This is a genomic window from Tolypothrix sp. PCC 7601 (assembly GCF_025677855.1).
Classification (GTDB): Bacteria; Cyanobacteriota; Cyanobacteriia; order Cyanobacteriales; family Nostocaceae; genus Aulosira; species Aulosira diplosiphon.
In genome coordinates this window covers 115,343-173,013 of the sequence record NZ_CP064880.1, presented here as the reverse complement: position 1 = coordinate 173,013, position 57,671 = coordinate 115,343, and the positions used below count along the sequence as shown (strand labels likewise).

General features: G+C 39.3%; 50 protein-coding genes and 4 pseudogenes (2 of these 54 running past the window's edge). 18 read left to right on the top strand and 36 right to left on the bottom strand.

Features of this window, described 5'->3' with window-relative positions; translation table 11 throughout:
• The 3 genes from HG267_RS37360 to HG267_RS37350 form a co-directional block, all read left to right on the top strand.
• On the top strand, nt 1-15 hold the 3' end of the coding sequence (locus tag HG267_RS37360) for a hypothetical protein (protein ID WP_062243162.1). The gene continues 7,740 nt to the left of window position 1, outside the view; the window shows 15 of its 7,755 coding nt (coding positions 7,741-7,755); its start codon lies beyond the left edge, outside the window; it ends in the stop codon at nt 13-15.
• 7 nt (nt 16-22) lie between these two features.
• On the top strand, nt 23-793 hold the full coding sequence (locus tag HG267_RS37355; protein WP_045873767.1) for a hypothetical protein: 771 nt from the start codon (nt 23-25) through the stop codon (nt 791-793).
• 503 nt (nt 794-1,296) lie between these two features.
• Nucleotides 1,297-2,085, top strand: coding sequence for a response regulator (locus tag HG267_RS37350; protein ID WP_045873769.1), 789 nt, complete (start codon nt 1,297-1,299; stop codon nt 2,083-2,085).
• A 4-nt stretch (nt 2,086-2,089) separates the two neighbouring features.
• On the opposite strand, the gene HG267_RS37345 is transcribed toward HG267_RS37350, so the two are convergent.
• From HG267_RS37345 to HG267_RS37335, 3 genes are read right to left on the bottom strand one after another with little or no spacing between them, the layout of a single operon-like run.
• Nucleotides 2,090-2,710, bottom strand: coding sequence for a DUF6753 family protein (locus HG267_RS37345; RefSeq protein ID WP_045873770.1), 621 nt, complete (start codon nt 2,708-2,710; stop codon nt 2,090-2,092).
• A 55-nt stretch (nt 2,711-2,765) separates the two neighbouring features.
• On the bottom strand, nt 2,766-3,572 hold the full coding sequence (locus HG267_RS37340; protein WP_045873771.1) for a hypothetical protein: 807 nt from the start codon (nt 3,570-3,572) through the stop codon (nt 2,766-2,768).
• A 23-nt stretch (nt 3,573-3,595) separates the two neighbouring features.
• On the bottom strand, nt 3,596-4,504 hold the full coding sequence (locus HG267_RS37335) for a chromosome partitioning protein ParA (protein WP_045873772.1): 909 nt from the start codon (nt 4,502-4,504) through the stop codon (nt 3,596-3,598).
• A gap of 315 nt (nt 4,505-4,819) precedes the next feature.
• Between HG267_RS37335 and HG267_RS37330 the strand changes: the two genes are divergently transcribed.
• Nucleotides 4,820-5,761, top strand: a complete 942-nt coding sequence (locus tag HG267_RS37330) for an Rpn family recombination-promoting nuclease/putative transposase (RefSeq protein ID WP_045873773.1) — start codon at nt 4,820-4,822, stop codon at nt 5,759-5,761.
• 69 nt (nt 5,762-5,830) lie between these two features.
• On the opposite strand, the gene HG267_RS37325 is transcribed toward HG267_RS37330, so the two are convergent.
• From HG267_RS37325 to HG267_RS37315, 3 genes are all read right to left on the bottom strand, one after another.
• Nucleotides 5,831-6,112, bottom strand: coding sequence for a hypothetical protein (locus HG267_RS37325; RefSeq protein WP_045873849.1), 282 nt, complete (start codon nt 6,110-6,112; stop codon nt 5,831-5,833).
• Nucleotides 6,113-6,233: 121 nt separating this feature from the next.
• The gene (locus HG267_RS37320) at nt 6,234-8,435 is read right to left on the bottom strand and encodes a hypothetical protein (protein ID WP_045873774.1); all 2,202 of its coding nucleotides are present in this window, start codon (nt 8,433-8,435) and stop codon (nt 6,234-6,236) included.
• Between the two features lie 557 nt (nt 8,436-8,992).
• Complete coding sequence (locus HG267_RS37315) at nt 8,993-10,177, bottom strand: hypothetical protein (RefSeq protein ID WP_045873775.1); 1,185 nt, start codon at nt 10,175-10,177, stop codon at nt 8,993-8,995.
• A gap of 516 nt (nt 10,178-10,693) precedes the next feature.
• Between HG267_RS37315 and HG267_RS37310 the strand changes: the two genes are divergently transcribed.
• Nucleotides 10,694-11,146 (top strand): helix-turn-helix domain-containing protein, encoded by a 453-nt coding sequence (locus HG267_RS37310; protein WP_045873776.1) that lies wholly within the window; start codon nt 10,694-10,696, stop codon nt 11,144-11,146.
• Nucleotides 11,147-11,237: 91 nt separating this feature from the next.
• Here the strand turns inward: HG267_RS37310 and HG267_RS37305 are convergent, their stop codons facing one another.
• The 19 genes from HG267_RS37305 to HG267_RS37215 all read right to left on the bottom strand — a co-directional run bounded on the left by HG267_RS37305 (nt 11,238) and on the right by HG267_RS37215 (nt 24,804).
• The gene (locus HG267_RS37305) at nt 11,238-11,744 is read right to left on the bottom strand and encodes a hypothetical protein (RefSeq protein WP_045873777.1); all 507 of its coding nucleotides are present in this window, start codon (nt 11,742-11,744) and stop codon (nt 11,238-11,240) included.
• 279 nt (nt 11,745-12,023) lie between these two features.
• Nucleotides 12,024-13,289 (bottom strand): hypothetical protein, encoded by a 1,266-nt coding sequence (locus HG267_RS37300; protein WP_045873778.1) that lies wholly within the window; start codon nt 13,287-13,289, stop codon nt 12,024-12,026.
• Between the two features lie 271 nt (nt 13,290-13,560).
• Nucleotides 13,561-14,040 carry a hypothetical protein gene (locus HG267_RS37295; RefSeq protein WP_045873779.1) on the bottom strand — a complete coding sequence of 160 codons (480 nt, stop codon included), beginning with the start codon at nt 14,038-14,040 and terminating at the stop codon, nt 13,561-13,563.
• A 21-nt stretch (nt 14,041-14,061) separates the two neighbouring features.
• Nucleotides 14,062-14,526, bottom strand: coding sequence for a hypothetical protein (locus HG267_RS37290; protein WP_045873780.1), 465 nt, complete (start codon nt 14,524-14,526; stop codon nt 14,062-14,064).
• Entirely contained in the window at nt 14,516-16,696 is a 2,181-nt protein-coding gene (locus HG267_RS37285; RefSeq protein ID WP_045873781.1) for a DNA translocase FtsK, read from the bottom strand. Before HG267_RS37285 ends, HG267_RS37290 begins: the two co-directional genes overlap by 11 nt.
• A 9-nt stretch (nt 16,697-16,705) precedes the next feature.
• Complete coding sequence (locus HG267_RS37280) at nt 16,706-17,533, bottom strand: lysozyme (protein ID WP_045873782.1); 828 nt, start codon at nt 17,531-17,533, stop codon at nt 16,706-16,708.
• 26 nt (nt 17,534-17,559) lie between these two features.
• Nucleotides 17,560-18,210 (bottom strand): M23 family metallopeptidase, encoded by a 651-nt coding sequence (locus HG267_RS37275; RefSeq protein ID WP_045873850.1) that lies wholly within the window; start codon nt 18,208-18,210, stop codon nt 17,560-17,562.
• Between the two features lie 4 nt (nt 18,211-18,214).
• Nucleotides 18,215-18,556 carry a hypothetical protein gene (locus HG267_RS37270; protein ID WP_045873783.1) on the bottom strand — a complete coding sequence of 114 codons (342 nt, stop codon included), beginning with the start codon at nt 18,554-18,556 and terminating at the stop codon, nt 18,215-18,217.
• Entirely contained in the window at nt 18,556-19,044 is a 489-nt protein-coding gene (locus tag HG267_RS37265; RefSeq protein WP_045873784.1) for a hypothetical protein, read from the bottom strand. Before HG267_RS37265 ends, HG267_RS37270 begins: the two co-directional genes overlap by 1 nt.
• Before the next feature lie 18 nt (nt 19,045-19,062).
• Entirely contained in the window at nt 19,063-19,629 is a 567-nt protein-coding gene (locus tag HG267_RS37260; RefSeq protein ID WP_045873785.1) for a hypothetical protein, read from the bottom strand.
• A gap of 4 nt (nt 19,630-19,633) precedes the next feature.
• Entirely contained in the window at nt 19,634-20,476 is an 843-nt protein-coding gene (locus HG267_RS37255; RefSeq protein ID WP_045873851.1) for a phage terminase large subunit family protein, read from the bottom strand.
• Nucleotides 20,477-20,486: 10 nt separating this feature from the next.
• Complete coding sequence (locus HG267_RS37250; protein ID WP_045873786.1) at nt 20,487-20,705, bottom strand: hypothetical protein; 219 nt, start codon at nt 20,703-20,705, stop codon at nt 20,487-20,489.
• A 2-nt stretch (nt 20,706-20,707) separates the two neighbouring features.
• Nucleotides 20,708-20,956, bottom strand: coding sequence for a hypothetical protein (locus tag HG267_RS37245; protein ID WP_045873787.1), 249 nt, complete (start codon nt 20,954-20,956; stop codon nt 20,708-20,710).
• 8 nt (nt 20,957-20,964) lie between these two features.
• Nucleotides 20,965-21,516: a hypothetical protein gene (locus tag HG267_RS37240; RefSeq protein ID WP_045873788.1), complete on the bottom strand. Its 552-nt coding sequence runs from the start codon at nt 21,514-21,516 to the stop codon at nt 20,965-20,967.
• Between the two features lie 22 nt (nt 21,517-21,538).
• Nucleotides 21,539-21,937 carry a hypothetical protein gene (locus HG267_RS37235; RefSeq protein ID WP_045873789.1) on the bottom strand — a complete coding sequence of 133 codons (399 nt, stop codon included), beginning with the start codon at nt 21,935-21,937 and terminating at the stop codon, nt 21,539-21,541.
• A 359-nt stretch (nt 21,938-22,296) separates the two neighbouring features.
• Nucleotides 22,297-22,713: a hypothetical protein gene (locus HG267_RS37230; protein ID WP_045873790.1), complete on the bottom strand. Its 417-nt coding sequence runs from the start codon at nt 22,711-22,713 to the stop codon at nt 22,297-22,299.
• Nucleotides 22,714-22,782: 69 nt separating this feature from the next.
• Nucleotides 22,783-23,271 carry a hypothetical protein gene (locus tag HG267_RS37225; RefSeq protein WP_045873791.1) on the bottom strand — a complete coding sequence of 163 codons (489 nt, stop codon included), beginning with the start codon at nt 23,269-23,271 and terminating at the stop codon, nt 22,783-22,785.
• 16 nt (nt 23,272-23,287) lie between these two features.
• Nucleotides 23,288-23,842 (bottom strand): GNAT family N-acetyltransferase, encoded by a 555-nt coding sequence (locus HG267_RS37220; RefSeq protein ID WP_045873852.1) that lies wholly within the window; start codon nt 23,840-23,842, stop codon nt 23,288-23,290.
• 98 nt (nt 23,843-23,940) lie between these two features.
• Complete coding sequence (locus HG267_RS37215; RefSeq protein WP_045873792.1) at nt 23,941-24,804, bottom strand: GIY-YIG nuclease family protein; 864 nt, start codon at nt 24,802-24,804, stop codon at nt 23,941-23,943.
• 164 nt (nt 24,805-24,968) lie between these two features.
• Here HG267_RS37215 and HG267_RS37210 point away from each other — a divergent pair, with 164 nt between their 5' ends.
• Nucleotides 24,969-27,305 carry a DEAD/DEAH box helicase gene (locus tag HG267_RS37210; RefSeq protein WP_045873853.1) on the top strand — a complete coding sequence of 779 codons (2,337 nt, stop codon included), beginning with the start codon at nt 24,969-24,971 and terminating at the stop codon, nt 27,303-27,305.
• A 492-nt stretch (nt 27,306-27,797) separates the two neighbouring features.
• On the top strand, nt 27,798-28,022 hold the full coding sequence (locus HG267_RS42050; protein ID WP_045873793.1) for a Zn-binding domain-containing protein: 225 nt from the start codon (nt 27,798-27,800) through the stop codon (nt 28,020-28,022).
• A 52-nt stretch (nt 28,023-28,074) separates the two neighbouring features.
• On the opposite strand, the gene HG267_RS37205 is transcribed toward HG267_RS42050, so the two are convergent.
• Genes HG267_RS37205 through HG267_RS37195 form a run of 3 tightly spaced genes read right to left on the bottom strand, consistent with a single transcriptional unit; the run spans nt 28,075 to nt 30,706 of the window.
• Nucleotides 28,075-28,926 carry a hypothetical protein gene (locus HG267_RS37205; RefSeq protein ID WP_045873794.1) on the bottom strand — a complete coding sequence of 284 codons (852 nt, stop codon included), beginning with the start codon at nt 28,924-28,926 and terminating at the stop codon, nt 28,075-28,077.
• A 14-nt stretch (nt 28,927-28,940) separates the two neighbouring features.
• Entirely contained in the window at nt 28,941-29,741 is an 801-nt protein-coding gene (locus tag HG267_RS37200) for a hypothetical protein (protein WP_045873795.1), read from the bottom strand.
• Nucleotides 29,742-29,761: 20 nt separating this feature from the next.
• Nucleotides 29,762-30,706: a hypothetical protein gene (locus HG267_RS37195; RefSeq protein ID WP_045873796.1), complete on the bottom strand. Its 945-nt coding sequence runs from the start codon at nt 30,704-30,706 to the stop codon at nt 29,762-29,764.
• A gap of 305 nt (nt 30,707-31,011) precedes the next feature.
• Between HG267_RS37195 and HG267_RS37190 the strand changes: the two genes are divergently transcribed.
• The 4 genes and pseudogenes from HG267_RS37190 to HG267_RS37175 form a co-directional block, all read left to right on the top strand.
• The gene (locus tag HG267_RS37190; protein WP_045873797.1) at nt 31,012-31,602 is read left to right on the top strand and encodes a hypothetical protein; all 591 of its coding nucleotides are present in this window, start codon (nt 31,012-31,014) and stop codon (nt 31,600-31,602) included.
• Between the two features lie 279 nt (nt 31,603-31,881).
• On the top strand, nt 31,882-33,159 hold the full coding sequence (gene iscB, locus HG267_RS37185; protein WP_045873798.1) for an RNA-guided endonuclease IscB: 1,278 nt from the start codon (nt 31,882-31,884) through the stop codon (nt 33,157-33,159).
• A gap of 142 nt (nt 33,160-33,301) precedes the next feature.
• Complete coding sequence (locus tag HG267_RS37180; protein WP_045873799.1) at nt 33,302-34,411, top strand: hypothetical protein; 1,110 nt, start codon at nt 33,302-33,304, stop codon at nt 34,409-34,411.
• A gap of 53 nt (nt 34,412-34,464) precedes the next feature.
• Nucleotides 34,465-34,683: pseudogene (locus HG267_RS37175) on the top strand (GIY-YIG nuclease family protein); the annotation flags it as partial.
• A gap of 29 nt (nt 34,684-34,712) precedes the next feature.
• Here HG267_RS37175 and HG267_RS37170 read toward each other — a convergent pair.
• The 6 genes and pseudogenes from HG267_RS37170 to HG267_RS37150 form a co-directional block, all read right to left on the bottom strand.
• Nucleotides 34,713-34,823 (bottom strand): annotated as a pseudogene (locus tag HG267_RS37170) (IS701 family transposase); the annotation flags it as partial.
• Nucleotides 34,824-34,941: 118 nt separating this feature from the next.
• Nucleotides 34,942-35,262 (bottom strand): hypothetical protein, encoded by a 321-nt coding sequence (locus tag HG267_RS37165; RefSeq protein ID WP_339398014.1) that lies wholly within the window; start codon nt 35,260-35,262, stop codon nt 34,942-34,944.
• Nucleotides 35,263-35,331: 69 nt separating this feature from the next.
• Nucleotides 35,332-35,397 (bottom strand): annotated as a pseudogene (locus HG267_RS42045) (hypothetical protein); the annotation flags it as partial.
• Between the two features lie 46 nt (nt 35,398-35,443).
• Complete coding sequence (locus HG267_RS37160) at nt 35,444-39,490, bottom strand: caspase family protein (RefSeq protein ID WP_052335392.1); 4,047 nt, start codon at nt 39,488-39,490, stop codon at nt 35,444-35,446.
• 278 nt (nt 39,491-39,768) lie between these two features.
• The gene (locus tag HG267_RS37155; RefSeq protein ID WP_045873801.1) at nt 39,769-44,898 is read right to left on the bottom strand and encodes a caspase family protein; all 5,130 of its coding nucleotides are present in this window, start codon (nt 44,896-44,898) and stop codon (nt 39,769-39,771) included.
• A gap of 167 nt (nt 44,899-45,065) precedes the next feature.
• A complete protein-coding gene (locus tag HG267_RS37150; protein ID WP_052335393.1) occupies nt 45,066-48,026 on the bottom strand; it encodes a trypsin-like peptidase domain-containing protein in 2,961 nt (986 codons plus the stop codon).
• Between the two features lie 54 nt (nt 48,027-48,080).
• Here HG267_RS37150 and HG267_RS37145 point away from each other — a divergent pair, with 54 nt between their 5' ends.
• From HG267_RS37145 to HG267_RS37135, 3 genes and pseudogenes are all read left to right on the top strand, one after another.
• Complete coding sequence (locus HG267_RS37145) at nt 48,081-48,548, top strand: hypothetical protein (protein WP_062243189.1); 468 nt, start codon at nt 48,081-48,083, stop codon at nt 48,546-48,548.
• 13 nt (nt 48,549-48,561) lie between these two features.
• Nucleotides 48,562-50,085 carry a hypothetical protein gene (locus HG267_RS37140; protein ID WP_045873803.1) on the top strand — a complete coding sequence of 508 codons (1,524 nt, stop codon included), beginning with the start codon at nt 48,562-48,564 and terminating at the stop codon, nt 50,083-50,085.
• A 34-nt stretch (nt 50,086-50,119) separates the two neighbouring features.
• Nucleotides 50,120-50,323 (top strand): annotated as a pseudogene (locus HG267_RS37135) (transposase); the annotation flags it as partial.
• Here the strand turns inward: HG267_RS37135 and HG267_RS37130 are convergent.
• Both HG267_RS37130 and HG267_RS37125 read right to left on the bottom strand, forming a co-directional pair.
• The gene (locus tag HG267_RS37130) at nt 50,293-54,156 is read right to left on the bottom strand and encodes a tetratricopeptide repeat protein (protein ID WP_045873804.1); all 3,864 of its coding nucleotides are present in this window, start codon (nt 54,154-54,156) and stop codon (nt 50,293-50,295) included. The pseudogene HG267_RS37135 and the gene HG267_RS37130 sit on opposite strands and share 31 nt — an antisense overlap.
• 184 nt (nt 54,157-54,340) lie before the next feature.
• Complete coding sequence (locus tag HG267_RS37125; protein ID WP_045873805.1) at nt 54,341-54,838, bottom strand: hypothetical protein; 498 nt, start codon at nt 54,836-54,838, stop codon at nt 54,341-54,343.
• Nucleotides 54,839-55,011: 173 nt separating this feature from the next.
• Here HG267_RS37125 and HG267_RS37120 point away from each other — a divergent pair, with 173 nt between their 5' ends.
• The 4 genes from HG267_RS37120 to HG267_RS37105 all read left to right on the top strand — a co-directional run.
• Nucleotides 55,012-56,094 carry a tyrosine-type recombinase/integrase gene (locus HG267_RS37120; protein WP_045873806.1) on the top strand — a complete coding sequence of 361 codons (1,083 nt, stop codon included), beginning with the start codon at nt 55,012-55,014 and terminating at the stop codon, nt 56,092-56,094.
• A gap of 245 nt (nt 56,095-56,339) precedes the next feature.
• Nucleotides 56,340-56,810 (top strand): hypothetical protein, encoded by a 471-nt coding sequence (locus tag HG267_RS37115; RefSeq protein ID WP_081584142.1) that lies wholly within the window; start codon nt 56,340-56,342, stop codon nt 56,808-56,810.
• Nucleotides 56,811-57,072: 262 nt separating this feature from the next.
• Complete coding sequence (locus HG267_RS37110; protein ID WP_045873807.1) at nt 57,073-57,558, top strand: hypothetical protein; 486 nt, start codon at nt 57,073-57,075, stop codon at nt 57,556-57,558.
• Nucleotides 57,559-57,611: 53 nt separating this feature from the next.
• On the top strand, nt 57,612-57,671 hold the 5' end (the start) of the coding sequence (locus HG267_RS37105) for a GNAT family N-acetyltransferase (RefSeq protein WP_045873808.1). Its footprint extends 504 nt past the window's final position; only the first 60 of its 564 coding nucleotides appear in the window; it begins with the start codon at nt 57,612-57,614; its stop codon lies off the right edge, out of view.

Genomic DNA, 57,671 nt, shown 5'->3' with positions numbered 1-57,671 from the left:
TTAGTAGAGAGGTAATTTTACTATGAAAGAATTAATCGAGTTTCCAGCAGAAGGTTTAACTCCAGCAATGCAAGCTTGTCTCCTTAGAGAATTGATCGCACAACTTAATATACCTGATGAGAAATTTGAAGAATATGCAAAAAATCCTCCAACTGCTGAGGAACGACAAGAAGCTGTGTTAAAGTTAAATTCAGAAATGAATAGAATCAGTGAAATAGCACAAGAGGAAGTAAAGTTAAGCTCCACAGAAATTGAACTTATCAATTTTGTTAATCCAGTTAGTCCAGAGTCACCTTTACAACCCGAAGTAAGCCAGTCAAAAGAAAATACAATTGAGCCAGATGTTCTAAAAAACTTTACAAATAAAAATGACGACAAGAATGGCAATCTAGTAGAAGAAGGTCAATACGATAAAGTACAATCTATTATCGCTAATTTCCAAATTCAACAATTTGTTATTCCTGTAATTTTAGACTGCTTAAATATATTCGGTAAACCAGACAAAGAGACACAAAGTATTATTTATAAAGGTGAGGCATATACTGCAAGCCTAAAATTAGAAGAAAATTCACAAACTCTTAGCCTTGATAGAAATTCGCCTGATTCAGAAGCAAGCCAAGAAGCATTGCTAGCATCTCGTAATAATAGCTCAGAGAATTACTCTATCATCATCAATAACCTTACCCATAATGAATTTGAACTGTTTAAGGCTCTGTTCGATGAGCAACAAGCACGCTGCGAACAGAACCAACAACAATTCAAAAACCAGAATGCTGTTCAAGAGATAGATTAAATTAAATCAACCCAAAGCACACACCATACGAAAAAGCTATAAACCCCAAAACTAGCTTGTTATTAAAACTCAAGGGAGTTTTGGGGCAAATAATAACCGCAACAGAAAAATAGTAAAAAGACGCAGTAAAATCAAACAAACTCGTCGGGTTAATAGGTAATCTACCTAACCCGACCAAACATAGCATTACTATTAAAGACCAAACAACAATATTTTCTATCCATTCTAAAAGGTTATTGAAATTCATAAAAAATCGTTTATTACTCCCTAAATTTGATAAATACTATTAAAACTAAAACCGATCAATAAAATTGCCTAGTAAATATATTGCTTAATGAAAACTACACAAACCATCCCGTGACTTTGTAAATTTTTTAAAATTAAAAATAAAGTTTTTAAATAAGCTGATTAATTTATAGTAACTGTAAAGATTAAGAAACAGTAAAAAGTAAGTGCTATAAGTATTATTATCAGGGACAATACTAAACCAAACAGTATGTAATATGAAACCTATTAATGTTGTCATCATTGAAAATGAGAACATATCTAGGGTCGGTGCGGCGACGATATTATCTGAAACTGGTAAAATCCAGGTATGTGGCCTTGCAAAAACCGGAAAAGAAGGAATAGAAATTGTTGACCAACAAAAGCCAGATATCGTGGTGATAAATATTGATTTACCTGATATCAATGGCACTGATGTCATAAGTTTAATTAAATGCAAACACACATCAATTAAAATAGTGGTTATGACTGCAAATAGCAGCCGAGATACCATTAACGCAGCAATTAGTAATGGCGCAGACTGCTACTACTGTAAAAATAATGCCAGAGAAGAAGTAGGAGAAAGATTCATTGAAGCAGTAATGGCTGCATACAATAACGAATCATGGATTGACCCAACTATTAATCGCATTTTGATTGATAATCTTAGGTCAAATGACACAGCCGATAAAAATTCACTAGATTTGTTAAGTGATTTCTCTAGTAAAGAAATTACAGTTCTCAAATTAGCGGCTGGTGGCATGAAAAATAATGAAATTGCTAATGTCATGTATGTTTCCGAAGGTACAGTCAGGTCATATTTACATAATTCATTTATCAAGTTAGGAGTCAAAGATAGATTAAACGCTATCCGGGAAGCTATCCGCCTGGGAATCCTCAGCTTTGCAGACATGAAAATCGAAGAAGAAATTACTCAAGAAACCCACACAAGGGTCAAAACCAACCAAAATAGTCAAAAGGATACAGCTAAAACGAGTAATAAGGGATACAAAGGCTGGGTTGCCTAGAAAATTAATCAACTGCAATTATGCAGCCGCCTGAATACTTCTTCTGCTGGCGGCAAGTTTTAATGATGGCGGCGTTTTTCATATAAATACTACGCGCTACCTTACCTTCATTGGATTTAGCCCAATCCAGAAGCTTTTTATCTTCGGGTTGTAAGATGGCAGATCCAGAAGCCGCCTGCTGAAAAGTTACACTTCCAGCAATGGTCTTGTGTGTAAAAACACCAATTGCAGTCCCTAAAGCCAGTACAAAACCCAATACTCCCGCTACTTGTGCCAATCGCCAATTACTTACACCCAAGAGAGGCAATGCCCCACCAGCTTGCTTAGTCATCTTAATTAAATCCTTAGCGGCTTGGGCGATCGCATTTTTTTGTTGCTGTATTGCCACCTTAGAAGCACTATTTAACTTATCGTCCACCATGTCAGCCCAACCCACCACAAGCGAGTCAAGCCTACCAGGTAGTTGCTGTAACGCAAATTGGGTTGTACCTAGTTCGGCATATAGATTAAACAAGGGGTCATCAGGTCTAACACCCAATTTAAGTATCCAATCAGTGACCTCTGCTTTCTTTTCTTCAGAATATTCTGCAATTACTTTTTCAACAACTTTTGCAATATTGGTCATAGGTTGTTTAAACAGTTAATTTAAAACCTCACTGTCAATTTGGTAAAGATAATACTTACCATTCTTCAGATTCAATATTTTCATTTACATCAAAATTGGAAGGATTTTGTTGATTTGCACCTACAGAAGCTAGTTTTGTACAGTGATTACCTAATCCTAAATAATTCAAAGCAATCTCATTAGAAACAATAGAATTATTAAAATTCTCTATCCAGTTGAATACTATTGAACGCTGAATAGTATTAAGAGGCGAGTTAGTTTCAATAAGTTGAGCATAGGGTAAACCAGTATCCTCAAGCAACTCGTAAAATTCGTTATGCAATCCCCCCAAAACTAGCTCCAAGCCATTTAATTTTTTAATATCAGCTTGGAATCTACTACCTTCATAGTATCGAAATTGCTTGCCAAAGTAATAATTTTTGATAACAACATAGTCAACTTGACTACCAAAATGCTGGTATAAATCCTCAAGATAATCTTCAACACAGTCTTTACGATGTGATATCGGGTGCAAGAAAGTAACACGATATCCGAGATGGTTAAGATTTTCTATCAGTGAAACATCTTTATCAAAAAACTTGAACTCTTGATGGTTTTGACCTGGCATATCTGTCAAAACTACATCAATATTTGGAAACATTTCTAAGTCAAGTAATAATCTATCTGAATCGCCCCTAGACAATCCCAAATGGTTTATTTCAAAACCTTTTGATTTATACATCGACAGTTTGTTACGATAACCGTGGTAGAAAATACGCGCATTGCATTTACTTTTCAAGTACAATTCCAGCAAGAGCCGAGAAACTGTGGACTTACCCACACGCGCATCACCCGATGTAATTACAAAACGCTTTTTAAACATAATCAACCAAGCAAACTATTCAATTAAGCAGCTATATCTTGAGATGGTAAATTTGCATCTTGGTTTTTAGCTTTTTCTTTTTCTTCGTTTTCTCTAAGCTCTTTAGACTTTTCTACAACTGCTGGATAGTAACAGTCATCTGATTGTATATCAAAACCCAATAAATTAAATGCTGGCTTAATTTGCGCTTCAAACTCAGCAAGCCAAGATTTAATTCTTGACTTAATTACAATATTTGTTTCTTTATGAGTCTGACCTTCATTAAAGGTTAAAGCATGGCGGTCAAGAAAGTCATAAGACTTGTAGAATAAATCTGGCATTACAAGTTCTATTAGACTTTCTGCAAGCATATTCTGACGTAGGGAAGAGTCATTATATCGCTCAAACTTTTCTTCTTCACCATGAAAGAGATTTTTGACAACAATATAATCTACTTGGTCTTTACAAAGTTCACGAAGTTTTTCTAAAACATTTATAGAGTCAAGAACTCTACTAATCACTGAAACCATTGTTACTCGACAATTAATTTCAGTTTTCAGAACTTCAAAAAATGCAAGCTCTTTAACATAACTTTCAAAAAAACCTCCAGATTGTGCAGGTAAGTCTAATAATGTGATAGGACAATCACTCTCATCTAGATTAATTAATAAATCGTCAGCACCACCTCTATGAAAAATATCAATATAACGTATTATTGGGCGGTAATCTTTTTGAAAATATCTTTCTATTTGAGGATTCCTTAAGTCAGCTTCATAAGCAACACAGGGTAGATTTTTATTAATGTAAAGTTGAAATATTGCTCGTGCAAAGGTACTTTTACCCACGCCACCTTTATCACCTGTTATAATTATCAGTCGCTTTTGAGGTTTACCATTAGTATTGGAGGAAGTATTATTTGACATGGCTGGTTGTTCTTTATTTTTTCGGGTCATAATATTGTTTACAAAGTGGCTAAACTTTGTTTTGTCAGGTTAATATCAATCTAAATTTTTAAATTTGTAAACAAAAAATTCATAAATTAAATTAATGCAATAGGTAAATCAGCAACTATATTGCTCAATAAAATCTTCCTAATTTATTTTGAATAAACTACTCTGAGTATGTAACCTATCGCTTAAAAAACCAAGCAACAAAATTCCATATTAAAACAACATTTGTTGATATGTAAATTAGTCATAAATTTTATGTCGTTTAAAGTAACTTGACTTTCAAAAAAGGCATTATGATATTTTGATGGTAAATAATCTATGAGTGAAGTACGAGCTGATTATGATGGTGCTTGGAAGGAAGGTGTAGAACAATATTTTGAAGCGTTTCTTGCATTCTTTTTTCCAGAGATTCAAGCAGAAATTGATTGGGAACGAGGCTATGATTTTCTCGATCAAGAATTGCAGCAGTTGATGAGAGAATCTGAAATTGGTAAACAATTTGTCGATAAGCTAATCAAAGTTTGGCTAAAAGATGGAAAGGAAACTTGGTTGCTGATTCATCTGGAAATTCAAAGTCAAGTAGATCCCAACTTCCCTAAACGGATGTTTTCTTACCACTACAGAATCTTTGACCGTTATAACCAAGAAGTTGTTAGCTTGGCAATTCTGGGGGATAATCAAGCCAACTGGCGACCGCAAGAATATAGTTATGGACGTTGGGGATGTCGTTTGAGTCTTCAGTTTCCCATTGTCAAGCTACTGGACTATGAATCTCGTTGGTCAGAATTGGAACAAAGTGATAGTCCTTTTGCTGTACTAGTGATGGCGCACCTGCGGACACAAGCCACAACTCAAGATTTAGCAGGCCGATTGCAGTGGAAGTTGAGCTTAATTAAACGAATGTATGAGTTAGGCTATAGTAGAGATAAAATCCAGCAAATCTTCCGGTTGCTAGATAGATTAATGACTCTACCACCGGAGTTAGACTTAAATTTTCAAGCCGAATTAGAGCGTTTTGAGGCTGAACAGCAAATGACATACATAACAAGCATAGAACGCATAGGTATAGCAAAAGCTACCCAGAAATATATTGCTCAAATCCTAACAATTCGATTTAAAAATGTTCCTACTGAATTAGTAGAAAAACTAAATGAATTATATGACATTGAGTTACTGAATCAATTGTTAGAAAAAGCTGTAACTACAGGTTCAATATCTGAGTTTGGGCAACAATTAAGTCAGGAAGATACAAATACATAGTTTCAAATTTGCACGGAATGCTGATTGTACAGTTATAAAATTCTAACTATCGGCTAACTTTTTTTGCTTTCAAATACAAATTAATTCCCCAATCAAATCTGCTGCCCGCTTTCCATATTTTTGTTGAATAGCATCCCTGTACGGCAAGCAATCTTCACTTAAAAAATCACGAATAAATAGAGAAAAATCAAATCCTCTTTTCGAGTCCACGTATTCTGCTAATTCAATATTAAACAGTGATTTAAATTCATCCTCTCTTTGTTTCAGTGCTGAATATTTAGTTAAATTATTGGCTTGGAAGATTGGTTCAACTGCTTGATTAAACAGTTTTTCCATTAAGATATCTTTCATAGCTCCTTCTATATTTTTGTACAAAATTTTACTCACAAATTAATAACTTCTGTAAAGCTGAATCACCTCTTTTTGTGCAGTTAAAATCTAAAATACCAAACATCTTACCGCCTGATATCCCTCATCTTTTCCAAAATTTTTCGCTTTCCAACTCCAAGGAAAACGGTAGACACCCAGGATTGGCAGTCGCCCACTCCTCAGCTTCTGCAATTAGAGTTTCGTTACCGGAATCGAGGTAGAATTGCATTTTGGCACGTTGCTCTAAGCGATCGCGTTCTTGAGTGCTGAGAATATGTCCCGTGATTACGCAGTATTGGCGCACCTTAGCCTTAGCTTGGGTTAGAGCCATTAGCCGTAGTTTTGTCACTCGCTTGAGTTCCTCGATGCGGTAGGAAACATCAGTAGTCTCCTCACCAACAGATGCGCCCTGCAAGCCGTTGTTGGCGTTTTTGAGTGGTTGTTCTAGTGGAACCGCAGCAGGTATCGAAACTACACCCAGCCCGTTATTCTTCGTGTTAGATAAGTTTTGATTATCAACTTTTGACGACGTGCCAGAGCTACACAGGTATATAAAATCCTGATCAGAACTGAATTGATTTGATTGTAAAATATTTGTATGAACTGAATTCTTTAATTGATTGCTGGTTTTATTTAAATTAATTTCAGCAGTATTAGAAGAATTTATGAATTCAAGATTTTCCGCAGACTGGATGACAGCTGAGTCTGACTGAGAAACATCAGGTTGTTCAACAAACCCTGCTGACTCCAGCCCTTGGGGGGCTGTAGCAGCAGGAGGTAAACACTTACAAAAAACCTTCATATAGAAAGAATGAACGTAATTACTTATTCCACAAGGATTTTGAGTATCGTGTTTTACAAACGAGCTTTGAAATTCGTAAAATTGCCCGTTCTCGCTTGATTGATAAGGGTTTAAGCTATTTTCTGCCCAAGGGTCTAAAATGTAGCGTGTGGGATGCCACAAATGTAAGTGCTTTTGTAGTGTCTCTTGAGAGACAGTTTTGTTAAAGCGGCGTTTATACTCAGCACGTATAGCTTTTGCCCGTTCAGTAGCCCCTGCTGGTAATCCACTACCCCACTCTATTGCTGTTACTACTATCTGGATGCGTCTTTGGGCTTGTTGGCTACGTTCCCAGTTCTGCTGGTGGCGACGGTCAAATAAAATTACGTTATCTTTGGGTTGCTCAATGCTGCTAACACCTGCTATGGCTTCTGCAAATGTGTTGGCGAATGTACTCAATAGCCGTTCGGGATAACTAACGTAGGCACTGTACCATTTATTACGAATTGTGCATTCTACCCAATGCCGTACTCTAGCTTCGATTTCATGTTGGTGTCGGCAATATTGCTTATAGCCAGGGGCGTTGATTGCGGTGGAAAGGCAAAATTCGACTAATTTATCGCCTCTTAAGTCTAGAAAGACGATTCCATAGCCTGCAAAAATCTGGAGGAGGGTGTTTGTTTGTCCTTGTCCCGTCCAACCGATCGCAATTATTTCTTCCCAGTTGGCACGCCACTGTGCAGCATCAGCAGACTCTTGCTTACGATATCTCTCCTGTGCAATTTGTTTTTTGGCTTTGTTCGCTACCCGTTTTAATTTGGTTAAATCTTGCCGACTGGCCGCGCGATCGCAATAATCGAGGAAGATAGAAACGGAATCGCTAATTGGTTGTAAGTCATCATCAAGTAAAAATGACCCACTACCCGGTTGCATGGGACAACGGATGGCTTTGTAGTTGGTTATTTGTTTGGCACTATATGGTTTAGTATTGGGGAAGATTTCTAGGTGTCCTTGGCGTATGATAAAGCCTGCATTTCTCAAAGTAATTTCTAAGGCGCAAGCTACGGCAAAGGTGGGCAGGGGAGATGCAAAGTTTAAAATCAAGTGATAACCACCACTAAAGCTGGACTGGAGAATGACGATATCGACTATGCCGATTTCCTCTAGTGCCGCTTTGATGCGACTTATGGATTCAATGTTATGGTAGTCACCAAAAAAGTCTAAATCGATTGTGGCGTAACGGGTTGTGTTGTCAAAACGCAGACCTACTAGTTTTGACTTATCTTGGTGCAGCTTCCACAGTTGGGAAGGTTGCAGGTAATAATCGATGGTACGCCATGCTGGTTTTGCACCTTCTACTAAAGAAGGGGCAACTATCGCCCCAAATGGATGCCAAAAACGCTCTACGTAGCGTTTGCCCAATGATTCTACGGGCAGGTGGGGTTTGATTTTCTTTTTTACAGGCTGTGAAAGACTTAATTGGGGCCTGTTATCAACATCTGCCCCGAAATCTTCTTGGAACATGAGTGACTGTCCTGATGGTTTTAGTGCATCAGGTAGCCTCGCTGTTGGTCAAAATGTGTTAGCCTAAATTTGAAATTTTTGTTTTATTAAGAAGCGGTTGGTTATCCGCTTGTTGGAGGCGACTGGTAATCGTCTCATGGTTGAAAGCAAACAGAGGTTATACTTGTTTAGGCTTAGACATACGTAGGCTTAGGCTAAGATTTAGTCCAACACGCTTCACCAACAACAATGCGGCTACCCAACTTTTTTTTGAGAGCTATTTAAATACGTCAGTTCTAGCGAAGTTGTGACTAAATCTAGAAAATAGTTTTGGAATAAGAATGCAAAGCTAGTAACACCTAAAAGTGTCACCAAAAATTGACAGAAGTTAGTACAATGGGTGAAGATGAAATTACACTCCACCAACGAATTTAAAAACAAAAAACAGTCAAATATATCCATACGAGTTCAGCACCCAAAATATGAACTCGTACTGCAATTAGTATTGAGATGCTAATCTATTAGGTAACGTTAAATTGTGGGATAAATTCTCTGCTAGATTAACTGCTCACAGCTACCTATGCAGCACGAATATTATCCTTTTTTCTATTTGTAGACACTTCCATTGCTTGCATTTGGTTCTTATAATCCTCCCAAGTTTTTTCAAATACGTCAGACTCATACATCCGCAATAAAACCTCCTCTTTATCAGTTAAATTTGGGAGTTTTAACAACTCAGCTAAAGATACCTGAACTGGAAAAACATCCCTAAACTTTTCCATTAAGTGAAGAATTCTTGCTCTCTGTTCAGCAGATGGTTCATTTTGCAACTCTGCATCAATCTGTCGCGGACGTAGATTCACGATTTCTAGGTTCATATTTACTAAATTCCTCAATCCAAACACAACAAATTCATTAGTTATACCAATAACACGCCCCACGATTTCCAACTCTGTCCGCAGTCTTTCCTTAAATTGATATACTTGACCAACTTGGAAACGCCGAAACGGATTGCGATCGCCATTCCGCATCCAAGCGATACCATCACTTATACTACCTATCTCATCCGCTTCAATCAGGTTTATAACCTGCTCACAGATATCTTGATTGCAAACAAACTTGTAAGCTGCATCAATACTCCGGTTAAATTCCGCCTCCAGTGCAACAACTGCCTTAAATTTTTGCAGTTCCCTTAATTGAGAAATATATTCAAATACTTTTTTACCCTTGTGATAACTGCCAACACTTATCCTTAGATTCTCTGAAACCTCCTGAATCACAGGTTTACCCTTATTTAATTGAGAGTTACTCTCATCTATCGAAGTGTTCAAATTTGAATACTTCGTTTCATTCAAACGACGAGCGCTTTCCCTCTGTCTTTCTTTCGCTTGGGGACGAAGTACGCTCTCCCAGTACTGCCCTTCGTGAAATTTCTGGTAATGAGTCTTCCCGCCTTCGCGGTGGAGATTAAAATCAAGCACTAATTTCAAATCTTCTTCAGGCGAGCCAGACTCGACAAATTCCACTTTAACAGCAGAAATTCCCAACTGGCGGGCTATCTGCAAACGACACTTGCCTGCCAAGACGACATTTACACCAGTGCGTGCAGATACCTTTAAAGATTCCAGAATCCCTTTTTCCGAGATACTTTTTTCTAAAGCGGGACGAACCTCATTTTCACCGTATATTTCTATCAGCTTCGGATGAACTACCAACTCCGCAGGAGAAATATATACAATTGCCGGACTATGCACCTCAGACATATTGATACTCCGGGTCACAAATTGCCTAAAAAAGATAAGTTCAATTTTGAAAAGCTTAAGCAGAAAGTAGAAAAACTCAAGCAGCAGGACTGATGGCACTTTCTACAGTGAAAGTGATATTATTAAAAAATAATTAATTTTTGTAAATAATGAACAATTAATTATCAAACAATCTCCCGAAGAGAATTTTTGCAGTAGAAAACTATTATTATTAACCCATTTAAAACCAATTTCATTGAAGAGATATTTTTTGGTGTTATTTTTGGGAAAAATACATCTACCGAAAGAAAGATTTGTAAAACTGGCTAAACTCATGATATGATGTCTCTAGTTAATTAAATTGACAAAATAATGTCCCGCCTTGTTTTACTAACAGGTGGGCTTGTTTTCTCCTCAAAGCCCTGGTGCAAACAGGGCTTTGGGTGGGTTTTTAGAAAAAATGAACGCTACAAAAAGAGTATATCAGGCTTCATTCCATTTGGCAAAATTGTACAGTAAAGAGGGGTAAATTTTTAGATGCCTCATCTTCAAATATTAAATTCTCTTGAAAAACAAGCACTAGAACACATAGCAGCAACGAGCAGCGATGAAGTTAGCAAAAGAGCGAAAATTCTGCTAGGGCTAAACGAAGGCAAAAAATATGTAGCTTTAGCCCAAGAGATTGGTGTAACCGAAAACTCAATAGCAAAGTGGAAGAAAAGATGGACATCAAGTACCATCTTGTCAGAAACCCAGGAGTCGGCGATCGCAAAAGCTAATGAAGTATTAGGTGTCAACGTAGGCAGACCTAAAAAGTGCAAAAGTACAGAGGCAAGCAAAATTGTCGAAATCAGCGAATGGAGCAAGAACCGAAAACCTAGTCGCTCAAAGCACCACTACCATATGCAGGTAGCAGAAGAAGCCGCTAGGAGAGGTTTACCAACACTATCGCCAAGAAGTATAGGACGCATTTTGGAAGCTCAACCTTAATAGAAAGAGTCATCAAGCAAGTATTATCCTATCCCAAGGTAGTAGTTTTGCAATCCCAGTTTTTACCGAGGCTTTTCACCAAATTCTAATTCTAAGCAAGCATTTCCACACACTCGACCACTTGAGCAGAGATCACTTGTTGTGCGATCAGAAAGTCAACGAGTCCATCGAGTTTTTTACGGTTGTAGACGGTAGAATAGCCTTGAATTCGGCGTTCTTTGCAGAACTGTCGCAGCTTCCGCGCACCTAAATCCAAAAGCTTCTTCCTTTCTTCCTTAACGTCTATTAGCACAAGCTGCCTAGCTTCATCCGCAACCTCAGTTTCAACAACTGGTGGAGCAGTTTCAATAATGGAAGATTCTGGTTTAGAAAATTCTTCCCGAACAGAAACAGCACCAACACCAGTCAAATCACCAAGAGGTTCCAAAACTGGCAACTCTTCAGAAATCACCCCAACGCTATTACTAACTTGAAGTGATAGTGATTGAGCAGGGACAAATATCACACAGAAGATTGGGAAGACCATCAAAAACAACTCGATTGGAAACAAAACATCGTTAACAGATTGCACAAAAGGCGATATTGCAAAAGCAGACATAATGTGATTCCTCCATGAATTACTGATGGGCGGCGTTATAGCGACTTACCACCCAGTAGCGGGGGAAACCCCCGTACTGAGTGAAAGCTTTTATACGTATCCCAACTAATAGCAGGAGGAAGGAGGGTAAATTGCCTTTTTAAGCAATTAGATGAAGTAAGTTTTCCAAAATTTGCAGTTGTTAAATTGGAGAAATTACCAGTTCAAGATACAGAAATTGCAAAAATGCGAAATGCGATTTTTCCGGCTTGTACTCGCAGCTTTTAGAAACTTCCTTATTCATCTCAGCACTCCAGATTTTTTACTCTTAAGGTAGTTAACGTAGCTAACGAAGTTGTAGTTATATCTGAGTTCTTGAGGAACGAAAGTTGAGTAAGGATGCAGCGATACACCATCACGACGAAACCGATGACAGGGTGCATATATATCAAAAAAGATAGATATTTCATCACCATCAACTTCGATTTGAGCTATGCCCTTAAGTTCCTTTGCAAACTCTAAAACTCTTCCTGATGCTACATAGTCAAAGACCACTACATTTCGAGTACGGAAATACTGGATGTAAGAAAGAAGTGTTGCTTCCATACCAAGCTCAAGCAATCTGTCAGAATGTTTAAGCAAGATGCCAGAATAGGAAAAAGAAAACCTACGGTTAGCGTATTCATCCCACAAGATAAGATTGCCGTAAAATTTGTAAATATTCGCTTGATTGGACGATATTTCTCTATTTAAATTTTCGACAACAGCATCATCTTCAAATGGAAACAAGGCCTTACGTTCATCCCATTGCTTATCTGGACAGCAACTATTTTCCAAACATCCATGTGGATGAATACCACAAACAATATTATTAGCACCATGCAGTAACTTACACCCAGCACATACTTGCAAATAGCAAGAACTAAATTCTTCGCTATTAACTGCATTAATATAGCGTCGGTGTATATCTAAATGCTCCTCTAAAGCTTCACAAGGTAAAGCCTGATATGACGAGAAGGTTTGTCCAATTAATCTGTCTGGATCAGTTTCATCATAGATTACTGCCAAGTCGTCAATTTGGTGAGAACGTAATTCTTCGTAAAGTACGAATTTCCGATATGGTTCTTCCTCAAATCTAGAAACAACCAAGCACTTTGAATCAGAATGTCTTTCAAAATTCATCACCGTGTAAGTGTAAATTGAAGACAGACAATCAGATTTTTCAGAGTTCTCAGTTTTTGTAAGTACAAGCGGTTTTGTGTCAGCTATTTTTGCAATTTCTCTACTCGAATTAGTTTCCTCCGATTCTTCAACAATGCTGAAGAAAGCACCGCCCAAGGAAGCAAAAATAATCCCGGTAAAGCCCAATACAATAGCACCAGTGCCGATATAAGCAATTTGTTCAGAGCGTTCTTTCTCAACTATTGAGAATCCACCCCTAGCTAAGCACAATAAGCCCAAACCAGAAAAAGTTGCTACAGTGCCTAAAGCAATAGCAGTCAAAGACACCATTCCAAAAGCAGCATTAAGGTTTCTCAAGCCATTAAACGCAAACTTCTTCAACATAATTCATTCCTCCAAAATGCAGGTCACAAGATTTTTAATTACTCTCGCCCCGGCACAAATTGGGATTTGCTGAGAACTACGCTACTAACCTACCCCTTACTCTATTAACAATTCCAAAACTATTTAATAGATATGTACTCGTTAATTTTCAGTCTCAGTAGTAGTTTCATTCCCAATGGTGATAGCAAGAGTCGAACTTGCTTTGTTGCTTAAAACAACAATCTACCCGAACTGGAATATCACCAAATAACAATATTTAGAAATAACATATCTACTTTCCAAAAGTCCAAGTATTAGTTTCGTTTAATTCCAATTCTTCAAAACAGTTAACAAAACTCGGAAAGTGAAAATATCTTAGCGGCATTCGAGATATTAATAGTAAAGAAAAATTCTCTAGTATAGCCAACTGTTGTAATCTCAATAAATCGTCGCTAAAACTATCGCTAACAAAGTGCAATCTATCAAAGTTATCAATCACAAGTAGTCTATTTAATCCATCAGATAATTCGCTTACTATATTTTGCCAATTCTGCTGGTAGTACAAATCAAAACTCATAGGAATAACATTAAAGAGATGAGCCACACTAAAAGGATATTCAAGATTGAGATAAACAGACTTTAAAGTAATATCTTTAAGTAAACAGTTTTTAACAGTAAAAGTCTTGCCAATATCCTGTTTACCCCATAAATTAACATTCTTGCCTGCATTTAGTTTACCAATCAACCAAGTATATTCTTTATAACGTAACATTACTATTATCCTTTAGATAAACTACAATTTGTTTGAGATTAAATGTGTGATTTTTTGATTGTGTCTTTCTAAACTCTTTCTAGAAAATTGGTTAGATACAATAAAATTATCTAATAAAAAATCAGGTGATTGTGAAAGTCTTAACAGTACACCATCATCACCACTACTGCGATGATAGTAATGAACAACAGGTGATTGGATAACTGTCAGGTTATCGTTACGAATTGCTCGCCCTGTAACTAGCCCATCCATGATAAATTTAGCGGCAGCAGCTACATTATCACTATCTCGTGCAAAATTTTTGAGATACCAATGGAACTCAATCCACACTGTACTATCCAAATAAAATTCACATTCTCTAACAAATTCACCAATTAAGTTTGTCCAGTACTTCTTAAGTTCAGCACTTGCTTGCCAACTTGACCGTGCCTGGTTAATAATTTCGTTCATACAAGGGGGTAAAGGCATTGTTAGTTCAAATATCATCTTCACCGCCACCTTTCAAGTTATTTAAAAATTCTTCAACAACGTTTCTAAATTTCTTGTATGACCTACCATCTTGACGGGATAAATTGAATACTGCTTTGACGATTTCATCAAGTTGATAGCCCTTTTGATGCAAATTCATAATTGAGTTTCTTGCTTCTTCGTCAAGCTGCACCTTAAAACTAAAACTGCCCTCAAAATCAGTCTTAGATTGCTTAGTTTTAGTAGCAGTAGTGGCTTTAAATTTACCATTATCATTACTACTACTCTCGCCATACAGACTAGCGACAAATTCATCAAAGTCTAACCCAGATTTCCATGCTGTATAAGGATCGTTCTGGTTTTTTGCTTCCAAGAGTAATTGCTGGAAGTATTCAGGGTCTTCATCGTCAGCAACATATAAAGCTTGGAGTCGTAAAACTTCAGTCGTCTTGTACAAAAAATCACCGTATCCCAGCAAATAAACTGCACGCTTGTCTTTATCGTCCCCCAGGATAATACAACTATCTTCAGGGCGGGTTGTCACAAAGGCTGTCTTCGCTGGAAAGTTTGAGCGAATCAATGGGTCTATCACGTTTTTGTCAGGTCGTTGAGTGTATAACAATACATGAATCCCCGCACCACCCGCTTTTGCAAGCAACTTCATCAGCGCAGTCTCAATGCGATCGCAGTAGTTATCATCGGAAAGTAGGTCAAAACACTCGTCAATTAGACAAATCACTCGCGGCATGACATAATCAGGTGCGAAGCGTGAATTGTACTGTGCGATCGTTTCAATACTGCTGTGGCACTCAAATTCCTGGTAACGCAATTCCATTTCTTCGACCAAGTAATCGAGTAAGTTAGCGGTAGACTCTGCATCACGCGCAACTGGGGCAACAAGATGGGGAAGTCCATCAAATTTACCAAAGGTCACTCGTTTAACATCTGAAAGTGCCAATCGAACAACAGAAGGGGGATATCGTCGCACCAAATACAAGATTGCGGCTTTCTCAAATTGCGATTTTCCACCCCGCGTCCGCCCACCACCCAGGATATGGGTCACGTTATCGCTATAAAGGGGAATCTCGACATAAGTGCCATCAACATCAACACCACCGGGGATAGACACCGAATAAATGTCAGGTTCGCCGTCAAAACTAAAGTAATCACGAAAATAAGCAAATTGTCTGTCTAACCTGGGTATGTCAAATACAACTCCCCCAGGCACTACACTCACCATTGGCGCAACTTTTAAGCCTAATTCTTCACCAAGCTGCTGTACTAAGTCATTACCGATATCTTCTACTTTTTTATAACTAACACCCCGTCCCAGTTTTACCCTAATACGGTTAAAAGTAGGGCCATTTTTGGCATCGACATACTTAGCATTAATATTAAAATCTTCTAACGTATCAACTAATAGTTTTCCTGCTTGTCCCATAGTTAAAATATTTGAGCTAACAATCCCATTATTAGCAATTTCACTATTTAAACATTTAGTTTCATTTAAAACAATTGTTCCATCTCTTACCAGCTTTAAATCTATTGCTTTACCTTTAGCACGGGCAACAAGCACTGCCGTTCGGTAGCAATAGTTTTTAATAAAGTTATCTCTCGATTTATTTGCTAAATCAGTAAAGTAACTAATTGGTTTATTATTTAAAAATAAATTATAAAGATTGTGCTGCACTACTTCATAGCCAATCTGCTTGAGATAAATGTTTTTTATAGACTCAATATGTTCAAATAAAGCTTCAATTGGCGAGTTACTAACTATCTCAATCATTTTTTGATATACGTTATTTTTCTCCCACTGTGATGGCATTCGATTGAGATGGATATATTCAAGTGCATAACATACAAACTCGTACTGGTTTAAAGTACAGTGTTCTGCACATATTGATAATATTTCATCATCGTTTGTACCTGCAATTACTGATTCGTATATTACCTGAAATAAAAATTCTAAATTAAATTCAACAACTGGACGTGATAATTTTGTTCTAAAGTCAATCTGCTTTAAAACAGTTTCAGCAAAAAAAACCATTGCATCAGGTAAAGCTTCCCGTACATTCTCTATAATCTCTTCATTGCTCAAACCATCTTGTTTGGCCTGTACAATTGCAGTCCAAAGCTGTTGTTTTTGAAATTCAGTATTACCCTTAATGTCATTGTATGGTAGTAACATTACTAAGTTTCACTTTCTAGAAATTTCAAACTTTTGTAAATGTTGCTGATAATAAGTTCTTAGTTGAGCAATTGATTTCGCATTTTGATTGTAATTATTACAAGGAAACGAAGCCCAAATTCTACCTACTTTGCATACAGCAGTATCAAACCTTCCTGCTTCAATATCACTTAAAGCATTATTACGACGAATATATTCAATTGCCATCTTATCCTGAGAAGCTGGACTAAAATCTTTTAAGTTTAACTTTGGCTGAAGGTCATACCAACTTATATCTAACATTTGATAAGCACCAGCCGCAGTTGAACAAACATTTTTACCATTAATAGGAGCGCACTGTTTCTTTAACGGGTGTGTAGAAAAATCATTAAAAGTTCCGTTAAATACTAACTTGCGATAACTTTCTGGCTCACTTGTTCCTGTTTCTGCCCAACGAATTGTTGCTAAAAAAGCACTCAAACGTGGTGAAGAAGGATGTGGTGAGTAATCTCTTGCACTAACTCTTCCTTTTAAACTATTTGACGACAATGAAGAAAAACCAGTATTTTGAGAAATTGAAAAATAAATTCCCAAAGTAATTAAGGAAGCAGTTGACAAATGAATGGGTTGAAAACGGGATATAAATTGATGACGAGGACTGAAAATCAATCCTACTAAACCACCAACAATAAACCCAAATTTCCAACTATCAACTGCTTTACCAAAACTACGCACCTGACAAACAGTATCTGCACCCTTGGATACCAATCCACATGGCAGTGAAGCTACTCCATAGGAAAATGCAACAGAGCAGCCTGCACCAACTACACCTGATATAAAAATCGGTACAATTTGCATTGCTCTTGCCACTAGCTAAATAACTTTCAACGGTTTGCTAAATATTCGTGTAAATAAAGGCGGGGGTTCTGCGCTACACCATTAACGTGAACCTCAAAATGTAAATGTGGCCCCGTCGAAAAGCCCGTACTACCTACTGCTGCAATCATCTGCCCACGGACAACTTGTTGTCCCTGCTGCACATACAGCTGACTGGCATGACCGTAGAGAGTAGATAAACTTCTCTGATGCTGAATAACAACTGCTTTGCCGTAACCATCCTTGTCACCCGCAAAAACTACTCGGCCAGCATCAACCGCATAAATTGGAGTACCCTTGGCTGCACCAAAATCAATTCCCCTGTGAAACTTGCGATCGCCTGTAATGGGGTGTGTCCGCCAACCAAATTCACTAGTTATAGGAGTACCAGCCGCAGTAGGAAAGGCAATTCGACCGTTATTTAAAACCTTATTACTAACAACAGTTTTAGGAAGTATTAGATTCTGGAGAGATTTAACCAGCAATTGAGATTCAATCCATCCAGAAACCTGGGGAATGACCATAGCTGCAATGACAACTGAGGTTGTGATCGCATATCTCCAACTTTCACTCGAATTAGTATCGGCTGTCTCATCCGAACTAGTTACAGTCGAATTACTAACCTCCTTTTTACTGTCAGTTTCAAAGATTATTCGCATTGTCTCAACGCCTTTTTGCATTAGCAGGAGAAACCTGCCAACAACCAATCTTTGCAGTACTCAATACTTCCTCAAAATCATTCTGAGCTACACGGCAATCAGGAGAATTTAGTCCATCTCCGGATGTTGCAGATTCCTGAACTTTAGGGGAATAGCGCGTAGAGACAGGATTAGAAGATATATTCACGCTAGGTGCAGCAGTAGAAACAACAGCTGGCGATAAAAATTGAAGCTTTTGTGCTAATGCCACAGCATTACGCCAGTTATAAAACTGCAAATATCCTGGTTGCAAGATATCTGCAATCCATACCAGCAGTACTAACCAAAAAATTGCCTTTACCGACATTATTCCAATTGCTTAACCACAGGCAGGGCAAAAGAAGGAACTTCCTTGGGTACAACTTCAATCTTCTTCCCAGCTGCATATCCTGGCCCGGTGTAACTGCCATTAAGGAGAAAATTTAACAGCATTATTAACAACCACACTCCCACAGCAGCGACACCCACAGGAGATTTAATTACATCAGATAAAAAATATACTGGATACCAGCCAAATCTCCAGGGATTTTGTGGATGCAACCTATGTGCTTTCCAAGTCTCAATGTAGGGAATTTCTATCTGAGGAACTCTCGGCTTATAAGCAGTAGGTGCATTAATATACCTAACTTCTACGGGTTGAGTATCATAAGTGGTCATAGGAGAAACGCTAGGTTGCTGATTTACCATTCCTCCTTGCTGTACCTGCTGCAACATATTTTGCAATCGATTGGCAGGCACAATTGCTCCACCTTCAGAATAATCAACATCAAAATTACGGCGTTGATTTCTACTCATAATATGACCTCAAATTAACTAGCTGGCGGGTTTATTATTTATTTGGGAGTTAGTATCTTCCCAAAAATCTTCATCTTGAAGTTGAGCGTAAAACTCTTCTGGAGATAAGATTCCAGGTTGATTTTGTACTCCATCTTCCACAACCTGACTACTATCTACTCGCCCTAATCCAGAAACAGCAGAACGAGGAGAAAATTGAACGACATTTTTAGCAGAAAACTCGTTATTAAATCTCATCCCAGGAGGCGAAACTGGGGGGATTAAAGAAGGCTGAATATCAGTATTAGGAACACCAACATGAAGTTGTTGATTGCCAGATTTTCCCAAATTTTCAGACACTGCATCTGTTTCTTCAACTGCATTGTTATAGTCAGAAATTCCCCAACTCAAGAAACAAGTAAACCCAGCCAGAAATATAACTGCACTCATCCAATGCACTCCTGAATTGGGAGATGGCATCATCTCAATCGTTGTGCGAGTTGAACCTTCCAGGGTAGTACGAATAGGGGTACGTTTGACTGCCGCTACAACATTGAGCGAACACAAAGCTATGCAAATTATCGCAGCAGCAAACTTAACATACATGACATCACTCCCCTGATTTATTAACAGGCTTTCTATTAGGAATTGGCTGAGGTAATTGCTTCTTCATTTGTTGGAGATATATTCGCCTTTCCTCCTCTTTCTGGTGTATTTTCTCGCGGATGTCTGCCACCTGTGCCATCTGCTCTACTGGATCTAAATACCCCCGCGCCCGTAACAGCTGCGCCTGTGCAAGCGAGTATGGTTCTTGAGCATTCCTAATCTGAATTAGCATTTGGTTCAGATCGACTGATGGTTGAGATTCCAAATTCTGGGCGTAATCAATCGCCTCTAATTTACCCAAGATCAAAACAGCAGCAGCCCCGGTTGGTATCTTCTCCTCAACTTTCGTACCATCGGTTTTGCGGTATCCCCAATAAAAACTATTATTTCCAGAAGCCGCTTCTAACAAAACATCCAGCGAGTTGAATTTAACTATCTCCAGTGCCGGCATATAATGAAGGCGGTAAAACCCAGATTTCTCATTAGCCTGCATTCTGGATATTTCACCCCGCAATTGCTGTCCCCACAATGCCGCCGCTAACTGTCGCCAGCCTGTAAGAGTAGGCGCACCTTCTACCGAGGAGTAACTGGACAGATGGTCTATATTGTAGTCAGTACGGGAAAGCTTTTCTAAGTACACTTCTCGAATTTGGGCAACTTGCGCCTTTACTTGCTGTACCTCCGATATCTGATTACCTGGAATTTGTTGCTTCCATCCAACCATTAATGCAACCGCCCCAATAACAGACAGCGCACTAACAGTCGAACAAACCGTCCACAGGGTGACATTTACCTTTTGTCTTCTTCGACTTGGTTGTTTTTTTCGGACAGGTGTAGGAGTAAACATCATTTACCCCTCACGTATTATCAACAACCAACTGCAACTGAGGACGCTTGTTTAACTCGCGCGCGATCGCAATTCCCGCACCACCCACAACTATTCCGGTTAGTAGCAACAGAGGATGCAGGGCAAGAGCAGCCCCCACTCCCAATAGCTGTCCCACCATCCCAGAAACACCCAGGTTCATTAACAAACCACCCGCAGTGTTAACCAAAAAGTCAAATGCTGCACTCATACTTACTCCCTGGTAAACCAAATAACTACTAGTGCCAGAATCAAACCAACTAATTCACCTATGCCTACACCCAGCAAAATTGGCTGGATGCTGTAAATCTCCTGTTTAACCTGAGTTGGGGGAATCGCTACCCATGTCCCAACTACAGTACCAGCTACGACCGAAAGTAAATTTATACCAACTGCTTGAGTAGATGTTTTTCTCAAATTAAGTAAACTCTCATCCCGTATTCGATAGCAGATGGGTAACATCTGAGCTACTATTTCTTCGGAGATTGCCCGGTTTTCGGCTGCGAGGACTTCAACTGTCTGGGCTGCGGTGTCGATGTACCGACCAACAGTGGATGAGTCTCTTCCCCCCAGTTCACTTTGCCGAAAAAATCGTTATCGATGCGCGAATTGATTCGCTCTTGCGCCTGGTCGTAACCAGCCGCAACGGAAGTATTACCTTCAGCCAGCGAACTACTGCCATGAAAAACAAATTCTTCTAGAGCAAGTGTGGAAGATTCAAGCACCACTTTATGGCGTAATTCTCCTAACTGAATTCCTCTGTCTGCATCCCGATAAAGTATTCCTACAAAACTATCAGGAGAAGCTTGTTCTGGATCTACGCCAAATCGCTGTTTAATATACTCGCGCTTGTCGAACTTGTGTTCGCCTACTTCTGATTTGCGATCGCGCATTGCAATCAAGTGCTGGGCAGCTTCTTCTAAGGACATACCTTCACGAGAAGCTATCTCTTTAAGTTGAACTAATTGCTGTTCGATTGTTTCATCAAGCGTATCATTTGGCTGTAAAGCTAAATCTAACAACCGACAGCAGGTACGTACTACATCAGGCGACACCTGCAAAGTCTCTGCCACTTTGTTGATATGCTTCATTGCGCTCAATTCTCCTAATTACTGATTGCACAATCGGGTTGTTTTTTTCTTCATCAGATATATGCTTGGTCAAAAAGTCATAAAGGGTTACGTCGTTGACTTTTTGTAAATAAGCATCTAAGCCACCAGCAGGAATTACCTGTTGTAAATATTCTTCACAAGTCAAACGCCGAATTTTGATAGCAACGTAGAAAATGTCAGCAATCTCAACTGTTGCAGCATCAAAATATCCTCCCCGCTTTCGCGGTTTTACTATACCGGCATAGGGATACCACCGTTGTAAAGCAGCAATGCAAATCCCGTATCTTTCGGCAAGTGTTTTTTGGGTATAGATAACGTTCTCACATATCATCAAACTCAATTCCAACTGAAAGACAACATCAATTGAAAGTAAATTAAACTAGCACTTTACCAAATTACTTATGAATTATTTTTTAATTCACAAACTATTTAGATTTAGTACAAGTACAGTTCAACTAAAATACAACTAAAGTACAGTTAATCTCCTGCTAAACTTTACACTTTCATTTGTTACATATTGTCTATGGGCAATGCAAGCACGTTTGCGTATATGAGTTCAATTATCTTGAAAAATAACTAATAGAGTAAAAAGCACTATAACAGAAACATATACTCAATAGGGTTGGAATGGCTAGAGAAGAGAAATAGCTTCTGCTTGCTTCTTTGGGTTGAAGTAATACAAGCACCAATTTAAATTTGAAAATACTGCTGTAAAATCGGGTATAAAGAAGCAGCGATCGCCTCAAACTTATCACCATCGGGATAGGGTCTAGCAATTTCCTCCCCGTCTTCGTTCGACCAACTCTGCATGAATGGAGTATACTCAAGCGACAGGATTTCAGTTCGCCACCAGCCCGATAATGCCAGTTCTCCACTAGACCAAAGCAGCCAAAAATCAACTCTCTTGTTGCGGTAAGAGTCATTTATTGGATTGGAATAGGGGCGATTCTTAGGAGCGAAATTTTCGGTAAAATAACCTTGAAAATCAATTCTGAGAAAATCTTTTTTAATTTCTGCTATTAATTTAAAGCGAGTATTAGGGTGATGAGCGGCTGCTATTTTGCTAGCACTAAACTCAAATTCTAAAGGTAGCGCCAATGAACTCATCAATTAATAACCTTTCTCAAACTACACTTGAAGCATGATGTGAGCCAAATTGTCCGTAATTTCTTTTAGTCAAGCAGATACTCGTTGTATCACTTGCATTCTGACTGCATTTGCCGCAGCAGTTGCAATGTCTTCCCAGTCACTCTCAACAAGCAGAACTCCAAGCAACTGTCGCAAAATGTCAGAATTTTGGATAAACTCTTCCCTGTACAGATCATTTTGCATCAAGATACCTTCAAGCGTTGGTAACACAGATACTTCTGGCGATTTTAGTCGAAATAACAAAAGCGATCGCGCAACCACAACCGCAGCTTCTTCTCCCACTCCTAAATTCCACTCGGAGAGCAGATGGCGGATTTCACGGTTGAGCGAGACACGCAGTTGGGTCATTCTGCCCAGCAAACCAGGATTTTTCAATAATGCACTTATAGCTGTTCCCCAATCCAACCCGGCTGTCACATCACAGTCAGCCTCGTCCTCGATACGGATTGCTTCTTGAAATGATCCGGAGTGAAATAGTAAATTGATAGCTTCGCCAACAGTCATTTCTTCGTTCATTATTTTTCCTCCAGCACTATCGTAATGTGCGGCGCAGCAAACCGTACTCGAAATATGTCATATCTTCGTATTCTTCTTCGGAACCAAAGTCGATCATGCCTTGATTTTCGTAAAACCGTTCGCTAGAACGTAACGAGTGCAAGCCAACTCTACCACCATATCCCAACTCGATGCTCCTAATTCGGGCGTATCGCAGCAATGCCGCCCCTACTCCCCTATATCGCGGCGGGCGTTGGATTTCCTTGCGGTTCCACGGAGCTGAGGTGATGTACTGAATATATACTAATCGCTGTCCGATAGCCTCTCGCGAACCGTGGAGTTGAGTTTCCACCATCATCAACCCTTGCGTGCAGCCTTCTACTTCGAGAGCGTAACCTTCTTCGTTTTCATTGTTGCTAATGTAGCCAAGTTTAAATAACCAATCCCAGAATTTATCCTCGGTCTGAAAAACACGCAATTGCTCGCGCCAAAGATTTTCAAAATCATCAATGTGATTTTGTGCAAGTTCAACAATAACCCCATCAGTTAGTTGATTGGCAATGCCACGATTTAACTGGACTTGTAAACGCACCAATTCACCTGATAAATTAGACTTAACAATCAGACTTATTGTAATATTAAACTTAATCCTTAAAGCTTTATTTTGTGCAACTAGATAAGGAATGGGTATTACGAGATAGTTGTTGTAATGCAATTTAGCAGTGGTCTACGGTATCTAATATAAGCAGCAGTTGTTAGGCTTTTCTTTCCATCATAATTGATGTAACTATATTCTTCTTGTAATAATAGTTTTTCAAAAATATCTAAATTTTTTAATGTTTTGACTTTTTCACTAAAAATTTCTACTTCTTCAAGATACTGTGTGCGAGCATCGGCATTATCTTCAAGGTATTGAAAAAATTCCCAATCAGTAATAACAAATTCAAACTTACAAACGTTTAAATTGTATGTTGTCACCCATACTTGGCTATATTGCTGCTCGTCTTTACCACAATAAGTTTTGTAATAATTCCAAGCTTTTTTGACCTCATTTGCATACCGTTTTCGTGTTGAATTACTTATTATTTGCTCATCATTAATATTAATAAGAACTAAAATACACGTTATTCCCTCCTCGTCTTTATATTCGCCAGCTACTACTGAACGAATCACGGGAAAAAGCATTGTTGGTTTATTTAATACTTTCAATAACCGCTTAATTTCTCGCTCGATTTGTGGTTGTTTCGGCAAATATTTCTTCACTTTACACCCGTTGAGTTCGGGTTTAAATAAGTTAATACAATACTTTTCTCGTTCGTCCAAGCAGTTGAGTGGAACCTCTTGCCAATAGATACGATGCCTTAGTTTACGGTTGGAGCGAATTAATTGTGGGTATCTGTGGTGAGTTCTACTAGCCCACCGATTTTTTAGGTTGGTGGCTTGTCCGACATACCACACATAGTCATTAATATCGACAATGACGTAAATTCCCGAACGTTCAGGCAAGTGATGGCGTTCACTAAAAGTAACGTTAGACCAATCCTTCCAATTCATCACAATATTGCGGTAAGTACACCCTACTTACCTAAAATTCCCATTGCAAAGCAATAAAGTAAAACCATACTACGGCAAATCCTGTGACAACATTAACGCAATTAGATAATTAGATTTATACTTAACAAATGACAAATATCTTTTGGTAGCAAAAACATAGATTTGTGACCAACGAGAAACCAACCGACTACGCTGCCCTAATCCGCGCCGCTAACCAAACTGTTGGGGAACCTCCCGAATGGTTGACTACTGGCAAACACGTTTACTCCCCTGAATACGGAGTAGGGGAAGTCATGGCATTGTTAGGCAAGCGGTTGATTGTCAAGTTTGTTGAAGAGGTTAACCCGACTCAATTTATCAATTGGGAAGAAGCGATCGCCCTTGGCTCAATTCAATCAAGTAACGCCAACTTGGTTTCTTCCACAACATTGCCCAAAGTCACTAACGCGGTAACTGCAACAGTTTCCGAACGCATTCAACAAATCCCCCACCTGGCATTTCAGTCTGTAGCTCAAGAATTCATTGCAAGCATCACGGCAGTAGATATCAAAAATCCTAACCAAGGGATCGTTCACCCGGTACCCAGCGATTTACCGCCTGCTTTACGTTTAGCATTGCAGAATAACAGTATCGACAGAATTTATTCTCACCAAATAGAAGCGCTGACAAAGTTACGTGCTGGGTTTGATCTAAGTATCACCACGCCCACAGCCAGCGGAAAGACACTGTGCTACAACCTCGCTATCCTCGAATCGTGTATCAAGCAACCGCAAACAACAGCTTTATATATTTTCCCACTTAAGGCATTAGCCCTCGACCAAATGCGAAAGTTGCAATCGCTAGTAAAGGCAATGCCCAACAACCGCATCAAACTCGCATTAATGACGGGCGATACACCTACATCCGAGCGGCAGCGCTTGTTTATTCCCAATCCACCAAACATCTTGGCAGTCAGTCCCGACTTATTGCATCACTATCTTTACAATGTGCGGCGGCGAGATGAGGGGGAAGGATGGCGGCAGTTTTTAAGACAATTACGTTACTGTGTAATTGACGAAAGCCATACCTATATTGGTGCTTTTGGCGCGCACTTTGCTAATTTGATGCGGCGGCTGAGGTTAGCAGTTGATGCTGTTGGTGGTAATTCCCAAAGACTGCAATTTATCTGTTCAAGTGCCACAATTGGCAATCCCCAGGAGATGGCGTTGCGCTTCAGTGGCAGAACTAATCAACCCCAAAGACTACACGTAATTGAACGTAGTGGTGCTGGTAGTGCAGGACGTACCTTATTATGCCTTGCTCCAAATAGTGCAGCTAATGTTGAAGCTTCCAAGATTGTGATTTCCTGGTTGCAACATAAACTCAGTGGCATTGTCTTCTGTAACTCCCGTGCTGCTGTCAAAGGTTTACTAGGGTTAATTCAAAGAGAAACACAACGCCTTGGGCTAGGTTATTTAACAAGCAAGGTGGCGGTGTTTTACAGTTCGTTGACAGGCGATCGCCGCCGAGAAATTATTCAAAAACTACAAGCTGGACAAATTAAGGTGATTATTTCTACTTCTTCTCTAGAAGCAGGAATTGATTTACCCGAGCTAGATTGCTGTTTGCTTCGGGGATTTCCTGGCAGCTTAATGTCATTTTGGCAACGAGTAGGTCGAGCCGGACGCAAACGGCATGGACTTGTAATTTATCTGCCCTTGGGACAAAATCCCATTGATGTATTCTACGCTCGGCATAGCCAACAGTTACTGTCAGGAGAAGTTGAGTGTGCTGCTTTTAACCCAGACTATCCAACAATTCTAGGCAAACATTTAGAATGCGGTTGCATAGAAAGTAGTCTGGCTTTAAAGGAACTCAATAGCCGTTTTGGAAAAGCCGCCGACGCAGTTGCAGGTTCTCTTCTACAACAAAACAAAATTTTTCTGAGTAACAACGGAAAACTGTGGGGAAGAGGTTATCCCCACAAAGACATCAATCTCAGAAGCAGCACTCAAACTTCGATTTCCTTAATTGAGAAGCATACAGGCGAAATCTTAGAAACTATGTCACTTCCCCTTGCCCATCGGGAGGTATTTCCGCAAGCAGTGTATATGATGCAAGATGGGAGCGGCGAGTTAATAGCCTACCGCAGCGAAAGCTTCAACGAAGAGAAAGGAGAAGCATTACTAGCTTATCTAGGTAAAGAGACAGATTTATTTACTGAAGCTGAGTCAGAACTAAATATCCAACCACTTTCTACACTGGCAGAGTCCAAGATCATCCCCACCAAAATCAAAGATGCACGGGTTAGATTAACCCTAGTTTGGGGAGAAATTACTAATTCTGTTACGGGTTATCGGTTGATGAAACGCACTTACGGAATGACTTGTAAAAATCAGCGTTGTGGTAACTACAAAAAACCGCTTGAAGGTAAAACTTGCTCCTTGTGTAGGCATCCTCTAGGGGCAGCTGAAGTAACAAAACTTCAAAAAGAAGTGGCATTTGAGGAGCCATACGTGTGATTTGAAACAAAAAATGAGATTTTAACTCATGATATGCTTCAAAAATGAGTATCCAGTTTATAGTTCACTTTTAGTATTCGAGTTTTTTTAATAATAATGATTATCGTGTAGAGGATAAAAAGACTGATAGAGGCGACGTTTGTATCAATACTTCAGCTTGATTATCATTATTATTTAGCTACGATTTGAGGTTAGCGATCGCCCAACAATAGAGCGATCGCTTGGACAATGAAATATTTGGTTTTTACTCAGATATCTACTAAAACAAAAGTTTTGAACCATAACATGGGCATTTGAAGCATATTTTGAATTGAAAGTTTAAGTTAGAGCAATTTTTTCAGGGATTTTTTGTGCAAGTTTTATCCAATTATGTTTTTTCAACTCATTCTCTATTTATGATTCAGAATTTCAACTCTCACTCATGTATGAATGCAAAGTTGAATTTTGTGATTGGTGCAAAAGCCTGAATTTTCGTTAACTCTTTCTCGATTTATGGTTCAAAAATTTTCCCAAATTATGATTCAAAGGACAGCTATCTTTTCTGACTTGACCAATTTCGCTGCTAAAGCATATGCGCTAGCAGCTGAATGTGATTGTGAAGCAGGTTGTCCAAGGTGTTTACATTCAACTGGTTGTCCGCAGCATAATGAAGCACTGCATAAAGATTTGGGTTTGTTTTTGTTGGATGCGATAAGCCAAGCAGTGCAGAATACCTAATAGCAATGCCCTCTTTTTATGTAAAAATTACTCATAATAAATTTGGAGTATTTTATCTTTTAAAAAATAACAACATCCCATGTGGATTATTTAAAGATACATCTTTATTGCACTTGTGATTCTCCGATTCATCACCTTGTAAATCCTGATTTGAAAGTGAGTACACGTCAGTTGCAACAAGCTGATATCCTTGACTAATTAAATAACCAACTAATTTATCAGGTATTACATGAGATGCACCGTAACTTGGTAATAAATTATGTTCAATTTTATCCTTGTCTGAAATATTTAATTGCACAATACCTGTACGACACAATATATTAAAATCAATCGATTTAACTAAGCCACTTGTAATAATTTCAATTGAATTTAATTCCATTGCCAGTTGCTCTATACTTGCAAAATTCCGCGACCACGGGTTGCCCATTAAAAATAGGCGTATCGATATTGCCTCTGGTTGTACTTTCACAATATCAAGTAATGTTCTCGTAACTGTATGTGGTTGTAAGTAATCTAACACTCCATGAACTGAGACTAGCCGTATGCTATTAGGAGCGTAAAGTTTTGTCAGTTCAAGTTCTGCTAAATTGCGATCGCAAAAATAATTTAACTGTAGATTTGGGTATTGGCTGCGTAAAGCTAAAAACTTTTCTGGTGGATTAGTAGCAATGTCGTAACAGTCGATTGTCGGAAGTTGGTAGCGCGTTAGGTCAACTCCTTCAAAACCAAAAAAAACTTCTCGCTCGGCAAAACCTGCACCCAAAATAGCTACACTACCACCTTTACCTGAAAGAATCGCTTCCCAAGTCAGAGGATAAACATTAGGAGTAAGCTCCAAAAGCCTAGCTTTACTAATCTCTAGGATATTGCCACTGCCTTTGTTTTCTAGGAATCTTACTGCCATAAAACCTCACTATATTATGAAATAACCTTGGGACGGCTGATTGGTGTAATGTCCTTACCTTCACCCAAACGGTACACTTCCCTATACCCGCATATATCAATCTCAAAAAACCTATAGCTCGTAGTAAACTTTGCCCATGCTGCTAAAGGATTAGTCTTGGGCAGATTTGTCGTTGCCTGGTAAGTGATTTCAAAACCTGTGCTACCATCTTGCTTAAACTTCTGTATAAAAATCTGGTAGTCTCTAGCGTGCCAAAAATCTGTGGTTCGACGACGCACTACATCTTGTGAGTCAGAACTCATAGCCCGTGCTGCCGACGCGGACACGATCAATTGAAAATTGTCAGACATTCGCGTTAGAGCAAGTTTCTTGTCTGGGTTTGAAAATAGTTTATCAACAATTGGTCTGAGTTCAGGGTACAAAAAAGTTTCGGCAATGTAAAAGCCTGAAGATTCGTAGATATTATCCTCAAAGTAGCGATCGCTTCCGGCAAGTGCATCAGATTTAAAACGAACCGACTTTTGTAAGCTCGCAAAAATTAAGTCTTCGTATAACTTCTGCTGCGATGCTGGCGTTGCTGCAAGAATTTTAAATGCAGATCCGCGCATCCCCTGAATTCCAATCAAAGCACAGGTACAGTTGAGAGACGCTGCCCACGTCGCTAGAAATTTTCGATAGTTAGTATAAAGTATTAATGCTTCCTGATAGTCAGGAGCTTTAATTTTGAGTAAATGCTTTACTGGGTTCGGCTTAATCTCCCATCCAGGTCTAGATAATAAAGTCCACAATGTTGAGGAATCTTCAATGGCATCCATGCATTTATCCCCGAAGCTTATTAATGACAGTTATTTGTCTGTCCGTTCCTGTCAAATCTCATGCGGGATATGAGTTCCTTCAGATGCGCTGGGTCTACACCAAACCTATGAGCAATGTCATACTCCTCATCTTCAGTTGGCGGTGCATTTAGTGTCAGTAAATGCTCCAAAAACGGTTGTGACCCCCCTAAAGGCAAACCATCATCTGTAAAAGGTAACCTATGTTCGTGCATTGGCTGATCAAATACCGCAGGGCGGGTATTTTGTAGCCACGCTCCAACCTCACCAGGTTTTGGCGGATCTATCCCCAATCGCTCACATTCTTCTAATAACTCATTTGATAATTGAGATTCTATTGTGGAGAGGCTGTGCGATCGCTCCACCAAATCTTGTAACCATTCCTGTAGTTTTCCTGTCTCTGGTAACTGCAAACCCAGCGTCTGACAAGCAGCTACAAACTCTTGCCCAATAATAGCTTCCCGATGCAAATTTCTCAAAAATGCAGCATACTCATCTTCTGATAGTACATTAAGCTGCTGCTGAAAAAACTTCTGAATTTCTCGACTTAAGCGAAATATACGTGATGCCCGAAAATCATTATCTTTCCTGATCCCCTCAATATCACCCAAACCAAGGGAGAGATGATCTACAAACCAAACCCCCATCTGACCCACTTCAGGTACAGGTAAACCCAAGGATTCGCACGCAAATATCAGTTCTATACCCAAAGAGGTATAGCCCGAAAACATCTGCTCCAAATTACCCGGTTGAGGAACTGGTTTACCACTTTTTTGAGCTAGGTCAACTAAATCCAAACCCAAATCAACTAAACGCCTTAGAGTTTTTGCTAAAGTGCCACCCAATATCGGCAGTACATCATCTACCTTTTGCCGCACACCGGGTGCAAGGGTAAAGGATACCCGGTCAGTATCCCCTCCAGAAAAGCGTTCGCGCTGATTTGACACACGTTTTTTGAACTTGGTTTATCTAGGTTTCTCTTCAGTTTATAGAAACAACAGGGTGTTTAGTTACAAATATTAACTTTTATATCAAAACCCATATCACTACAACAACTAAATGACTTGCCCTCAATAAACCCTTTGAATTTAGTGATGTACTAAATTCAAATAGTGCATCACTAAATATTAAATAATATTAAGTTAATACATCACTAACTTTGCGAATCGGTAAACTTTACCTAAAAAGCACAAAACAAGGGCTTGAGATAAATCAAGCTAACTCGGTAAAAATCCTGTAAGAGTTAATAAAGATGCAAAAGAGCTACAAAGTGGTAGAAATACTACCAAAGCAAGGATTAGAACCCAGACAATTTCTACGCTACTGCTTCGGTATAGCCGAACTCAGCCCCCCAGAACTTCTCGAAGAAGAAACAGATTCGCAATACCGCAAAAAATGTATCACCGTACTATGTGCAGTCTTAGGTGTGCAAAGACCGACAGTCCGTAAGTGGGGAAGCGATCTCAATTTTGACGGAATACCCAACTACTGCAAAGCTTCACTTGCTTACATTCACGCGGCCGAAATCATACCAAACCAGCTAAAAAGCATCTTGACAGGAGAATACAACGCACCGGAAGTAGACGCTCAAACCTTTCTAGAAAAAATACTCCTTGAAGGGTTAACTGAACAGCAAATACTGCAAACTGTTTCTCACGCCAATTTTCGTGCAACTTGTGTCAAAACCCTCACGCAAGTATTACACATTGGCACCAAATCAGTCCAAGATTGGGGTCAAGATATGTCGTTTCACAAAATGCCCAAAATTCACAAGCACACCTTGGGCTATGCTTTGGCTGCTATTTCCAAATCATCAAAAGCTTGGGACAAACAAGCAGCCTGAATTATTTGCAGTGACTGAAATAGGTAAGTCAACGACCTAAGCGTTGAGTGCAAACCCCTATAAGGCAAGGGCTTGCAGTTAACTCTAGTTGACCAGTTCAAGTCCATTAAAGGGCTACGTTTACGACAAGCGTTTAAGAACTCACCTTGGGGTGCGTGCCAGCCCCAGGCTCTGAAACCAGATTGTTAAAAGTCCGAGGAGGTTTAGGACCGTGCAATTTGGATAGTTACCGATCGTAAACATGAACGAGGCAAACTTTACCCGTAAGGAGATGCAGAAATGCAAACCAATTATGTTTTTCTTGTTGACACCAATAAACAACCATTAAACCCAATTCATCCCGCGAGAGCGCGAGAGTTACTTAACAAAAATAAAGCAGCAATTTACCGACAATTTCCTTTCACTCTTGTGCTGCACAAGGCAATTGATAACCCAGTTGTTCGACTACTTACTCTTAAGCTTGACCCTGGTAGCAAAACTACAGGGATAGCATTATTAGATGGGGAGAATGTTATTTGGGCAGCAGAACTACAACATAGGGGCTGGTCCATCAAGGACGCACTTAACAGCCGCCGCTCGTTACGTAGATCTCGTCGTAGCCGCAAAACTCGTTACCGTATGGCTCGTTTTGATAACCGTAAGCGACCAGAAGGGTGGCTACCTCCTTCGTTGATACATCGTGTTCTCACAGTTGAAACTTGGGTAAAACGGCTTTGTCGCTACGCACCTATCGCTCAAGCTGTTATGGAATTAGTCAAATTCGACACGCAAAAAATGCAAAACCCAGAGATTGACGGCATCGAATATCAGCAAGGACAACTCGCTGGTTACGAAGTCCGACAATACCTTCTAGAAAAGTGGGGGCGTCAATGTGTTTACTGTGACAAAGAAGGCGTGCCACTTCAAATTGAACATATTCATCCAAAATCCAAAGGTGGTAGCAATCGTGTCAGCAATTTAGCTCTTAGCTGTAAACGATGCAATCTTAAAAAAGGGACACAACTTATTGATGAGTTTTTGAAAAAAGATGCAAAAAGATTAGAGAAAATTAAACAACAAGCCAAAAAACCATTAAAAGATGCTGCTGCTGTTAATGCGACTCGTTGGACACTTTTTCATACCCTAAAAGGTATTTTGCCAACAACAACAGGAACAGGTGCTCAAACAAAGTACAATCGAACTCTTTTTCAACTAGAAAAGCAACACTGGATTGACGCGGCTTGTATTGGCGACATTAAAGCAATTAAGTTGCTAACATTGCAGCCACTACTAATTAAAGCGAATGGTTGGGGAACCAGACAAATGGCTGGTACAAACAAGTATGGCTTTCCTATCCGTCATCGTACTCGTCAATCGCTTCATTTTGGCTTCCAGACTGGCGATATAGTTAAAGCCGTTGTGCTTTCAGGGAAGAAAGTGGGTCAGTACGTTGGTCGCGTATTATGTCGCGCCAGAGGCAGTTTTGACATCGTTACCAAAACCGGAAGAGTTGGAGACATTAATCATAGGTTTTGCAAACCCATTCACAAGAAGGACGGATATTCGTATGCTTTTTAAGAGAAATCTTAGGCAGTTAAAATTGCCGACGATTTTCACCCCCATGTCTCAAGGCAGAGGCACCCGGCCTTTAATTTCTGGTGGTCTTTTAAGACCAACGAGCTTTTAAGACCAACGAAATTAATGCAAAGTGAATCTTATCATGCCAGGAACTATCACATCAATCTCTTATCTCCAAAAACATCAATTAGATCCAAATCCAACCGCACATATCGAAACCAGCAGTCTGGAATATTTGCACGCCGCTTTCCTACTCTACGAATACAAAACCACCTACAGCAAGAAAGAATACCGAACCTTGCTCGATACATACGGTTGGGACAAAGGAAGCTCTGAGGAAAAACAAGCGCTCAAAATAGCCGAAAACTTCCAAGAATTTTTAACTTGTCCTCAACACCTAGCCGCAATTCCAGTAACAATACTTCTCAGGTTGTGTTCTCCTCAATACAAGCCAATTATCAGTCAGCTACAAGATTATCCAATTGGGGGATTAACCTGCAAACTGGTACTGGAGTTAATCGAAGAGAGGAAAGCCCTCCTTAAAACCCAAAAGCAGGAACAACAAAAGCAGATATCAATCTGGCGCAGAACTCCAAAAGGCGATCGCTACTGTCAATTCCCTCCTCAGTGGGAAGAAGACCACCAAACAGGGGTACTTACACAGGAATTGATCGACGGATATGGGCTACTCCCTCAGCAAATTCTTCGTGAAGCGATCGCAGATTATCACGCCAAAATCAAATCCCAAGAAAAAGAGCAGTCCCAGGAAGAGACTGCTGAATCTAAAGTGCTTGAGTCGAGTATGATTCCACAATTAGAAACATCCCCAACAGAGATAGAAAAAGCTCTAGAAGTTAATCCCAGACTAAAACAAAACGAACAAACCAGCACTAGTAACGCTACAGAACAGCAGCCAGTTGGAGAAGAAGTGTTAATGCTGACAGAAAAACTCAAATCAGCTACCAGTTATTATCAAATTAGAAGTGCTATATACAGGCATCTGGCTGTTAAAGATGAAGCTTGGAAGCAGCTTTCCCCAGAAGAACAGTTAAGAATTAAAAGATTGTTTCCCCAGGAAATATTAGCTCTCCAAACAGCCAGAGAAGCATGTTTAATTATTGACTACTATGAGTTAGAAACTGGCTGGTTCCAAGTATTTATTGCAGGTGAAGATAAGCCTGTAAGCATTAGTAAATCAAATTTAATTAGTTGGGTACAAGAACAAGAAAGACTCAACTGCGTCACTACGTAAACCACCACAATCAGCTAACGCTTCAGCTTTCAAGTTAATCTAAAAAAGCATAAATGGAATTGTCAGGAAAGATACCCTCAATTCCTTGCTGCTACATGATTGAGCTATCTCGTCCGCTTGGAAATGAGAAACATCAAGCTCGTTACTACTTAGGTTCATGCGCGAACCTCAAGAAAAGATTTCAGCAGCATCTACAAGGATCTGGCGCAGCATTTACTCGTGCTGCGATAAAACGCGGCATCGAATTCAAAATTGTCCACGTATGGAAGACTTCAAGTAAACAAGAAGTCCGTCAATTTTCCATTATTTCTGCCAGACGGGTGCAACCTGGGTACTTTGATTCCGCCAGTAGAAACAGAGTATAAGTGTTGAGGTCACACTTGGCTGTGGATGGTTTGGTAGTCGCTCTGATAGTCCCAACCTGCTGATAGAGATGACTTAAATTATCCGTCTTTCAAGTCCCTACAATTTCTTGAGTGCCTGTTTTATCCTTATTGCTCTTACTCCACTTCTTGTCTAATTCGTCAACGCTAAGTTCTATAAGATTCATCATTTAAATATTGTTGCCATTCTTCTGGTGTCAAATTTCGCGTTAGATGGTTACAAGCTTCTTGAATTAAGTCTTCTGCTCTCCAGAGCCAAACTTTTACCGTGCCATCATTACTTGTTGTAGCTAAGTATTTTCCATCTGAGCTAAAAACTACTGTCTTAATATCATTATTAGTCAACCGTGAAATTTCTCGACCACTAGGAACTTCCCATATCCTTGCAGTTTTATCTGCACTTGCTGTTGCTAAATATTTACTATCTGGACTGAATGCGACAGAGTATACATAACCTTCATGTCTCATACAAGTTATTTCTTTACCGTTAGTAAATTCCCATATCCTTGCAGTTTTATCTGCACTTGCTGTTGCTACATATTGGTGATTTGGACTGAATACAACAGTGGATAAATCATTTGTCGGAAAATAAATTTTAAACATAAATTTAAATATTTTTTAATTTCGATAAAAAAGATGAAACAAAACTTTAATCAATATTCTCATGAGCTATTTGTATAATTTTATTTTCATTACCCAAACTCCAAATTATGGCAACACCATCAGACCTTGCTATAGCTAAGTATAAATTTTCTTCATCACAGCTAAGAGTAACATTATTAACTTTAATTTGTCTATCGTTATTTTGTTTAACTACTGTTACTTCTGTTTCTTCATAGGTAATATACTTGGATTCTTCTTGGCTTAGAACCTCCCAAACCTGATTAGCAGTATTTTGGTTTGTCTGCGAGTGAGCTATTTTATCTTCAATAGACAGTACACGTATTTCCCACATTCTATTATTAAGAGTTTCTATTGCAATAGCTAAATACTTCCCATCTGGGCTAAAAATCAAACTACGTATAAGCTTGCCTAAGTCTTTACCTTTTATCAAAACTAATGACTCACTTGTGTAATCTTTCCATCTTTTTATATACAGCGTATTATCTTTAATTACTGTAGCTATATATTCTCCATTTGGGCTAAAACATAACAACTTTACAGGCATATCATAAACAATGTGAGATACAAGTTCTTTCCCATTGTTTATGTTCCATATTTGAATGTTTTTGTTTTCATATATAGTGGCTAAATGTTTGCAATCTGGACTAAAAACAGATCCACACATAATTTCATTATTAATAGATTGTACATCTTTAGTTTTATAGTCAATAGAAGTAACTTCTGGCATACAATCCAACTTCCATATTTGAGCAGAAGAACTGGCTATTATATGGTCTTCATTGTAAACAGGGCTGAAAACTATTTTATGAACATAAGTATCATGATTTATTCGCGCAGATTCTTGCCCACTATCAATTTGCCATATATGCGTAATTCCAGATCTACCTGTTGTCGCTAGATATTTCCCATCAGGGCTGAAAGCAAGAGAGTATAAAATATCTGTATGAGGTATACGAATTATTTCTTTTCTGGTAATGATATCCCATACACTTACAGTATATTTTTGCTTAGATAAGTCATTAACTGCTGTTGCTAGATAACTTCCATCAGGACTAAAAACAACAATAGAAACTTCTTCTTGTTCTATGCTTTTGAACTCTTGCTCGCTATCCCACATCACAAAAATAACCTGATTTTTATATGACAGTGCTAAACACTCTAAATTAGGGTGTAAAGCAATGGCACTAATCTCACTTTCAGAAATAAGTTTTCTTATTGGAGTTAATTTTCTATTTATTAATTGCCAAAATATTACTTGGCTTTTATGAACTATAGCATTAACTTGAGGGTCAAAGTAAGATAATGGTAAAACTGCTACAATATAATTCCTAGAGGCGCAAAAATCAATATCTATTATTATTGTTCGTAAAGTTTCACTACTTATTGCCTTACCCGTTAATAATTCCCAAACCCAAATAGTATGATAATCGTATTGATATGCATTGTTAATAAAAGATTCATTACTAATAGTAACTAAATAATCGTCATCAATGAAAAAAGATGAAGAAATAGAAAAGTTATAATTATGAGAATTAAGCGGAGGTGAAATTTGTTTTCTATGTTTTAGAGACTTAAGAAGTATGTTACTATTCCACTGCCATATTTGAACAGTATCTTCTTCTTGATGAACAGCTAAAAGATTGCTATCTAAACTGAATGATATAGCTGTTGTCATATTTTTATATTCATTTTTTAAATTTAATAGAGGACGAGCTAGTAGACTTAATCCTTGTCTTAAAGCCTGATCTGTTTCTACAGAGTGATAGCGTTTCACAGATTCTACAGCTAGTAAAACACTACGTTCTAGTAAACGAGGTTGTTGATTTCGTAGTAGTTCTGATTGTGCTGCTAATTGGCGTGCAAGAGCAATTTTACGCTGTTCTTCTGCTTCTTCATATAACTTTTTCCAATGCAGTTCTTGCTGAATTTGATACTCTTGACTGTTTTGAATAAACTCTTTTGCTAAATTCGATAGAGGCACAGTATCTACCTCATTATGAAGAAATTTCTCGATTTCAGCTAACCTTAACCCTGTTAATAAATAATCCTGAGATTTCTCTTTATCTTGCCACTCTTCTGCCGCAGCCTGAATCTTGCGCTCAGTTCTAATCGCCTCCCGATTATTATCCAGCAACTCCCTCAACCTTGACCAATGGCGAATCAAAGCTTCATGAGCCACATCCACTACCGCCACCTTTTCTTTACCTCTGCGTTGTTCGCTAGTCACAATTAACTTGGCTTTTGCCAGTTTTTGAATTACTTGCTCTACCAACTGTGCAGATTTACTCAAAGAAACTAAATCTCGCTGCGGAACTTGCTTGCGCGTGTCTGGTGTCCCTTCTCCTAACTGAGTCAAATTAATAAAAATCAAGTCTGCTATTTTTTGTTCTTCAACTGACAATTCTTTGTAAGTTTGTTCTGCCAAATTTTCTAGAGTTTTTCTGACTCCACCTAATTGGTGATAACTATCTAATTTCAACCAATTGAATGTTTGCCGTTGCCAAAGCTGCTCTAAAGTATATGACAACAAAGGCAGCATTCCCGGCTCGGCTTCTTGTGTTGGTTGTTCTACTGCAATTCCTAAGTCTTGGAGAATAGCATTAATTAAATTTTCCTCAATCTTCCGTCCTAATTTGGCGGCTGGTTCGCGAATTGCTCGCTGTAACTCTTCCACAGACATGGGAGTTACCATCACTAAATTGCTTTCAATTAAATCAGCCAGTTCATGATGTGCCGCACACTTACCTAAAAAATCATCGCGCATGGCAAATATGAGGCAGAGTTTATCTGCTGTTTGTTGCAGCGCTCCTAATAAACTAGCAATAAACTGCTGGCGATCGCTTAGATTTTGACACACTGTAAAAATCTCTTCAAACTGATCGATAATTAGTAGAGTGCGGGGCGAGCGCGATGCTTTAATTAATCTTGCTAGTCCTGTTGCTCCTTCATTTATTGCATCTTCGGCTATTTTTAACTGTTCTGCGCGTTGGATATCTGTGGCTGACTCATCCAAAAAAGCCGTTGCTAAACTTACCAAAGGTTGTTCTGCGGGAGTAAAAATCCGAATTTTCCATTCCTCTGTTCCCGGTAATCGTCGCTGTTGCTGTAATTGATAAATTAACCCCGCCCGCAATAGAGAAGATTTACCACTCCCCGATACCCCCAAGACTGCTAAAAAATTTCCCTTCCCCACCTGAATACTTTGAATCAGCTTTTGAGTTAATAGTTCTCGCCCATAAAAATAATCAGCATCTGCAACTTCAAAAAAGCGTAACCCTTTGTAAGGACAAACTCCATCGGGGATATCGATCAGAACATCTTCCCGTTCACCAGTAAGAATAATTTCTTGGTTGGGGTTATACCATATCGGCTGTTGAGGAGTATCTTTCAGGGTTTGGGCAATATACTCAATCAATTTGTCATTGTTAACCAAACCATCTGGCTGTTGTCTGGGATCTAGTCCTTGCCAAAGTGCTTTGGAAAATACTCCATGCTTACCATCAATATCTTCCTCAGCCAGTTCAAATTCTCTCGATGCAGCAATCAAAAACCGTGTTTGTTTTTGTAGTGATGTCCCTAAATCTGCTTGGGCAAAATTGAAGAGTTCTCCACTGTAGCAGCAATCTAGCCAAACAATTTGCTGCTTGACGGGGCTTTTTTGCAACAGTTCTCCCAACCATCGCAAAGAAACACCCCACTGATTTTTTCGCGGAGCGACATCGCTGCTAGCCAAAAACCCTTCAGTTACACCGCCGCGATTTTTACGTAAACCATGACCGATAAAATATAACAGGGCTGTTTCGGGAATACTTGCGCCTACTGGGTTAAATAATTGAATAATTGCATCTTCTAAAGTATCAGACTTGACCAAGCCCTCAGATGCGACTTGACGCTGTTCGCCCTGAAGCACTTCTGGTAGCCGCCGCACGCGAAAATCACCATATTCTTCTAATCGTTGGGCGATCGCTTCGGCGTTGTTAGCAGCAGACACAAGATGTTTGGCTTTGCTTGTTGGAGTATCCTTGAGAAAAGGATACTGATTAATTCCTACTACCAGCGCGTCTCGACTCATGAGAATGATTTAACACAGTTGAGTTAAGGATAATCATGGGTTGGATTGTAGCAAGACCTCGAACGGTATGAAACTAAACCCAACAAATCCTGAAAATATTGCGTTAGTCTACTACCAAGAGCGAACTGCAATCAATAAGTTGTTATAATTCGCTGGCGAGCGCCTGACCAATACGCTTGAGACGTTGCAAAATAGCATACTAATCTCTTTTCGATTCTGTAATTGCTACTGCCTGTGTTATCGCATCTTCACTTTTGAGTTTCTTCTTTTCTATTACTTTAGTCTTGTCCAGCTTTGTTGAGTAGTTCCTCCATTCCGCGCATATCCAACTTCAAAAAACGGTCTTGTAAGTTGATAGCACGCTGGATTAGTTTTGGATCGTCAGTTTCATCAGCTTCTCGTAAAATTTCGTTTAATGCTGCAATTAATGGTTCTGTTCGCCACAAGAGACTTACATTCATCCTACTTTCAAATTTTGCTGCCAGTGTTTCAGTTAATTCCAGTGCTGATAAAGGGTTTCGTCGCGATTCGTAGCCTAGCCATTCAAGAAACCCATCAAAATCAATATCTCTTGCAGATGCTGGAAGTGCTTCAAGAAATGCCAGCGCAAACTCTCGCCTGATGCAGGCTCTTTTGGTTTCTTCTTCAAAACATCTATCAATCTTGCCAATAATCTCCTGTGATATATTTTTATAACCTAAAATATTAATAAGTCCAGTAATGCAATTTTCTGTATGTTCTTTTAATTCTAAATTTGCTATAAATACTTGAGTTACTCCTTGCCAAGCCGCATTACTGTTGGTTTTTACTAAAGTGGCAAATAATTGTTCCTGGCTGATGTGTCCAGCCAAGCTTGCTAATGTAGAAAGTCGTCCCCAAATATCACCAGCTTCTTCCATACCTTCATACAAAAGACGATTTAGGTAGGGGGCAACTATATCAAAATTGTGGTGATATTGGTAATAAAAGCATAACTCTGTATATTTCCATAAATGAGGTTGAGGTTCTTTGAAAACATCAGCCAATAATTGCCATCCCAAATCAGGGTTTTTGTGAATCAAAAAGGGAAGATGTTGGAGAATAGGAATCCGTGCATAAATCGCTGCATCCCGTGCAGCATGACGCAGCAGTAACAATAACAAATCGGGGACAGGTTGTTCTTTTTCTAACAATCTGTTGCACAATTTAATAGCACTTTCGGCTGCAACTCTATGTACTGATGCTGTATTCAGAATATCGTGACTGTTTACCCTGATTTTTCTATCCTCAGGGTATTTACTGTAAAGCCAGAAAAGTAATAATGATAAGCGTTCGACTGATTCACTATCAGTTAAAACATCACAACAAGCTTCCAATGCGTAGCGAACTGTCTGGCCTTCTTCCCAAATTACAAAGTAGCGTTCCAACCAATTGAGTAAAATAGATGCGATCGCTTCTCCTTCTGGAAGGGGTTCGATGGGTTCCCATTGCTGTGGTGGTTGAAAATTTCCAAAGCGATAGTGCAGGTGAAATGCGATTCCTTCTACTAAAGCACATACATAATCTTGATGCAGATTTTCTCGGATAAAACTTGTCAATAACCCGATAAAACGTTCTGGATGCAGGGAACAAGCATCACGTAATACCCCTTTAACTTCGCTCAAACCACCAATCATATCTCTGTTGAATATATTTCTATTTTCATATGCTTTGTAGTAATTTAGTAACTGAAAAATACTTTTATCTGATAGCTTCAGAAAATCTTGCGAAGATAAAGGTGGTATGACAATACCACCCCAACTATAAATATTTGGTTCTGGGCTAGTGTAGCCAAAATAGTTTTGCAAACTGTCTACAAATTCCTGTATCTCTAAGCCTCGGAAAATGGATGGAATTGAGAGGCATAAGTCGTACAATCCACGATATTCTCGAAAAGAATATTCTTGTTCATATTCTCTTGTTTCAGAAATCAGCGACAAAATCATCGCTTGATTAGCTGTTTGTGCTGATTCTGAGATTTTAGGGTAAGTCATTTGCATTAGTTCGCCTAGTTCGTAGCTTAGGTCACTATGGTGGAAAAGTTTGTCATCTTGTAACAGACTTTCTACCCCACAGATATAAGCTTTAAAGAAACGACTTAGAAATAAAGCGCTTGCTAAACAATTAATATTAAGAATAAAAATCCAAAACTTAATTGAGTGGGAATAACGAATATTTTCTTTGTATGCTTCAATAACAAAGTAACGAATAGCTAATTCCTGAGAGTTTCGCAATCGGACTTCATTTTCTATCCACCAAGCTTTATTGTGACGAGCACGATGCTTAAGTGCTTTTTCCACACCATCAAGTAAAATGTTTATGTTATCACAAGGATGGATGTCACGCTGGCTGTGTCTAATTTCCCATGAGGTATGGCGTAAAAACTCGCCATGCAATTTATCTTCTCCGTATCTAGCTACACTAACAGCACTCCAATCTTCTAATTCATTTAACACTAAAGTCAGCAACGTATCGGATTGGCAAAGGCGGACTTCCAAAAATTTATCATTATGGAAATCATGAGGCATACAACGCAGCTTATCAGCCAAATTCCAACCGTACACATCTTCTGATGAAACATTTTTGGTAATGTATTTCCACAATAATGTATCTCCTGTATTGGTGAACTGCACCCACCGACTAAGCAAACTGCCAAGAAAATCGTGTTCTTCTATCTCGAAATCTTCAATCAGAGTTTCTAGTAATTCCTTTATACCTGGAGCATTCCATGCTTCAAAATTGGTCAACATGGAACAGATACTTCTAGCAAGATTTTGTGGGTTTATCCATTGTTGAGCGATCGTTTGTCTCCAAAATGCCACTACTTCCGCAGGATATTTATTCATCCATGCTTCCAACCATTGGACAAATTGAAGCAACCAGGTTTCCCGCTCCTGTGCTAACTTGGCTTCAGGCAACCAGTGTTGTGTAATAATATTCCACCAAGTGCCGTTGTTTGCTCGCCATAGTAAGCGTCGAAATAAATCGGGATAATTTTGGAAAATTCGGCGAAGCGATCGCCAATCTTCCTCAACTGGTTCTATTTCAGCAAAAGACTCGCTTACAAGCCGCTTAACGTGATATGCAATTTCATCGTGGGATAATACTTCCCATACTTGCCGCCTAAAAGCATCCGGTTGATATGCACGCAGGTAAAAGAAAAACGCTCGAACTGCTGGACGAATAAAGGGAAGTTGGGGATGTTCGAGGATGAATTGTGCCAAAGTTTGGTTTTTAGCCCGTGTAGCTCGAACAGTAAGACAATCTGCTAATGTTTTGTGGCTAAACTCTAGAATTCCAGGGGAAGTTTCCAGCAGCACTTCCTGGCTAATTAATTGCCTGACGGTATCTTCGCTTGCTCCAAAAGATACTTTACTATATGACTGAGTTCTTTGCTGCATTAACTGTTCAGCCATATTTTGCAAAGCGTCTATAGCCTCAGTGCCGAGTGTTGAATTTTTAACTACCACTTCCTCAAGGAAGCTGTTGTAAAGTTCATAAGCCGATGCTGGTTGTGATGAAACACCGAGTTTTGCTAGTCTTTCATAAATCCGCAAGTTTTGAGGTATTTGCAATAATGACCGTAATACCGGAGTCATCTTAGAAACATCAACCTGCCAGTCGATCAAGAACGACTTAACTTGAGTGTCGAAATCTAGTGGTTGTAGATTGATTTTATGTTGCCAGGAACGTCCTCGAAGTAAAGGGTCATACTCCAGGTCAAAATTGCGACAGGCAACAATCACCGTAACTCCCTCAAGTTTTTCTAGTCGGTCGATAATTCCCAGAAAAACCTTGAGAGAACCATGCTGACGACTGAGAGATAAAACATCAAGGGAGTCAATAATTACCACAACTTTGCGGTAATCAGCTAGACGCGCACATTGACCAACGATATCTTCAGGTAAGCCGTGCGCTATTAATTCCTGTTCGCTGCTAATATTTGTAAAATTATCACCTTTAATAAATAGAAGTCCCCAAACCGATGCTTTTTCCTGCTCAATGTTATCAGCAAGGTCGAGCAACATACAGGTTTTACCGCTTCCGGGACGGTCTATTAGTAAAATTGTTCGGCTTCCCTGCTCGATTAGTTCGATAATTTGGGGTAGCTCGGAACGAGGAATTTTTTTACCGTCTATTTTGCGTAACCAATATCTTCCGATACTAGAAGCACTATTAAAGTTGGCAAGGATTTCTGCCTCACTGCGCTTTGGTGTTGGGTTTAATTCATGTTTAGCTAATTCAGCTAATATATCCGAGCGAGTAATTTTGTATTTTGTGTCTCTTAAATGGGTATTGTTATTGTGATTGTTATTCTGTATGTAGCGTTCTAGTACCAGCATCGCCAGCTTTGAGTTTGGTACAAGTCGCTCTAAATCTAATTGATTTTGATGCTCCCAGTTTTCAGTGTCCTGAGTTTGTATAAAACTTGAATTACCATCTTTATAAAAAACAACAATATTATTAGCCACCACCGACAAGTTTTTCCCAGGTATCGCTGTTGAATCAACTTGGATGCTTTCGATTGCATCATCCTCTAAGAGTCGAATCAGCCAATGCAATAGTATCTGCAATTGTTTTGTGGAGGTGTTACCAACAGTGGCTTCCTCGTAGGGTTTAGCCTTTCCTTGAATCAGTTTAATAACTTCGCCGTGGTTGCTTATCAGTGGGGTCTGGGGAATTTTTGTTTGCTCATAGTATGCTTGTAGCTTCTGCTCAACGGAAACTGCTAGCGTCCGGTTTGTAATCCAGTCTCCTTCTGGAACTAAATGGGGGTTAAGTCCTGCTAGAAGTGCGCCTGTAAATACCCCATGTTTATCATCTAACTGCTGATAGGCAACTTCATAGTCACGGGATGCAGCAATCAAAAAGCGATCGGACTCCGAACTATGCCTTCCTAGTTCGGTATCTTTAAAATTGAGTAATTCTCCAGCAAAACAGCAATCTAGCCAGACAATTTGTTGTGGTACTTTACTTTGCTGTAATATTTTCCATAACCATTGCAGAGATACACCCCATTGACTTTTTCTAGGACTGACATCACTGGTTGCTAAGAAACCTTCTATTAAACCGTTCAAATCCTCTCTGATTCCATGCCCTGCAAAAAACAGTAGTGCTGTTTCTGGTATTTTTGTACTTTTTGGTAAAAATAGGTCAGCTATAGCTTGTTTCAACGTACCTGCGTCAACGGTTGTGCTTGGATCTACTTGTAGTCGTTCATCAATTATGATGTTGGGAAACCGTTTAACTCGGAAGTCACCGTGGTTTTCTAAAAGTTGGGCGATCGCTTCTGCGTCAGTTGCAGGGGTAGTGAGATGTTTGTAGTTACCTGTTGAATCTTTGAGAAAAGAATATTTATTAATACCTACTACTAAAGCATCTCGTCTCATGTGAGCAGTGTTAGATTAAGTTTTTTATTTAAAAATAAATTATAGCAATGAGGCCATATTGTAGCCCAACAGTTAATGAGTATTATTACTAGTGTAGCTCAATAAATTTTAACAATAATAAAGGTTAATTACGACAGCTAAGGTATCTCAACTCTGATTGGTATTAATTAACTATTAATAAAGTGCAAGCAAGCGTAAATCTCCGGAGCGTTTATCTTCAAATCGTCTAATACAGCTATCATGCTCGTACCCTGACTTCGCAAATAGCGTTCCTCTGTACCAGGTTCCAATAGCATCCCACCACTGTGGTGAATAGCAACTACCTCGAAGTTAACGTTAAATACAGGAGAACCTGATGAGCCTGGAGACGTACATCTAGTATATTGAACTACATCATTATCTACGTAAGTAACATTGGAGAGCATTGAAATTTTTTTAAGATGTCCTTGTGGATGGTGAATAATTGCTAATTCTTCTTTGAGCTTTAATTGCTGATTATTGAGGATTAAGGGTTTACTAAATTTAGGCACATCTTTTAAAGTTACAACTGTGTAGTTTAGTCCAATATTTGTATAAAATTTACCTTCTGGTAATAGCTGAACAGTTTGTGTAGTGCATTCTTTACCAGTTATATCTAGTTGATAATTAAAAGTAAACCTACTTTGTTTTGCTTCATCCAGGCTACTAATAACATGATTACACGTCATTAATAAATCCTGTGCAATCATAAAACCTGTAGCAAAATTCTGCTTACCCGTATTGCCAATTTCCACTAAAATTCTAACAACGGCTTTGGCCGATTCAGTAGCTAAATTCAGTTTATAAATATCGGAAGAAGGCGAAACATAAGGATACTCTTTATCTCCAGTTTCTTTTCGATCCACTGACTTTTTTTTATCTTTGTAATCATTGCTCCATTTGTAAAAATTTTTTGCTAATGGCTCTAGATCCGGTTCCAGATTTAGCCATTCCTCCCTAACCCTTGTTAGTAATCCTCCCATCATCAAGTCTTCATCCTGCCTACCATTGGCATCCCATATTTGTAATGCATCGTCCAAGCGATCACGTAGCCTAAGTATTTGTCTGTACTTATCTCGCCATTGCTCAAACTCTTCCCATCCCGACATTAATGCTTCATGAATAAGGTCAATTATTTGGATCTTTTCTAAATATTTTCCAAACAAAATTTCTACTTCTGATGTTACTAACAATCGCCATTTTATTAATTCTTCTATCAGTTGACTTAAAACTACCTGTTGTTGTGAATCCTCTCCAGCAATTGCCATTAATTTAGTTTTTGGTTGTGGTTGGCGAGTATCTTTAACTCCTTCACCAGTTCGTAGCAACTTTAAGAAAAGTCGCCGAATCAATTCTTGCTCTTGAGGTTGGCGTTTTTGTGAAGGAGATGCTGACTTATAATCTGTATAATTGTAAATTTGTTGGGCGTGACGATTTAGTGCCCCCATTACACCACCCATTTTTTGATAAGCGTGCAAGGTTAATAGTTGAGAATTATATTCTGTATTTCCGGTAGTATTAATATTGCGCTTTTCCCAGAGTTCCATTAGGGTAAACTGCAATAGTGGTAAACTTCCAGGGGATTTTTGGACATCAGCAATCATCTGGATTACTAATGTTTCTTCCAAGCCTAAGCCAACTTGTGATGCAGGTTCTTTAATCGCTTCGGTTAATTCCTCTGTTGTCATGGGAGTTACCGTTACCAAATCTTGCTGAATTTGCTTGGCTAATTTGGGATATGCTGCACACTCACCAACAAAATCTGCTCTGATCGTAATTACCAAACATAGCTTATTATTAGAGCTTTCCACTGCACCCAACAAGCAGTCAAAAAATTGCTGTCGTGCCTTAATATCTTGGCAGAGGGTAAAAACTTCCTCAAACTGGTCAACTACTAATACAACCCGACTATACTTTTCAATGTCTTCAGCAATAAAATCTTGTAATCTGTCAGCACCATTATCTCTAAGCTCTTTTTCTAAAAGCTGAATAAGCATTTTTTTGCTATCTTTGCCAGTAAACGCTTCTGCTAAAGAGTACAACGGATTATCTCCAGGTCGAATCACTGGCATAATTTTCCATTCATTGCTACCAGACAATCTTTGCCCTAACTTTAATTGATAAAGTAGCCCTGCTTTCACTACCGAAGACTTCCCACAACCTGATGCTCCCATCACGGCTATAAAGTTACCTGGCCTTAATTTTTCTAGTAATTCATCAGTCAGTGCAGTCCGTCCATAAAAATATTTGGGGTCTTCATCATTAAATTCAAAAGCAGCCAATCCTTTATAGGGGCAAATATTATTTTGTAACAGATTGAAAACTACTACCTTAGATTGTTTAGTTCCTTGGATCAGTTTTATCTCTCCCCCCGAATTGTTGTATGACGGACGCTGAGGAAAGGTTCGTAATTTCTCATCATTTTCTAGCTGTTGAATAATAAAATCAGTCAAACTGTAGTTATTAATCCACTGACTAACTTCATAGCGTTGTGGGTCTAGACCTTTTAATAAAAGACTGGTCAATATACCATGTTCTGCATTTCCATAAGCAACAGATGCATCACCACAAGCCGCAATAAAACAGCGATCGCGTCCTTGTCCCCTTTCTCCTGGGTATGCTTCCTGGAAATTGATAAATTTCTCGTTGATTAACTCACCACTATGGCAGCAGTCAAGCCAAATAATTTGTTGCTTTACCGGACTTAATATCAATAATTCCTGTAACCAACTTAACGATACACCCCAAATATCTTTCCGTGGGCTGGCATTACTAGTTGCTAAAAAGCCTTTTATTATCCCTCCACAACTATCTCGCAGTCCGTGTCCGGCAAAGTAAAATAAAGCTGTATCAGGCACATCATTACCTTGGGGATTAAACAGGTCTGCGATCGCTTCTTGCAGCCTTCGTGGAGTAATTAGCTGCTCGTTAGATTGCTTTTCATCAACACTAAGAAATCCTTCCTCATATTTGGAAGGTAATCGTTTGGCTCTAAAACCACCGTATTTTTCGAGTAAACGAGCAATCTGCTCGGCATCACTAGCCGGAGTGTCCAGTTTTTTTAGTTCAGTATAATTATTTATACCAACAACTAGAGCCTGTCGCAGCATGATTTGTGTTTAGCGCTAGTATTATTTAAGACTATAGCTTATTTGGTTAATTCTATGGCTGAATCACCTAAAATCACTTTACTAGCTCTGCTTATCGCCTTAGAACAATTACCAACCTCTCTTACCTCAGATGAACAAGAAGCTTTGGAAACCACTGCTTCCCAACTATACCTTGACCCCGATGACTGGGATTTTATTAAAGAAGGATTAATTGCAACCATTGAGTCCAACCCGGCTCTGTATCAAAACTATCAAACAGCTTTAACTCAATTACAGTCAGTTAGCGGTAATATTCCTTCAGCGCAAATGCCTACCCAGAAGGAATTAGAAACAGAATTAATCAGTGATAATAACCAACCTACGACTTTCGGCTACTTTGAAGGAGAACCAGATCGCGAAAGTGATGAGATTTTGAATGTAACAATTAATGTATTAACCAGGAAAGACCCAGACAAAGCAGCGAAAAAGCTAAGTTTTCTCAAGCGTCTGCAAAACTGGCTCCCGAAACAACAAAACTCCTGATAGCATCAACTTTATGAGTGAACTTATTTATCCTACCTTGGATTTATTTATCTATGACCTGCGGGATGGGTTGGGAGACAACAACGCAGACATAACTGCTAATCAGGAATATTTTTTACGCAGATTTCCCGAACGACTTCACCCTTTACTCAAACAACGAGATGCTATAGAAGCTGAATATGTTGAACTTTTGGGGAACCGAGGTAGAGAAACCTTTGACAGCAGTACAAAACAGCATAGTTTGAAGGGTTGGTATTACCCAGTGCGCTTGGGGGATAGTTACGGATTACTGTTAGACTGTTCTGTTGAGCATTCCTTGGGAAATGTGCAGCAGGGTAAAAATGAGGCTTTGCCTATTAGTTGTTTTGGCGATCTAAAAGCGGAAATAGAAAACAGATTAGCCAATACCCACACCACCATTGGACAGGTATGGATGCTATCGGGACAACTCTCGAATTTTACTCCAGATAAAGCAGAAATTATCGCTAAAGAATGCAGTAAAGTAAGCGCACGTAGTTTAAATGTGAATTTGGAATTTCGCGATAAAAGTCCATTCTTTGGCGGAATGTTATTTGAGTTTTACAATTACCGCTTGCAGATACCATCTAAGTTACAAAATAGTCTCAATATTCAAGATATTCAGGATAATCACTACGTTATTATTGCTATTTATCCAGATGCCAAAACTGCCAGGAAAGCTGCTGAATTTAACTTTGACTGGCTGCGTTTGTTTGCTTATCGCAGTAAAATTCTCTGGGCCTATGGTCAAAGTCAGTATTTGAAAAATAAATTACGCGATGATTTTGTTGCTATCCAGCAATACCAAAAGGACTTTAACAAAGCCAAGTCTGGTAAGTTAGATTTAAATAAACTGCGTCAAACTTTAGTTAATGCTCAGGAAACGCTTTGGCGTTATTCTGTTAACCTAAACTACCTTGCTACTCAAAAACGTACCATTGAAATTAATCTCCTCAATTATGAAAGACGGCTAGCTATAATTCAGCAAAAGCTAAATACACAGCAAGATTCTATTGATTTGGACTTACTACAGCAAGTAATTGAAAAACAATTAGAATCCATCAAACAAAAAATTACTAATTTACAAACCCCTAGTAATTTGGAATTTCTCCATAAATTTATTGAAGAAATAAGACTCAAATATTTAGAACAAGTTAAAAATGACTATGAAAGCTTGAATGTTGGTGTGATATTATTAACTGACTTGATTAATGCAATTCGGGGGGTAACCGAGATAGAAAGCTCGGAACGCGATCGCACTTTCCAAAGTACCATTGCAATTGTTGGTGTTGGCTTGGCTGCTAGTTCGTTCGTTGCTTCCATCGCTGGGCAATTTCCCGGTACTACAAATCCCCAGGAAGCCGCAAAATACCCTGTTGGTTCACTAGTATCTAGCTTGGGGGTTCCAGAACCTTGGCTTTCTCCTGCTGTGTCTGCAACGATTAGTTTGGGAGTTGGGATATTGGCTGCGTTTGTTACTTGGTTGGGAATTAAAGTGTTTGAATCTCTCCAGAATTAACGGGTATTGTTTGGGGGAGTAGTCTAAAATTGATGTATTTAGACGCAAGTGGTCAAGCATCTATAAGGCGCTACAAGATAGCAGGCCACAGCGACAGAAATTGATGCAGCTATATATCAAACAGATACCAACTGTGAAGCGACCTTTATTGGCAGGAGATCATACGAACTGGTCACGACCAGATGCAGTAACACTACAAGAAAGAACTTATGAACATAGTGGCACATCCATAGCCGGAAGAGTATCTCGCACTGACCAAATTGCAGAGCATATTTCTCCCTCACATTCATGACCTGTTACCTCTTGCCAAATGATGTTAAATTCAGTTTCTCCCAAGTACTGGAGAATATGAGCTAAATCATTTATAAGTAAATCAACCCATTCTTGATAATTCTGCCCATCTATAATTAAAGCTTGCAGATAAAATTTTAGTGAATCTGACCAAAGATATTGAGTTTTTGATATATCACCCAAACCTCTCAATGTTAATGGAACTTTATACCAATCTTGGAAATGATTAAAAATCATAAAAGCTTTTTGGTAAAAATTAAAAGCAAGTTCAAACAGTTGTTGTGCCTGCGCTATTATAGCTAATAATAAATAATCATCAGATGCTTTGTACCAATCCTCAAACTCTTCTCTAATTTCTAAAGCTTTTTGGCAATAAATAATTGCATGTTCAAATAATTGATGCTGGTGTAACATGAGACCTAACTGATGATAGACAGTTGCTAATTTATCCCTGTTTTCTGTCTCCTTAAAAATACTCAAAGCTTTTTGATAATAGGCTATAGCATCGTCAAGCTTATGCTGTGTTGTCGCAACATTACCCAATTGAAGATATTCATCAGCTGCGTTACACCAATCTTTTGCATCTTCGTAAATTTTTAAAGATTTGTGATAATACTTAGTTGATTCTTCATCTTGACCCTGTAAATGTTTTATGTTTCCTATCTCGTGATATATAGATGCAGCCTGATAACAATCCCCAAAGTGTTCGTAAATTCTCACGGCTTCTTTAGAATGACTAATTGCTTGTTCATATTGTCGTTGCTCTCTCGCTATCTCAGCTAATTTAGAATATGCATCTCCTACCTTATATAAATCCTTCACGTTCTCATATATCTTTAAAGCTCGTTGAGAATAATCTATAGCTTTAGAAAATTGCCTTTGTGTTTTTGCTAGTTCGCTTATGTTTAGATAAATACCAGCTGCCCTATGAAAATCTCCTGATGATTCTCTTATATTTAATGCTGTTTGTAAATTAACACTCGCCGTATCAAAATCTCTCAGTTTTATTGCTATACCAGCTAAATTATTACTCAATGTTGCAATACCATCATTTACTGATGCACTATTTAATGACACAAGTTCATTTAAAACTTGTTGGTAAATAAGCTTTGCTTTTTCGTAATCATGAATAGCTGAGGCTTCATTAGCTATATTATTTTGTAAATACATCCATAAATCAAAGGCTGCATCACCTTTTTCTTTGACATATTTGAGCTTTGTACCAATTCTATTAAGTATTCTCTGTCGCAATGAATTAAATTCTTGTTTTCGAGACCATCGTTTATATATCTCTCCTAATATACTTAAAATTAACCGAACAATATGCCAATCCTGCTTTTTCTCTGCAAGATATAGCATGTGCAAAAAATTAGATTCTTCTATTCGCAACATTAAACTAGTGCTTTCAGGATTGCAAATAATTTCATTTGCATAGTTTTCTGCTAATGCTGCATAAAACATGAGTAAATATTTTTCAAGTTCCTGAATTTTTACATTATTAGCAATAGCATTCAGTTTTTGGCGTAAATACCAAGGTAGTGCAGGGTGAATTTTATAAACTTTTGATCCTAAATATTCTAATATCCCGACCTCTGTTGCTTCATCAAGAATCTGTTGCCAATCAGATGCTTTTACATTATTATGCCCAAAAACATTTCTATATGCATGTTCGACTTCGCTACCAGGTTTTCCTACAAAGATACTAAGCCAATATTCATAAACTCGTTCAGAAAATAATCCCAAAAAAGGTAAATGTCTCCTCGCTTTCTTCGACAACTTGCTAAACGAATAATCCAACGAAGCTGTCAGCGACTTATCCCTTCCGACTTCAGTTTTTTTTTCCAAACTATTCAACCCCTGACGCAAAGCCTCAATTACCTGCGTTGGTGTCTGCGATCGCAGATGTGGCAAAACCACCCGCAATGAAAACGGATGTCCCCCCAGTAATTTCAACAAATCTAAATACTCTTCGGGCAGGTTTTTTATCTCCACACCCAGCGATCGCAAAATCTTCGCTGCAAATTCCTGGGCATCGACAGGTGATAATCCCTGCAAATTTACCAAACTGTACCCACAATCGAGCCAAGTTTCTTCACGACGGCTGGTAATCAACACCCAAGTTTTTCCACCACGCAATTCCTTAAGAAAGCGCTTTAAATCATCTAGCTCATCTGCACTCAACAACGGCTCATTCCTCTCCGGAAAACCCGCCACTGGTTCAAAATTATCCCAAATCAACAAACAAGGCTGAGATTGTAGATATTTTAATACTGCTCGTTGTTGTTGCTCTGCTGCATATTGGGAAAACTTGTTTCCCCAAGCCGCCCTTCCTACTTCATTTACAACCCGACTCAACGATGCACCAGACTCAAAGAAAGTAAAGAATATTTTTTCTCGCCCCTGGGTTTCCTCCAACCACCGCGCAAATCCTGCGGTTAGCTCAGTTTTTCCAACCCCACCCATACCTTGTAACAAAACGACATTATTTTGGCGAAACGCCCGCTCTAACCTTAAAATATCGTAATCTCGCCCTATAAAGCCGTAGCGCCCCTGTTCTGGAAACCCCACCAAATTACTGACAGGCTCCTCTAGGAAGTTCTCAATATCAAGAATATCTTCCGTAGAATTACTAGTTGGCACAAACGGCGTGCAGGTTTCTTGCTGATACAACACCGGAACTATCCAGTCAGCCAAAGGGAAATCACCTTTAGGACTAGGACGCAGGCGTTGATTTATAACCTGTCTTCGCGCTGCTGCCACCGCAGTTGATACATCGGTTCCCAATACCAATTGCTGATAAAACCGCCCAATAAAATGTTTCGCTGCTTCCACCTGCACGTTATAAGACATCGCTACCACACCTTTCGCCCCCAAGGACACTAAGCGTGTCGCCACTGAAGAAAAACTACCATCTCCCTCCTGTGCAGATTTGCAGGCATTCAAAACAAAAATTGGTACACGACAATCATTTAAACTTTGAGCAATTTGGGTCGCTGTGATAATTTGCGGCGAACCATCAATATTTTCAAATACCAACACCCCCTGTCCTTTACTGCCAAAGGAATATTGAAATCCGGTGCTATCTGGGTCAAAGTTACCATGCCCATCAAAATGCACTATGTGGTAAAAACCTTTGTGTGCATTCAGTTCCCGCTCAAATTCTTCAAAGCTGGGTGGACGCAAAACCTTGAGGTTGACATACTTTTGAATCGGTTTTAGCGCCTCCAACAGGGGACGGGCAATAGTTTTGAGAGCTACATCTTTTTCACCATAGGGACGTGCAATTACCAGCAAAATATTTAACTTATCTTGGGGTAATTTTCCCATCTCTGCCCTTACTGGATGACCGCTTAAACTGCGATACATCCCAGCCAAAGATGGTGCGAGAAATTGATAGTCAAGAGAATATAGTAACTCCCAAGGCAAATTTAACACTGTGGGGTCATCGGAGGAAATATTAATTTCGCACTTATCCAACCCTTCTCTAGTCGCTTCACAGAAAAAATCCCAGGCTTTGGTGTTGCGAGGAAAGACTAACTCAAACAACCTCTGTCCCCATTCTTGGAACTTATGCTCGATTTTCTTCGCTTTATTAGGAAAGATGCCATAGGGAAAGGGTAAAAACTTTTCTAGATACCAGCGCAAATCGGTAAGCGTCTCCTCATCAAAGGGATGCTCAAAGCTTACAGGGGGTGCAGAACGCGGTGCAGAGAGTCCCCGTTGCCAAGAAAGTTGGATTTTGCCGTCTTGATGAGTAATCCGCAACCAATTTTGCGCCATACTTACCCCCATGAGTGATTATTTTGATGTTAGCTTCAATTGATGGGAATATTTATGCACTTTCAGCCAGTCATTGCCATGCTTATTCCCATGATGAAACTTCAGATTGAGCTATCCTCTCCTGAAGACTGTTCACTTACTGTACTGCCTGCCTGCTGAAGCAATTCCACTGCCGAAGCCAGTTTCAAAAACCCCCAACATCTTCTCCTCCCAAACTACCTGAGCCTTCCCCAAAAATCCAGTCGCTATTACTGTCGGCATCACCTTCGCCATCCACTTGAAGATTTAAGGAAGGTATTAGCTGTTCAATTTGGCTTTCAAGTCGGGAGATCGCCAACGTTAAAGAAGCAAGTTGCTCCCTATCCTTCTTAATTTCATTTGAAATCCCCACCCGTAATTGATTTAACCGCTCTTGGAGGGTATGTACTTCCGTTTTGGTCGCAGAAGGAATATTCACCTTCTCTTCCAGGACGGCGATTTGAGCTTTCAAAGCTTCAATTTCGGCAGCAGTTGCACTATCTACACTATCGGGACTCTCTTCCATGAGTGCTTGTTTAATGCAAGCCAGCACAAACTCTTTAAAAGTTAAGCGCAACTCCTCAGCACGCTGCTTGGCCTGCTTCACCAACTCCCGGTCTTCTTCAGACAGAAGTTTTATATTTATCTGTGGATAATCGACCATCACGTATCCCAACACGGCTAATACCATCATCGCATATGGGATATCCGCGTATATACGATATAGATGATTCTAGATGAGCAATTTAATCGTGTCCTGGAAACAACTATCATAAAGATACCGGGAATTACAGTTCTCGGCATCATAATTATCAGTGGGGGTTGGGGAATTTTATTATGGAAAATTTACCCGTCAAAAGCGTGGAATCACTTGCTGTGGAGGTGGTGACTCTACCGCTTGATGAAGCTCGTGTCGCGCTTGTGGATTATTATTTTCCCAACCGCCAGAAAATTAATTCGACACAGCAGCTAATTGAGCTATGGGTGCATTCTGTCACTATCAAAAGCGACCAAACGCGACGGGCATATCGGCAAATTGGTTATGAGCTTGTCGATTATATGCAGTCGCGGTTTGGGATATCTGATTTGAGGATGGTAACGTTATTCCATCTACACGCTTATCTGGCTTGGCTCAAGGATGAAAAGCCAGTACGGGGAAAGAAAAATACTTATGGAATTAGTAAAAATACTGCGGCTAAGTACACGGCGGCGATTAAAAGTTTGTGGGAATGGGGTACTAGAGCTTCTATTGGTTATTTTGCGATCGACTTGGGCAAGGACTTAAGCATCCAGTGGGACGATAAGCTCGCAGAGCGCATTCTGTCGGAACGCGAGATTGCTAAGTTGGAAAAAGCGGCGATGGCAGTAGACTTACAACACAACACTAATAAGATGCATTGGCTGCTGTTTACTCTCATGTTTTACAGTGGGGTGAGGGCGGGAGAAATTGCCCGGCAAACTTCTGATTATGGTAAGCGCGTAATTACGCCGGGATTATTTTGGCGACAGTTTCGGGAGGATGGGGACTGTCTATTGTTAACTGTGACGGGAAAACGAAATAAAACCAGAACTATTAGTCTCGATCCGGAGACGAGTACGGTGTTACTGGATTATCGTGGGGATGCAAGCAACGATCGGCCGGTGTTTCCTAGTCCCAGCCGGCGGGATAGGGGTAAACCTTTAAGCGATCGCGGGTTGCGACTGATGATGGAGGAAATTTCTGCTTGTGCGGGAATTAAGTTCAGCGCCCACTTTTTGCGCCACACCCACGCAACGCTGGCTAAGAAAAATGGAGCTTCTGATTTTGACTTGCAAGCAGATTTGGGTCATGCTTCCCCGGCGACAACTGCAAAGTACATTCACCACGTCGGGCGTGTTGGGACTTCTCACGCACTGCGTAAAAAAAGCAAACATAGGTAATAAAAAACGTAGGTGTACCCTACCCTTACGGGGAAGCCACTCCAGAAGGTATCGCCTCCGCTGGGCGGTTCGGCCATCGCACTCATACGCTCATCATGATAGTGTCAAGGTAGTTATCAAGATGGAAACACGCTCAGTTGTTCCTGTCTGCGGATAAGTTTACCTAGATAATACCTAGACATTACCTAGATATGAGCAATACAGGGAGAACAAAGAAGCTAGCATCTTTCAACTGTGACCAAAAGATGTGGGAGCAGTTTATCGCCCGTTGCAACTCGAAAGGCACAACGGCAACGGCAACACTCACCCGTTTTATTGAGCTATACCTAGATGGTTCTTTAGATGACCTTGATGCAACTGCTGGTAATCAAGATAAACGTTTGGACTCTTTAGAACAAAAAACTGAAGAGATAACAGCCCAAATGAAACAATTTGCTGAGGCGATTATTAAAATTCAAAATTATCTCAACAACCAACCGAAACGGCAGAAGAAATCGTACAACAACAATTCATATTATCAAGGGCAAACTCCTCGAATCCAACCACTAACCGAAGAAGGTTTAGCTTCAAGACTTGGTGTAAGTGTAGAAACTATACGCGAGCAGCGAATTAATCTGCCACCACCGCTTTTTGTGGGATGGTGCAAAGGCAAGGATAGAGCAGGGTTAGGGTGGGAATTTAATCAGGATACGGGGTTATATCATCCGGCAAGTTAGAAATTTTTATTAATTTTAAGAATTTCTGAATTTACACTGATTCGCTCTGTTAATGCGATCGCGGGTAAGAAAAAGAATAGGGCTTTAGTTCCTCCTGGAGATAATGCCGATCCGCGCTAACACTACGGTGCTGGCTGGTGTACACAAACAAAACTTCCTTCCAGGTAAGGGATTAGAACCAACAGAGCGTTCTGATTATTGTGTAACTGAAAGCTAAAATTTTAATAATGTAGGGGTATATCTGACGAAGCAATGCAGGGAAATGACCGAACTATATAAGGCCGGAATCATTGAGGTAACAGAAGCCGAAGATGAGGATGAAGATTTATTTGAAGTCGCGGTACATTTTGACGGCGATATTTTTCTTCCCAGCGTTGTTTTTGAAGGCAAAGACCACGCATTGCGGCAAGCTAAAAAACTTTATGATTGGCTAGAAGCTAATCCAAAAGAAATTAAGGGTGAGCGACTGCGCTGGCAATCATATACAGTTAATCGTGAATCTTTAAGAGAATATCCAGCTTGCTATTTACCTTACTACTACTCAAGATATGAGCAAAGTTTAGAAGTTTCAATTTTTGAGCGAGACAAAGAAGCTATTGCTTATGGTTGGTTGAGTGCTGAACCTTTACCTTACTATGTGAATAAAGAAGATAATTTGGTAGTTATTGGAGAAATTTCAGATGATGCTGTACTAGCTGGTTGGCATAAAGCTACTGATATACGCAGTTATTTTTACTCTTTTATTTAGTAGTAAAATAGCCGTTATAAGTTTAAGAATAAGGTAATAACTAGGAGCTTTAGGTGCAGCGAAAAATTTCATTAAAAAGAGGTATTGATAACACATCTATTGAAGCATATTTA

What these genes read in the sequence shown, in the direction of transcription:
- HG267_RS37355 (WP_045873767.1), top strand. Translation starts at nt 23, where the DNA reads ATGAAAGAATTAATCGAGTTTCCAGCAGAAGGTTTAACTCCAGCAATG.
- HG267_RS37350 (WP_045873769.1), top strand. Translation starts at nt 1,297, where the DNA reads ATGAAACCTATTAATGTTGTCATCATTGAAAATGAGAACATATCTAGG.
- HG267_RS37345 (WP_045873770.1), bottom strand. Translation starts at nt 2,710, where the DNA reads ATGACCAATATTGCAAAAGTTGTTGAAAAAGTAATTGCAGAATATTCT.
- HG267_RS37340 (WP_045873771.1), bottom strand. Translation starts at nt 3,572, where the DNA reads ATGTTTAAAAAGCGTTTTGTAATTACATCGGGTGATGCGCGTGTGGGT.
- HG267_RS37335 (WP_045873772.1), bottom strand. Translation starts at nt 4,504, where the DNA reads ATGACCCGAAAAAATAAAGAACAACCAGCCATGTCAAATAATACTTCC.
- HG267_RS37330 (WP_045873773.1), top strand. Translation starts at nt 4,820, where the DNA reads ATGAGTGAAGTACGAGCTGATTATGATGGTGCTTGGAAGGAAGGTGTA.
- HG267_RS37325 (WP_045873849.1), bottom strand. Translation starts at nt 6,112, where the DNA reads ATGAAAGATATCTTAATGGAAAAACTGTTTAATCAAGCAGTTGAACCA.
- HG267_RS37320 (WP_045873774.1), bottom strand. Translation starts at nt 8,435, where the DNA reads ATGTTCCAAGAAGATTTCGGGGCAGATGTTGATAACAGGCCCCAATTA.
- HG267_RS37315 (WP_045873775.1), bottom strand. Translation starts at nt 10,177, where the DNA reads ATGTCTGAGGTGCATAGTCCGGCAATTGTATATATTTCTCCTGCGGAG.
- HG267_RS37310 (WP_045873776.1), top strand. Translation starts at nt 10,694, where the DNA reads ATGCCTCATCTTCAAATATTAAATTCTCTTGAAAAACAAGCACTAGAA.
- HG267_RS37305 (WP_045873777.1), bottom strand. Translation starts at nt 11,744, where the DNA reads ATGTCTGCTTTTGCAATATCGCCTTTTGTGCAATCTGTTAACGATGTT.
- HG267_RS37300 (WP_045873778.1), bottom strand. Translation starts at nt 13,289, where the DNA reads ATGTTGAAGAAGTTTGCGTTTAATGGCTTGAGAAACCTTAATGCTGCT.
- HG267_RS37295 (WP_045873779.1), bottom strand. Translation starts at nt 14,040, where the DNA reads ATGTTACGTTATAAAGAATATACTTGGTTGATTGGTAAACTAAATGCA.
- HG267_RS37290 (WP_045873780.1), bottom strand. Translation starts at nt 14,526, where the DNA reads ATGATATTTGAACTAACAATGCCTTTACCCCCTTGTATGAACGAAATT.
- HG267_RS37285 (WP_045873781.1), bottom strand. Translation starts at nt 16,696, where the DNA reads ATGTTACTACCATACAATGACATTAAGGGTAATACTGAATTTCAAAAA.
- HG267_RS37280 (WP_045873782.1), bottom strand. Translation starts at nt 17,533, where the DNA reads ATGCAAATTGTACCGATTTTTATATCAGGTGTAGTTGGTGCAGGCTGC.
- HG267_RS37275 (WP_045873850.1), bottom strand. Translation starts at nt 18,210, where the DNA reads ATGCGAATAATCTTTGAAACTGACAGTAAAAAGGAGGTTAGTAATTCG.
- HG267_RS37270 (WP_045873783.1), bottom strand. Translation starts at nt 18,556, where the DNA reads ATGTCGGTAAAGGCAATTTTTTGGTTAGTACTGCTGGTATGGATTGCA.
- HG267_RS37265 (WP_045873784.1), bottom strand. Translation starts at nt 19,044, where the DNA reads ATGAGTAGAAATCAACGCCGTAATTTTGATGTTGATTATTCTGAAGGT.
- HG267_RS37260 (WP_045873785.1), bottom strand. Translation starts at nt 19,629, where the DNA reads ATGTATGTTAAGTTTGCTGCTGCGATAATTTGCATAGCTTTGTGTTCG.
- HG267_RS37255 (WP_045873851.1), bottom strand. Translation starts at nt 20,476, where the DNA reads ATGTTTACTCCTACACCTGTCCGAAAAAAACAACCAAGTCGAAGAAGA.
- HG267_RS37250 (WP_045873786.1), bottom strand. Translation starts at nt 20,705, where the DNA reads ATGAGTGCAGCATTTGACTTTTTGGTTAACACTGCGGGTGGTTTGTTA.
- HG267_RS37245 (WP_045873787.1), bottom strand. Translation starts at nt 20,956, where the DNA reads ATGTTACCCATCTGCTATCGAATACGGGATGAGAGTTTACTTAATTTG.
- HG267_RS37235 (WP_045873789.1), bottom strand. Translation starts at nt 21,937, where the DNA reads ATGATATGTGAGAACGTTATCTATACCCAAAAAACACTTGCCGAAAGA.
- HG267_RS37230 (WP_045873790.1), bottom strand. Translation starts at nt 22,713, where the DNA reads ATGAGTTCATTGGCGCTACCTTTAGAATTTGAGTTTAGTGCTAGCAAA.
- HG267_RS37225 (WP_045873791.1), bottom strand. Translation starts at nt 23,271, where the DNA reads ATGAACGAAGAAATGACTGTTGGCGAAGCTATCAATTTACTATTTCAC.
- HG267_RS37215 (WP_045873792.1), bottom strand. Translation starts at nt 24,804, where the DNA reads ATGAATTGGAAGGATTGGTCTAACGTTACTTTTAGTGAACGCCATCAC.
- HG267_RS42050 (WP_045873793.1), top strand. Translation starts at nt 27,798, where the DNA reads ATGGTTCAAAAATTTTCCCAAATTATGATTCAAAGGACAGCTATCTTT.
- HG267_RS37205 (WP_045873794.1), bottom strand. Translation starts at nt 28,926, where the DNA reads ATGGCAGTAAGATTCCTAGAAAACAAAGGCAGTGGCAATATCCTAGAG.
- HG267_RS37200 (WP_045873795.1), bottom strand. Translation starts at nt 29,741, where the DNA reads ATGGATGCCATTGAAGATTCCTCAACATTGTGGACTTTATTATCTAGA.
- HG267_RS37190 (WP_045873797.1), top strand. Translation starts at nt 31,012, where the DNA reads ATGCAAAAGAGCTACAAAGTGGTAGAAATACTACCAAAGCAAGGATTA.
- iscB (WP_045873798.1), top strand. Translation starts at nt 31,882, where the DNA reads ATGCAAACCAATTATGTTTTTCTTGTTGACACCAATAAACAACCATTA.
- HG267_RS37180 (WP_045873799.1), top strand. Translation starts at nt 33,302, where the DNA reads ATGCCAGGAACTATCACATCAATCTCTTATCTCCAAAAACATCAATTA.
- HG267_RS37165 (WP_339398014.1), bottom strand. Translation starts at nt 35,262, where the DNA reads ATGAGACATGAAGGTTATGTATACTCTGTCGCATTCAGTCCAGATAGT.
- HG267_RS37160 (WP_052335392.1), bottom strand. Translation starts at nt 39,490, where the DNA reads ATGAGTCGAGACGCGCTGGTAGTAGGAATTAATCAGTATCCTTTTCTC.
- HG267_RS37155 (WP_045873801.1), bottom strand. Translation starts at nt 44,898, where the DNA reads ATGAGACGAGATGCTTTAGTAGTAGGTATTAATAAATATTCTTTTCTC.
- HG267_RS37150 (WP_052335393.1), bottom strand. Translation starts at nt 48,026, where the DNA reads ATGCTGCGACAGGCTCTAGTTGTTGGTATAAATAATTATACTGAACTA.
- HG267_RS37145 (WP_062243189.1), top strand. Translation starts at nt 48,081, where the DNA reads ATGGCTGAATCACCTAAAATCACTTTACTAGCTCTGCTTATCGCCTTA.
- HG267_RS37140 (WP_045873803.1), top strand. Translation starts at nt 48,562, where the DNA reads ATGAGTGAACTTATTTATCCTACCTTGGATTTATTTATCTATGACCTG.
- HG267_RS37130 (WP_045873804.1), bottom strand. Translation starts at nt 54,156, where the DNA reads ATGGCGCAAAATTGGTTGCGGATTACTCATCAAGACGGCAAAATCCAA.
- HG267_RS37125 (WP_045873805.1), bottom strand. Translation starts at nt 54,838, where the DNA reads ATGGTCGATTATCCACAGATAAATATAAAACTTCTGTCTGAAGAAGAC.
- HG267_RS37120 (WP_045873806.1), top strand. Translation starts at nt 55,012, where the DNA reads ATGGAAAATTTACCCGTCAAAAGCGTGGAATCACTTGCTGTGGAGGTG.
- HG267_RS37115 (WP_081584142.1), top strand. Translation starts at nt 56,340, where the DNA reads ATGTGGGAGCAGTTTATCGCCCGTTGCAACTCGAAAGGCACAACGGCA.
- HG267_RS37110 (WP_045873807.1), top strand. Translation starts at nt 57,073, where the DNA reads ATGACCGAACTATATAAGGCCGGAATCATTGAGGTAACAGAAGCCGAA.